The organism is Pseudonocardia alaniniphila, assembly GCF_022524485.1.
Taxonomy (GTDB): Bacteria; Actinomycetota; Actinomycetes; order Mycobacteriales; family Pseudonocardiaceae; genus Pseudonocardia; species Pseudonocardia alaniniphila.
Map to the genome: position 1 here is coordinate 285,571 of NZ_JAKXMK010000006.1, position 56,480 is coordinate 342,050.

Consider the following 56,480-nt stretch of genomic DNA (forward strand, 5'->3'; position numbering starts at 1 on the left):
TGTACGCGCGGTCGGTGGCCTGGTCCTCGACGGCGGGGTTCCACCACCGGTCGTAGTGCACGACGTGATCGGCGCGAGTGAGGTTGAGTCCGGTGCCCGCCGCCCGCAGCGAGAGCAGGAACACCGGTACCTCGCCCTGCTGGAAACGATCGACCATGGCCTCGCGTTCGGGGATCGTGGTGCCGCCGTGGAGGAACTGGACTCCCACGCCACGCCCGCGAAGGTGCCGCTCCAGCAGCCTGCCCATCGCGACGTACTGCGTGAACACGAGGGCCGCGCCATCGCCCGCGACGATCGTGGTGAGCAGCTCGTCGAGCAGTTCCAGCTTCCCGGAGCGACCGGCGAGCACCGGCTCGGCCTCGCGGACGTAGAGGGCCGGGTGGTCGCAGATCTGCTTGAGCGCGGTGAGCAGCGCGAGCACGAGCCCGCGCCGCGCCATCCCGTCGGCGTCGGCGATGCGCGCCATCGTCTCGGCGACGACCGCCTCGTACAGCCCGGCCTGCTCGCGGGTGAGGCTGACCGGCCGGTCCGTCTCGGTCTTGCGGGGCAGTTCGGGCGCGATCCCGGGGTCGGACTTGCGGCGGCGCAGCAGGAACGGCCCGACCAGCCGCGCGAAGCGCTCGGCGAGCCCGGGGTGGTCACCGGCGGCGATCGGCTCGGCCCACCGGGCACGGAACTCCGCCTGTCCGCCGAGCAGCCCCGGCGTGGTCCAGTCCAGGATCGACCACAGCTCCAGCAGGTTGTTCTCCACGGGCGTGCCGGTGAGCGCCACACGGGCAGCGGCCGGGATGGAGCGCAGGGCCTGCGCGGTACCCGACGCCGTGTTCTTCACGTGCTGCGCCTCATCGGCGACCACGAGGCCCCAGCGGTGCGCGCCGAGCACGGCGGCGTCGCGACGCATGGTGGCGTAGGTGGTGAGGACGAACCCGGCGCCGGCGGGGAGCGAGCGGCCCGCACCGTGGAAACGGTGCACGGTGACGCCAGGTGCGAACCGGGTGATCTCACGTTCCCAGTTCCCCATCAGTGACGCCGGGCAGACGACGAGCGTGGGGCCGGCGTCGAGGGCCTGCCGTCGCAGGTGCAGGGCGACGAGCGTGATCGTCTTGCCCAGGCCCATGTCGTCGGCGAGGCAGGCGCCCAGGCCGAGCGAGGTCATCCGGTCGAGCCACCCCAGTCCGCGCAGCTGGTAGTCACGCAGCGTGGCCGCGAGCCCGTCGGGCGGGGCGGCCGGCTCGGGTGGCGAGGCGATCCGCTCCCGCAGCTCCTGCAGCCAGCCCGTCGCCCGCACCGCGACGGTGCCGCAGGCGGCCTCGACCTCACCGGTGAGTGCCGCGCCGAGCGCCGCCACCGCTGTGACCGGGCCGAGGGTGCGTTCCCGCGCCCGTTGCCGGGTGGCGGGGTCGACGAGCACCCACTCGTCGCGCAGCCGGACGACGGGCCGGTGGCTGTGAGCGAGCTCGTCGCGCTCCTCGGGGGTGAGGGGGTCGCCGCGCAGGGCGAGCTCCCAGTCCAGCATCAGCGGCTCTGCCTCGGCCCCGAACGTCGCCGGCCCGGTGCCGTGACCAGCGACCGCACGCGTCGAGAGCGCGGGGCGTAGGTCACGCGGCCAGTGCACGGCGATCCCGCCGGCGGTGAGCCGGGTCGCGGCGTCGCCGAGAAGGTCGGAGACGTCCCCGTCGTCCAGCTCCAGCTCGTCGGGTACGGCTCGGCTGAGCAGCTGCTGGAGCGGCTCCCAGAACCGTGCCGCGCGCCGCACGGCCAGCAGCGCGTCGATCCGCGCCCGGGGGCCGAACCCGACCGCCGCCCCGGTCCAGACATCGGCGAGGTCGGCCACGCGGGTGGGGTCGGCGAGCGCGTGGAGCTGGACGACGGCCCGGAACCGGGAGGTGTCGGCGTCGGTCTCCACGCGCAACGAGACACGCACGCCGGCGTCGACACCGGCGGCGACCTCGTCGGCCCAGTCCCGCAGCTCCGGCACGGCCTGCGGGTCGGGTGCCGCGAACAGCGGGGTGCCGACGGCCGTGGTGGCGGCGGGGGAGCGCGGCAGGGTGTCGGCGACCGCGTCGAGGAACGCGCGCAGCAGCGGTGCGGCCGCGGGCAGCTCCGAGGGTCCGGCCCCGGGTGCCGTGCCGGAATCCACGACGGCGCGTGCGGTCGGCGGCATCGCCGCGGCGAGATCGCGCAGCCGGGCAGCGTCGTCCGCGTCCAGCGGGCCGACCCGCCAGGCGTCGAACCCGGCCGGTGACACTCCCGGCAGCAGCCGGCCGCGCGCCACGAGGTGCAGTGCCAGCCGCGCTGCCACGGCCCAGAACCGCAACGCCGGGTCGTCACCGCCGACGAGCAGCAGCGGAAGGGCCTCGGCGAACGGCAGGCAGCGTGCCGGCAGCTCGTGCGCGGTGTCTCCGGGCGGGGGGACGATCACGGCGCTCCCGGGCGCGCCGACGTCCTGCATCGCGGAGCCCCAGAGCAGCACCTGACCCACTCGCGGCGGGTCGGCCGGCGCGAAGCACACCCCTCCCGACTCGAGGAGAGGAAGCCGGGATTCGGTCCGAAGGGTCGGGCTCGACGTCACAGATCTCCTGCCATGGCGCCGACGTAGCGGGCGAGGTGCTCACCGGTGAACGAGGCGGGCGACTCCACCAGCTTGGCGGGCGGCCCCTCGAACACCACGTCGCCGCCGTCGTCACCGCCGTCCGGTCCGAGGTCGATCACCCAGTCGGCGTGCGCGACGACGTCGAGGTTGTGCTCCACGACGATCACCGAGCTGCCGCCCTCGACGAGTCGGTCGAGAAGCCCGAGCAGGTGCCCGCAGTCGGACATGTGCAACCCCGTGGTCGGCTCGTCGAGCACGTAGATGTTGCTCTTCTCGTGCAGCCGCCCGGCGAGCTTGAGCCGCTGGCACTCACCGCCCGAGAGCGTGGAGAGCGGCTGACCGAGCGTGAGGTAGCCCAGGCCGACGTCCACGACGGCCTGTAGCCGCTTGCGGATGTCGCGGGCGGTGAAGAACTCCAGTGCCTGCTCGGCCGTCATGTCGAGGGCATCGGAGATCGACTTCCCGTTGACGGTGAGGGCCAGCACCTCGTCCGTGTAGCGCCTGCCCCCGCAGTCGGTACACGTCGAGCGCACGCCGTCGAGGAACGCGAGGTCGGTGTAGACCACGCCGAGACCGTTGCAGCCGGGGCAGGCGCCCTCGGAGTTGAAGCTGAACAACGCGGGCTTGACGCCGGTCTCCTTGGCGTAGAGCTTGCGGATCGGGTCCATCACGCCGGTCCAGGTGGCAGGCGTGGAGCGGATGGACGTGGACACCGCGGTCTGGTCGACGACGATCGCCTCCGGGTGCTGCGGCACGAGCACCTCACGGACGAGTGTGCTCTTGCCCGACCCGGCCACCCCCGTGAGCGCCACGAGCACACCGAGCGGGATGTCGACGTCGAACCCGCGCAGGTTGTTGGCCGAGGCGTTCTCCAGGCGCAGGTGCCCCGTGGGGATGCGCGGGTTCTCCCGCAGCGTGACCTTTCGGTGCAGGAACTCGCCCGTCAGCGTGCCCGACGACGCCAGGCCGGCGACCTCGCCCTCGTAGACGATCCGGCCGCCCTGGGTTCCGGCACGCGGACCGAGCTCGACGACGTGGTCGGCCGCGGTGATGACGTCCGTGTCGTGCTCGACGACCAGCACCGTGTTGCCCTTGTCGCGCAGCCGGTGCAGCAGCGCGTTCATCCTCCCGACGTCGCGGGGGTGCAGCCCGATCGTCGGCTCGTCGAACACGTACATGACATCCACCAGCGACGATCCGAGGTGGCGCACCATCTTGATGCGCTGCGACTCCCCGCCCGAGAGTGTGGAGGTCTCCCGGTCGAGGGTGAGGTAGCCCAGCCCCATGTCGATCAGCGCCCCCACGCGGGTGAGGGCCTCGTCCACGAGCGGCGCGACCTCGGGCGTGCGGAGCGTGGCGAGCACGGTGCGCAGCGAGCCCAGGTCGAGCGCGGTGAGCGAGGGCAACGTGTGCCCGTCCATGGTGGCGGTGCGGGGCGCCTCGGCGAGTCTCGTGCCGGCGCAGGCCGGGCAGCGCACCGAGGTGGTGTAGGTGGCGACGGCCTCCCGCTTGCCCTCCGACGCCTCCTCGACCTCGACGAAGAGCCGGTTGAACTTCGTCTCGACTCCCTCGAAGTCGACCTTCATCGACTTGCGGCCGACGAACTGCAGCGTCACCTTCTCGTCGGCCCCGTAGAGCAGGAGCTTCCACTCCGCGTCGGTGTAGTCGCGCAGCGGCTTGTCGAGGTCGAACCGCCCCGAGCCGGCATAGGTGTGCCAGTACCAGCTGTCGACCGCCCAGTTGCGGTGCAGGATCGCGCCCTCGTTCAGCGACTTGGACCGGTCGAACATCTTGTCGTGGTCGAGCTGGATCTTGCGGCCGATGCCCTTGCACTCCGGGCACATGCCCTGCGGGTCGTTGAAGCCGAACACGTTGCTGTAGCCGAGGTGCGGAGTGGAGCGGCGGGAGAACAGCAGCCGCAGGAACGAGTTGATGTCGGTGACGGTGCCCAGCGTGGAGCGGCTCCCGCCGCCCAGCCGTTTCTGGTCGACGACGATCGCCGTGGAGAGATTCTCGATCAGGTCGGCGTCGGGCTGGCCCAGCTTCGGCAGGAAACCCCGCACGAACGCGGAGAACGTCTCGTTGAGCTGGCGCTGTGCCTCCGCGGCGATCGTGTCGAAGACCAGCGACGACTTGCCCGACCCGGACACCCCGACGAACGCGGTGATCTGCCGCTTCGGGATCCGTACGGACACGTTGCGAAGGTTGTTCTCCCGCGCGCCGGTGACGATGATGAATTCCTGCTGCATCGGGCTCCCTCGGGGTGGGGTCGGCGGTGCTCGTGCGGGGCGTCACGGGACAGGACTCGCCCGGGAAGCGAATGTCATCGGCAGTGCCGTCGAGGATGTCACCCGGCCACATCGTCCGGATCGTCCAGGCGGAACACCGCGCATCGCCCGGCGAGGCCTTCGAACGCCTCCGGCGTGAGCTCGTCGACCACACCGGCGTCGCGCATGATCTTCGCTCCGTCCTGCATGCGGACCGGCCACGCACGCAGGACCGGCACGGCATCCTGCGGGTCGACCTCGACGAGTCGCACGCGCTCCTGGGTCTTCCCCACGCTGAGCGTGCCGGTGCCGGCCGCGCGCGCGTTGCGGGCCCAGTCGGCGCCGGGGAAGCCTTCGAGCAGGTAGCGCTTCCCGTCCAGGTCGAGCACCGACAACGGAGTGCGGCGCGGCTCTCCGCTCTTGCGGCCCGGCACGGTGAGCACCGGCAGGTCCTTCATCCCGAGCCCGAGACGCTGCACCGTCAACAGCACCCGGTTCATCGGCTTCAGCCACCGCGGCGGCGTGGCGGTCTTCTTGGCACTCATCGGCTCATCTCCCGGTAGCGATACACGGACAGCGGCGCGAACACCGCGACGATCAGCAACGGCCACACCACGGCCATCAGCACCGGGTGCTGGGCGACCCAGGAGTCACCACCCCAACCGGGATTGCCGAAGAGCACGCGAGTGGCTGCCGCCGTGGACGAGAGCGGGTTCCACTCCGCGATCGTCGAGACGACGGCGGGCATCGTGGCCGGGGCGACGAACAGCCCGGAGAGGAACCCGACCGGGAACTCGAGGGTCTGCACGGCGGTGACGGCTCCGGCGCTGCGCACGAGCAGGCCCAGGTAGATGCCCACCCAGAGCAGCGCGAACCGCAGCAGGAGAAGGAGCCCGACGGCGAGCACGATCGCACCGGGGCTCCCGGACGACCGCCAGCCGACCGCGAGCCCCACCAGGAGCAGCACCCCGAGCGCGATCGCCGAGGTCACCATGTCGGCCGCGGCGCGCCCGACCAGCACCGCCGAGGGGGCCATGGGCATCGAGCGGAACCGATCGGTGATACCCCGCTGTGCGTCGGTGACGACGGCGATCATGGTGGCCGAGAGCCCGAAGAGCATCGTCATCGTGAACAGCCCGGGCAGGAGAGCCTGGCGGTAGTCACCCCCACCGGGCACGGCCATCATGCCGCCGAGCAGGAACGCGAACATCAACACGAGCAGGATCGGGAATCCGACGGCACCGGCCAGCTCGGCGGGCTGGTGACGCAGGTGGGCGAGGTACCGGCGGGTGAGGACGGCGGCATCGACCACCGCCCACCGCAACCGGGAGCCGTGGTGGGTCAGCACCGTCACGCGGCCACCTCCGTGGCCGCGGACGAGCCGGTGAGCTGCAGGAACACCTCGTCCAGGGTCGGACGGCGGACGGTGAGGTCCTCGGCGTCGATCCCCTCGGCCCGCAGCCCGTGCACCGTGGCCGCGAGCGCTTCCATCCGGTCGGCGACGGGCGCCGCGACCCGTCGGGTGGCCGGGTCGACCTCGGCCTCGGCGCCCGCCACGCGTTCCACGAGCGCCGCGGCGCGCGCGAGGTCGCCGGCGTGCCGCACGACCAGGTCCACCCGGTCTCCACCGATCCGCGCGCGCAGCTCGTCCGGTGTGCCCTCGGCGATCACCCGCCCACCGCCACCGCGGGGGGCCGCCAGCACGGAGATCCGGTCCGCGAGCTGGTCGGCCTCGTCGAGGTACTGGGTGGTCAGGAGCACGGTGGTGCCGCCGGCGACGAGAGCACGCACGGCGCCCCATACCTCTGCCCGGCTGCGCGGGTCGAGCCCGGTGGTCGGTTCGTCGAGGAACAGCACGGCCGGGGCGAGGATCATGCTGACCGCCAGGTCCAACCGGCGGCGCATCCCGCCCGAGTAGCGCCCGACCGCCCGACGTCCGGCGTCGACCAGGTCGAACCGCTCCAGCAGCTCGTCGGCCCGGCGCCGGGCATCGGACGCGGAGAGGTGGAACAGCCGGCCGAACATCACGAGGTTCGTATGCCCGTCGAGGATCTCGTCGACGGCGGGGTACTGGCCCACGAGCCCGATCCGTCTCCTGACATCGGTGGCGTGGGTCGCGATGTCGAGCCCGGCGATCGTTGCGCGCCCGCTGTCGGCGCGCACCAAGGTGGTGAGGATGCGGACGGCGGTGGTCTTGCCCGCACCGTTCGGCCCCAGGAGACCGTGGACGGTGCCGGACGGCACAGCGAGGTCGAAACCGTCGAGTGCCTGCTCGTCGGAACCGGGGTAGCGCTTGCGGATCGCCTCGGCCGTGACCGCGGCGGCAGCGGGAACCATGACCCTCCCGATACTCAAACTTGAATCAGGCCGCCGAGTGTGCACAACAACCGCCGGGTGTGCAAATTTGAATCGCCCGAAACCGGACGATCGTTACGGCTCCGGGTGCTCGGTCGAGCTCTGCAGCTGCGGCCAGCTGCCGGGCTTCCCCGGGGAGCCCGGCTCGCCCGCCATCAGGTACGCCCCCGCCTCCAGGCGCTCGATCACACCGCGCGTCCACTCGGCGCCACCCGCGGCCGTCTGCTCCCAGAGGCCGAACAGCTCCCGGACGTGCGGAGGCTCCGCCCACGCGTCCACCTGCGCCTGAGCCTTGTCGCGGGTCTCCTCGAGGGTGGCCAGCCGCTCGCGCAGCAGCGTGATCGCCTCCGCGCGGGGGAGTGAGGGCAGCATGGCGAGGGCGGCCCCCAGGAAGTCCGGCCGTGGCTGGGGGCGCCGCACCGCGTCACGCAGGAGCCGCACGAACTCGGCCTCGCCACGCTCGGTGAGCTCGTAGTCGGTGCGACCGGGGATGTCGTTGTGGTCGAGCAGGTAACCGGCCTGGGTGAGTGCCTTCAGCGCGTGGTAGATCGATCCCCACTTGACGTTCGCCCACTCGTCCGCGCCCCATGAGAGCAGGTCGTTGCCCACGCGATAGCCATGTGCCCGGCCGTACCCCCGCACGATCCCGAGCACCAGCAGTCGCGTTGCCGACATCCATCACCTCTCGTCACAGGGTGGCGCCAGGGTAGGACAACCTGGCGCGGTCGCCGGATCGGACGATTCCCGGAGCACCCCGAGAGGCGCCAACGCGGTGGGCGCAGTATGAGCCGACGGACGACGCACGGGGGGACCACGGTGACGACACGACGGATGGGCCGGATCGCGGCGGCGGGAGCGCTCGCGGGAGCCCTCCTCCTACTGGCGGGCTGCTCCGGGGGCGCCGGGACCACACCGGCACCCGCACCCGAGCAGGTGCCGCCGGTGACCGGCACACCGACAACCCAGAGCGCCACCTCGGACCAACCGGGCGCCGCGCAGCCGACCCGCGCGCAGGTCCCGAGCGATGACGGCGCGGCCGCGGGGCCGCAGCGGTGCACGACGGGCGAGCTGTCGGCGTCCCTCGGGCAAGGCGACGCGGGAGCGGGCTCGGCGTTCTTCCCGCTGATCTTCACCAACACCGGCTCGCGCACGTGCGAGCTCCGCGGCTTCCCCGGCGTCTCCTACGTCGCGGGCGACGACGGCCACCAGGTGGGGCAGGCCGCCGCGATGTCGGGCGAGCGTGGAGCGCAGGTCCCGATCGCACCGGAAGCCACCGCCGTGGCCCAACTCCGGTTGGCGAACGCCCTGAACTTCGACGAGGCGACCTGCGTTCCCACACCGGTGCGGGGGCTGCGGGTCTACCCCCCGGGCGACACCGCCTCGCTCTTCGTCCCGATGGACGGCACCGGCTGCGCGGGACCGCTCACCGAATCACTACTGACGGTGCAGACGATCACGGCCCCCTGATCGGCGCCGCGAGCGGCTGCGGGCTCAGCGGCGCAGGGCGGTCTCCTGCTCCATGTACGACAGCTTCTCGGGATTGCGCACGGCGTAGAGACCGGTGATGAGGCCGTCGTCGATGCGCAGCGTCACGACGGTGTCGATCTCGCCGCCGAGCCGGAGAATCAGCGCCGGGTAACCATTGACCTGTGCCGGCTGCAGAGACATGACGGCAGCGACCTTGCCGATCCCGGCGGCCAGCACGCGAGCCACCCTGTCGGCCCCCACAACGGGCTTGAGCACGGCCTGCACGACTCCGCCGCCGTCACCCAGGAGGACGACATCCGGCGCAAGAATGTCGAGCAGGTGTTGCAGATCACCCGTTTCGACCGCCTGCTGGAACGCCGCGAGCGCGTCTCGGGTCTCGGCCGCCGAAACCTCTCCGCGCGGCCGGCGCGCGGCGACATGTGACCGTGCCCGGTGCGCGATCTGGCGGACCGCGGCCGCACTCTTGTCGACGGCGTCCGCGATCTCGTCGTAGGTCAGATCGAACACCTCACGCAGCACGAACACGGCCCGCTCGGTCGGCGTGAGCGTCTCCAGGACCAGCAGCATCGCGATCGAGACGCTGTCGGCCAACTCGACGTCCTCGGCCACGTCGGGTGCGGTCAGCAACGGCTCGGGAAGCCAGGGACCGACGTAGGACTCCTTGCGACGGCCGAGGGTACGCAGCCGGGTCAACGCCTGGCGAGTGGTGATTCGCACCAGGTACGCACGCTGGTTCTGCACCTCGGCGAGGTCGACACCCGCCCACCGCATCCAGGTCTCCTGGAGGACGTCCTCAGCGTCGGCAGCCGATCCGAGCATCTCGTAGGCGACGGTGAACAGCAGGTTGCGGTGGGCGAGGAACGCCTCGGTGGCGGGGTCCGGGCGCTCGTCCCGGCTCATGCCTCCGTCGCGATCGTCGGGCGCTGTCCGCGACGTGCCGACCATGGGCGTGGCTCCTGTTCGTCCTCGACTGTGTCACCACCAGACACCAGGCCCGGCCGTTTTGTGACACCGAGACCGTTGTGGCGCCTGTCACGCCATCGGTGCTGTCACACGGAGCGGGACGCCGGCATCTCGTGTTCGTCCACCGCAGCACGCACCACCCACGAGTGAGGACGACATCATGGACGCCCGATTCAACCTGTTCGACAACGAGATCGCCGTCAAGTTCGCCAAGCGGTTCGCCAACAGCGCCATGGTGATCCACCAGTCACCGCTGCCGAAGTCCACCCAGGAACTGGTGTCGCTGCGCGCCAGCCAGATCAACGGCTGCGGCTGGTGCATCGACATGCACACCAAGGAAGCCGCGGCGGCCGGCGAAACCCCGGTCCGGCTCAACCTGGTCGCCGCCTGGCGCGAGTCGACCGTGTTCACCGAGGCCGAGCAGGCCGCGCTGGCCCTCGCCGAAGAGGGCACCCGGCTCGCCGACGCCCACCAGGGCGTGTCCGACGAGACGTGGGCCCAGGTACGCAAGCACTACGACGACGACCAGATCGCCGCGCTGGTCGCCCTGGTCGCCCTGATCAACGCGGCCAACCGGCTCGCCGTGATCGTGCACCAGAAGGGAGGTTCCTACGAGCCCGGCATGTTCGCCGCCGCGACCAGCTGATCGCATCCCCGGCCAGGCCCGGGATCATCCCCGGGCCCGGCCGCGAACCTCCCTCACGGATGCATGGTGGCGCCGCGCAACACCTTGTCCACGGCGTTACGCGGGCCGTGCACGGCCAGCCCCACCAGCTTGAGATCGTCGCGCGCGACAGCCCGTACCGCCGCACGGTTCGCCTCATCGTGCCCGGTCCCGAACAGCTCCTCGGTGAACACCGCCGCCGGGATGCCCCGCCGAACCGCGCGCTCGTGCGCAGCGGCGAGCACGTCCGCGTCGCCGGTGAGCACGAGCACCGGCTGGCGGAACATCGGCAGGTACGGGGTGTCGTCCGCATCGGCGTAGGGCTCGCCGAGCAGTTCAGGGTTGGCCGCGATCCCGCTGGCCAGAAAAGCGGTGACGTTCAGCCGTTGCCACATCTGCAGGTCATCACGCAGCAGTACAGCGATCTTGGTCTCGAAGCGCACGGTAGGAGAGTGCCGGGGTGGGGCCGTCGCGTTCTTGTACGTTGTGAGCATGCCTGCGGTACGGGCGTGGGCGCCGTCGGTGCCCGGGATCGTCGAGGTCTTCCACGCACGGTTCACCGATCACGCGTATCCCGAGCATGCCCACGACACCTGGACGCTGCTCGTCGTCGACGAAGGCGCCATCCGCTACGACCTGGACCACCACGAACACGGAGCGCTGCGACCTGCGGTCACACTGCTCCCACCCCACGTGTCCCACACCGGGCGGTCGGCCACCGAACACGGCTTCCGCAAGCGGGTGCTCTACATCGACACGGAAGTGCTCGACGAGTCGCTGGTCGGCGCCTCCGTCGACGCCCCGACCTTCGACGACGCGCTGCTTCGCACCCGCGTCGACCAACTGCACCGGGCCCTCGAGATCGGCGGGACCGCCCTGGAAGCCGAGAGCAGGCTCGCCCTGATCGGCGACCGGATCCGCCGGCACCTGCGCGCACCTGCCGCCGAGCCCGCACCCGACCGGCTCGCCGCGGACCTGCGAGACCTGCTCGACGCCCACACCGTGGCGGGCCTCGCCCTGCGCGACGCAGCCGCCCTGCTGCACGCGCACCCGTCCCACCTGGTCCGCTGCTTCACCCGCGCCTACGGGCTCCCGCCGCACCGCTACCTCACCGGCCGCCGGATCGAAGCCGCCCGTCGTCGCCTGCTCGACGGTGAGCCGCCCGCCGACGTCGCCATCGCCGTCGGCTTCCACGACCAGGCACACCTGCATCGGCATTTCGCCCGCCTGGTCGGCACCACACCGGGCCGCTACGCCCGCAGCTCCCTGCGCGCGAGCTCGCCGAAGAACGCCACCGTGCGGGCCCGTTCGGCGGGTGGCCCCACCGGGCACAGCTGGATCTCCGTGGCACCGGCGTCGGCGAAGCGCCGCACCACCTTCTCGAGCTCGGCCTCGTCACCGGCGACGACGGTGTCCGCAGGGCCGGAGAAGCCCTCCCGGTCCAGCGACCGGCGGTAGCTCGGCAGCTCGCCTGCCACGCCGAAGGCCTCGGCCACGTACTCGCGCGCAGCGTCCGGGTCGTGGGTGAGGCTGGCGACCACCCCGACCATGATCTGCGGGGCGGGTCTCCCTGCTGCTGCAGCGCTGACCTGCGGAACGACGTACTCCGCAAGCCCACGCGGGCTCGACCAGACGGTGATCACCCCGTCGGCCCTCTCGCCTGCCAGGCGCAGCATCCGCGGGCCGTGCGCGGCGAGCAGGAGCGGCGGCCGGGGCATGTCCGGCACCTCCACCCGGCCCGCAGCCGCCACGGTCGCGGTCCGGACGTCGACGGCCTCACCCCGCAACGCCGGCGCGAGCACCGCCAGGTGGTCCTCGACGTGCTGCCCCGGGCGTGTCCACCGGTAGCCGTAGCGGCTCTCGACGATGAACTGGTGGCTCGGGCCGACACCGAGCGTGAGCCGGCCGCCCACCGCCGCCTGCGTGGTGAGGGCCTGCGCGGCGAGGGCCAGCGGGTGGAGCGGCCACGTGAGCGCGACCGCTGTGCCCAGCCCGATCCGCGGCGCCCTGGCGCCCACCGCGGTGATCAAGGTGAGCGGATCCCACCCGTTCCGCTGCCCGAACCAGGCTCGCGCGAACCCGAGCCGTTCCGCGTTCTCGACGTCCGCGACCACCGCGCTGAGCGGCCGGTCGTCGTCGATCCACATCCCGATCTGCATGTCCCCAGCCCAGCGCGTGGTGCGCAGTCGATCAACGAGCAGATAGCCTGCACAGCAATAACAGATCGTGATCGATCACGGGTGGATGAGGTACCGGTGGAGGTCCGTCAGCTTCGCTACTTCGTCGCCGTGGCCGAAGAGCTGCACTTCGGACGAGCGGCGGAGCGACTCGCCGTTGCCCAGCCGGCGGTGAGCCAGCAGGTCGGGCGGCTGGAGCGTGAGCTGGGCGTGCGGCTGCTCGAGCGCACCTCCCGCCGCGTCGCGCTCACCGGCGACGGTGAGCGGCTGCTCGTCGAGGCGCGATCGGCGCTCGCCGCGGTCGACCGCGTGCGTGCGGTCGCCGACGAGCTGGCGGCGGGTCATGCCGGCACGCTGCGTCTGGGTACCAGCCCGGGCCTGGGCGAGCGCGTACGTCGTGGCGTGGCCCGGATGCGTGCCCACACCCCCGAGCTCTCCCTGGTCCTCACCGACGGCTCCGTGCAGGATCACTGCAGCGCCCTCCGGGCGGGTGCGCTCGACGTCGCCCTGGTGCGGGGCCCGATCCGCGTCCGCGGGCTGCACGCCGTCGAGCTCTGGCGCGACCGGCTTCACGTCGTGCTGCCGGCCGACCACCCCGACGCGGACCAGGACGTGGTACCGATCAGCGCGTTGGACGATCTGGCGCTTCGGCTGCCAGAGCGCTCGACCGACCCCGCGTTGCACGACGCGGTGCTCGTCGCATGCCGGGCCGCAGGCTTCGTGCCCCGCCTCGGACGGCCCGTGCGCTCCATCGAGGACGCGCTGGTGGAGATCGGCCTGGGGGAACGGACCGCAACGGTCGTCCTCGGGTGCGCAGGGAGCGCCGCCGGCGTGGTCGCCCGGCCGCTCGACCCACCGGTCGAGGTGCCCGGCCACCTGCTCCTGGCCCGCGCCGGGGGACCGGAATGCCTCCAGGCCCTGGTCACGGCCTTCGGTGACTGAGCGGTGCCCGGCGCCGGCGGGGATGATCGCGTCGGGCGACGAGCGGCGGGGCAGGATGATGCCGTGACCTACCTCGCCGCGCCCGACCGTTACGAGTCCACCTTCCGCCGCTGCGGACGCAGCGGTCTGGACCTTCCCGCGATCTCCCTCGGGCTCTGGCACAACTTCGGCGACGACAAACCGCTCGAGACGCAGCGAGCCATCCTGCGGCGCGCGTTCGACCGGGGGATCACGCACTTCGACCTCGCCAACAACTACGGGCCGCCCTACGGCAGCGCCGAGCGCAACTTCGGCACGATCTTCGCCCAGGACTTCCGCCCGTACCGCGACGAGCTGATCCTCTCCACGAAGGCCGGCTACGACATGTGGCCCGGGCCCTACGGCCAGGGCGGGGGATCCCGGAAGTACCTGCTGGCGAGCCTCGACCAGTCGCTCGCACGGATGGGCGTGGACTACGTCGACATCTTCTACAGCCACCGCTTCGACCCCACCACTCCGCTCGAGGAGACGATGGGGGCGCTCGACACCGCCGTGCGTTCCGGGAAGGCCCTCTACGCCGGCATCTCCTCCTACAACGGGGAACGCACCCGGGAAGCGGCCGCGATCCTGCGCGAGCTCGGCACCCCCCTGCTGATCCACCAGCCGTCGTACTCGATGCTCAACCGCTGGATCGAGGAGGACCTGCTCGACGTGCTCGGGGAGACGGGCGTCGGGTGCATCGCGTTCTCACCGCTCGCGCAGGGAATGCTCACCAGCAAGTACCTCAACGGGGTGCCAGGCAACTCGCGCGCGGCGCAAGGCAAGTCGCTCTCACCCGACCTGCTCACCGAGAAGACCATCGCCCACGTGCGCGCCCTCGACGAGATGGCGGCGACGCGCGGCCAGTCGCTCGCGCAGATGGCGCTGGCCTGGGCCCTGCGCGACCCGCGGATGACGTCGCTGGTGATCGGGGCCAGCAGCGTCGACCAGCTCGACGACAGCCTCGGTGCGCTCGCGAACCTCGACTTCACCAGCGACGAACTGGACCGCATCGACCAGCACGCCGTGGAAGCCGGGATCAACCTCTGGGCCCGCTCCTCGCAGAACTGAGCGACGCGGCTCAGTCCGGGACGGGCTTGCCCTCCGCGTCGAGCCGCAGCGGGAGCCCGAACATCGGGAACAGCGTCTCCACGTCGAGGAACGAGGTGTACCCGCGGATGCGGCCCTGGTCGATCTCCAGCACCTGCACGGCCCACCCGAAGTAGCCGTCTCCGTCGGGATCACGCCGGTACTGGCCGAACGACGGCTGCCCGTTGGCCTCCAGCGGCACCAACCGCGACCCTGCGCAGCCGATTCCGTGGCCGGTCCAGAAGGTGCTGATCTCCTTTGGGCCCTGCAGCCACAACGTGAACGGCGGCATGTTCAGGATGGCGTCGTCGTGCAGCAGCGTGACGAGCTCGGCGACGTCGTACCGCTCGAACGCGTCGGCGTAGCGCGTCAGGAGCGCGCGATGGTCGTCGTCCATCTCGTCGACCGGCGCGGGGCTGTCGAGGTTGTTCTCCGCGAGGGTGGCCCTGGCTCGCTGCAGGGCACTGTTGACCGAGGCGACCGTGGTGCCGAGCAGCTCGGCGACCTCCGACGCCTTCCACTGCAGCACCTCGCGCAGGATCAGCACCGCACGCTGCCGTGCGGGCAGGTGCTGCAATGCAGCGACGAACGCGAGCCGGACGGACTCCCGGGACACCGCCACCTCCGCGGGATCGGCCACAGTGGGTAGGACGCGGGCGTCGGGGATGGGCTCCAGCCAGGAGATCTCGCTGGTGGGAGGGTCGAGCGGCGCCTCAGCGGACCCCGCCTGCCCGAAGTCCATCGGCCGGGCCCGCCGCTTGCGGCCGTCGAGCATGGTGAGGCAGACGTTCGTGGCGATCTTGTAGAGCCAGGAACGCACCGAGGAGCGACCCTCGAAACGGTCGAACGACCGCCATGCCCGCACCATCGTGTCCTGCACGGCGTCCTCGGCGTCGGCCGACGAACCGAGCATGCGGTAGCAGTACGCCGTGAGCTCCACCCGATGCTGCTCCCACGTTGTGGGCGGGGCGGCATCTTCGGTGGCGAGATCACTCATCCGGGGTCCCCTCTCCTCGCGCGTGTGGCTTCGCGCCCGTGCGGGGCAGCGTAGGGGGCGACACCGACAAAACCACCAACGATGACGTGAACGGGTCCGTTACGCCTGCTGCGACGCCGGTTTCCGCCCGACCAGCAGATCGCGGCCCGCGAGGACACCGACGACGCCCTGCGGCACGAACAGCACGAGCAGCAGCAGGAGCGGGAGCGTCCACGATCCGGTGGCGTCGTGCACCACGCCGACGATGAACGGGCCCACCGCGGCGAGCATGTAGCCGATGCTCTGCGCCATTCCGGACAGCTGCGAGGTGTGCGGTGCGTCGGGGGAGCGGAGCCCCACCAGGGTCAGGGCGAGCCCGAGCGCCGCACCCTGCCCGAGGCCGAGCAGCGCCATCGACGGAATCTCGCCCCCCGGCAGCAGGATGACGCCGATCAGACCCAGTGCCGAGACACCCGTGATGACGAGAGCGACCGCTCGCTGCCTGCGGAATCGCGCGGCGAGCATCGGCGCGGCCATGGATCCGATGATGCCGACGAAGCTGGCCAGCGACAGCAGCCACCCTGCCGCCTCCGCGCCGAACCCGCGGCCCACGAACACGGCGGGGATCCACGCCGAGACGGCGTAGTAGCCGAGCGACTGCAAACCCATGAACCCCGTGACCTGCCAGGCCAGCCTGTCACGCCAGAGCCCGCCCACCCCTCCCGTCGAACCGATGCGGTGGACCCGCCGCGTCTGCGGGAGCCAGATCACCAACGCGACAAGCGCGAACAGGCCCCACACGGCAAGCGCGCCGCGCCAACTCAGGCCCGCCGCCTGCGCCACCGGCACCGTGATCCCGGCGGCAAGCGCACCACCTGCGGAGACCGCCATCGTGTACAGCCCCGTCATCACGCCGGTGCGGTGGGAGAAGTCCCGTTTGATCAGGGCGGGGAGCAACACGTTGCCGGTGGCGATCGCGGCGCCGGCCATCACGTTTCCGACGAAGAGCAGAGCCACCAGGCCCACCGAGCGGACGGCGAAGCCCGCGCACAGCAGCACCAGCGCGCCGAGGATCGTGCGCTCGATGCCGAACCGCCGCGCCAGCCAGGGAGCAGCCGGCGCGAACAGGCCGAAGCAGAACACGGGCAACGCGCTCAGCACCCCGGCCGCCGTGCTCGACAGCTCCTCGGCCGCCGCGATCTCCGACAGCACCGGGGCGACACCGACGACAGCAGGCCGCAGGTTCGCCGCGACCAGCACGATGGCGACGCCGATCCACAACGACGTCATGCGCGCGGACAGGCGTGGCCGGGACTCCGTCGTGACGGCGGCGTTCACCGGCTTCCCTCGACAAGCCGCCGGGCGGCCGCGAGGTAACTGTCCGCCGCCGCACGGGCCGCGGCAGGGTCGGATGCGGCGATCGCCGCCGCGAGTTCGTCATGGCCGGGGATGGCGGCCCGGTCATGATCGAGCTCGGCGATCTCGGCGACCGTGCGCTGCAGTGCCTCGGTCAGCCCGGCGTAGAGGTCGATGAGCACGGGGTTGCCGGTGGCGGCGATCACAGCGAAGTGGAAGGCGAGGTCCGCGGAGACGAAGGCCGCTCGGTCACCGCCGTCGCACGAGGCCCGGCGAGCGTCCGCGGCGGCCTGGATGGCGGCCAGGTCCGCGTCGGTGCGCCGCAGCGCAGCAACCGCGGCGGCATCGCGTTCCAGGCTCGTCCGTACCGCGAGCACGTCGAGCGCCGCTGAGCGCCGGGCCCGGCGAAGGATGGCGGCGCGGAGTCCATTGGTCGCACGCACGTAGGTACCGTCACCACGGCGGGGCTCGAGCAGGCCGGCGTGTTCGAGGGCCCGCACGGCCTCCCGCACGCTGTTGCGACCGACACCGAGGGCCGCGACGAGTTCGGGCTCCGGCGGGATCTTCGATCCGAGCGGCCACTCACCGCTCTCGATCAGCTGCTCGAACTGCGTCACGATCTCGTCGCACACCCGTCCGGTGCGCACGGCAGATAGACCCACGAATCAATCCTAACATCCCATGTTTGAGGCTCCGGTCCGTCGCAGACCGGAAAGAAGAGCTCGTACCGTCGTCACCCGCATTCACGACAAGCAGGACGATTCGATTCCTACCTCAGGTGAGTTGCGAGTCACTCGGGCGGGCAGGGCAATAATCGACGGTGCCCGGAACCGAAGCGCAGCTGACGAGAGAGAGTCATGCAGGATCAGGTCATGGATTTTGAAACCGCCGTGTTCGACAAGGAGTACATCACTCTGGGCGACCGGCGGGAGGCGATCATTCGCGGCGGACGACACCTCTTCGACCGACTTCCCCGCGCGTTCGACGGTGTGAACCAGATCGGCGTGATCGGCTGGGGACCGCAGGGTTCCGCCCAGGCGCAGAACCTCCGCGACTCCCTGAACGGCGCCATCAAGGTCACGGTCGGCCTGCGGTCCGGATCGGGCTCGTTCGACCAGGCGAGAGCGGCAGGCTTCCGCGAGGAGGACGGCACCCTCGGCGAGATGTTCGAGGTGATCCGCGCGTCCGACCTGGTCATCCTGCTGATCTCCGACGCCGCCCAGGCCGAGTTGTACGACCAGATCTTCGCGGCGCTGCGGCCCGGCACCACGCTGGGCTTCTCCCACGGCTTCCTGCTCGGGCACCTCACCGCAGCAGGCAAGCAGTTCCCCGCCGAGGTCGACGTGATCGCCGTCTGCCCGAAGGGGATGGGCGCCTCGGTCCGGGCCCTCTACGTCCAGGGCAAGGAGGTCAACGGCGCCGGCATCAACGCCAGCTTCGCCGTGCAGCAGGACGTCACCGGTCACGCCACCGATCGTGCGCTGGCCTGGTCGATCGCACTCGGCGCGCCGTACACATTCCAGACCACCCTGCGTTCGGAGTACCTCTCCGACCTCTCGGGCGAGCGCGCGATGCTGCTCGCCGGGGTACACGGAATCGTGGAGAGCCTCTACCGGCGCTACCGCGACCACGGAATGAGCGACGAGAACGCGTTCCGGCACTCCACGGAGTCGGTCACCGGCCCGATCTCGAAGATCATCTCCAAGGACGGGCTCGACGGGCTCTACCGGCGGCTCGACAGCGACGGGCGGGCGGTCTTCGCCCAGGCGTACTCCGCCGCGTACCCCGTCGGTGTCGAGCTGACCCACGAGATCTACGACGAGGTGCTGTCCGGCAACGAGATCAACAGCGTGGTGCTGGCCGGGCAGCGGCTCGCCCGCTTCCCGATGGGAAAGATCGACCAGGCCGACATGTGGCAGGTGGGCCAGAAGGTCCGGGCCGACCGCGTCGAGAACGACATCCCGCTCGACCCCTTCACCGCCGGTGTCTTCTGCGGCGTGATGATGGCCCAGGTGGACGTCCTGCTCGAGCGCGGGCACCCGTACTCGGAGATCGCCAACGAGTCGGTGATCGAGGCCGTCGACTCACTCAACCCGTACATGCACGCCCGCGGCGTGGCGTACATGGTGGACAACTGCTCGACCACCGCCCGGCTGGGAGCCCGCAAGTGGGCACCGCGGTTCGACTACCTGCTCACCCAGCAGGCCTACCCCGCCGTCGACAACGAGCAGCAGGCGGTGGACACCAAGCCGTTCGAGGCCTTCGAGGGGCACGTCATCCACCAGGTGCTGCGGGTCTGCGCCGAGCTGCGGCCGTCGGTGGACATCTTCGTGGAGTGACGCCCGCCCGGCCCGGCTCCCACGGGAGCCGGGCCGGGGGAGCGGGTCGCCTCACTCACCCGACACGGCCCGCAGAAGCTCTACGCACCGCTCACACCGCTCGCCGGACACCAGCTCCTGCCACGTCGTGTCGGGCTGTCGCACCCAGTCCGCATCGATCAGGTGCGCCGGTGTGTTCGTGACCATGTCCAGGGCGTGCACCACGGCGAGCCCACCGGACTGCCCCACTTCGCGCGCGGTGATCCATCGCAGCCGCATGCCGTCCTGTCCGCCGAGCGCCGCCTGCACGCTGCTGGTCGACCACACCGCGCCTCCTCGGGCGGTCGGCTCTCCGTCGGCAGTGAGGCCCTCCGCGATCGCACGGAGCGTCGAACCGGCAGCCCGCTCCTCGAGCACGCGGCGCACCACACGCTCCGGCAGCACGGCCGGGCGCCCGAGCCGCACGCCGGCAGCCCGCTTCGCCGCGAGCGCATCCTTCGTCCGCTGCGAGATCACACGGCGCTCGTACTGCGCCGTGCTGGCGACCATGTGTGCCACCAGCTCACCAGAGGGCGTCGAGGTGTCGACGTCGACATCGAGACACACGAGCCGCCAACCCTGCCGCGAGGCGCGGTCCAGCAGGCCGGAGAAGTCGTGCACCGATCGCGAGATGCGGTCGAGCTTGGACGCGATCAGCACCTCGGCGCCGCCTGCTTCCAGCCGAGCGAGCGCGGAGTCCAGCTCCGGCCGGTCGAGGTCGCGTCCCGACCAGGCGGAGTCGATCACCCACTCCACCCTGGTCCAGCCGCGGCGGACGATCTCGGCCTGGATCGCCATGCGCTGGGCGTCGAGCCCGGCGCCGGACTCGGCCTGCTGCTCAGTGCTCACCCGCAGGTAGGCGAGCACGCGGGGGTCGCCGGTCGAGCGCGCGCGGCGGGTGCGGCGGGGACTGGTCACGCCTCAACTTTACGAGATACGGGCCTTTAACGTAAATCTGAGCCGGGGGAGAGATCCGAGCCAGGGGAGTGGCCCCCCTTCGGCCCCCGGCCCAGGGACTCCAGTGCCTCGGCCGCGCCCGCGAGATACGCCCGCTGCGCGTCGTCGGCCGCCACCTCACCGGCGTCCACGGCAGCCAGGACAGCGCGCAGCGAGGCGGCGACGCGCGCAGGATCGGGCACGCCATCAGGCTCGCCTCGAGGCATGGGCCACAGCCTGCCGTGGGACGTGCGCAAGTGCACGCACCACAAGCTCCACGGCCCCGGCCGGCACCCGGTCGGGCGGCCCGAAGCCCCAACTGGCGAGGCTCCTCGTTCGAAGATACGTTCGATTCATGAGTCAGAACAACGCCCCCGCGGATCCCACAGCAGCGAAAGACCCGGACGAGTGGACCACCGGCGACGAGCCGATGACGGGCGCCCAGAGTTCCTACCTGCAGACACTGGCACGGGAAGCCGGCGAGCCTGCGCCGTCCGACGACCTGTCCAAGGCGGATGCCTCGAAGCGGATCGACGAACTGCAGGAACGCACCGGCCGCGGCCGCTGAACCAGCGGCACTCCACGCTGGTCGGCGCTACGTTATGACAGCCCACCATCACTCGGTGCGGGTGGCCGGGCCGTCCCGTCATCGTGTCCACCAGCGCAACTCCGGCGCGGCATGGCACGATCTCGCGCGTGCCCAGCAGACCCGCCGCGACCCAACAGCTGCGTGACCTCGCGCTGCTGCGCCGCGTCCGCGATCGGATGGACCGGGAGTACGCGCAGCCACTCGACGTCGAGGCGCTCGCCCGCGGCGTGAACATGTCGGCCGGTCACCTCAGCCGCCAGTTCCGGCTCGCCTACGGCGAATCGCCCTACGCGTATCTGATGACGCGGCGCATCGAGCGCGCGATGGCGCTGCTGCAGCGTGGCGACCTCAGCGTCACCGAGATCTGTTTCGCAGTCGGCTGCTCGTCGCTGGGCACCTTCAGCACGCGCTTCACCGAACTGGTCGGCGTGCCACCCAGCGTCTACCGACGCCAGGTGACCGGCGCGACGGCGGGCATGCCTCCGTGCGTGGCGAAGCAGGTGACCAGACCGATCAGGAATCGAGAAGCGCCGGTCACCGAGCCGCACCTAGCGTGACCGTCATGGATCTCAGCATCTACCAGACATTCCTCCCACACGACGACCCCAAGGCCTCCCTGGCCTTCTACCGCGACACCCTCGGCTTCGAGGTCCGCAACGACGTCGAGTACGAGGGGATGCACTGGATCACGATCGGCCCCGCCGACCAGCCCGGCACGTCGATCGTCCTGCACCCGCCTGCCGCCGACCCCGGCATCACCGACGACGAGCGCCGCACCATCGCCGAGATGATGGCCAAGGGCACCTACGCCAGCATCAACCTGGCCACCAAGGACCTCGACGCCACCTTCGAGCGGCTTCAGGCCGGCGACGCCGAGGTCGTCCAGGAGCCGACCGACCAGCCATGGGGCGTTCGCGACTGCGCCTTCCGCGATCCCGCGGGCTGCATGGTCCGCATCTTCGAGGTGCGCTGAGCCGTCCGGCCACCACACGGCCTGACCTGCTGCGCGAACACCACCCCGCGGCGGAGGGCGGCCCCTGAGTGCCGCCCCCGTCCCGCTCCCGCGCTCGGCGTCCTCGAGGCGTCGTGGTGCCACCCCGTGCGCCGTACCCGGTGCCGCTGTCCTCCAGCCAGGACGGCGATGCACTGCTGCCGTCGAACGCCGCCATCGACGTCGACGACCGGCTGGACGTCCCACCCGGCACGGCGCCGGGGCGTCGCTCGTCCTCGGAGGAGATCCCCCATGAACTGGAACAAGAGGGTTCGGCAGGTCCATCGCTGGCTGTCCATCGCCTTCACGGTCACTGTCGTCGCCACCACCGTCGCCTTGCTGCAGGAGGAGCCCGCCATCTGGGTGTCCTACACGCCACTGCTCCCGCTGGCCCTGCTCCTGCTCACCGGCTTGTACCTGTTCGCGCTGCCGTACGCCGCCAAGCGGAACGGCAGGCGGCGCGCCGCTCGCGCGAACTAACCCGGATATGCGGCACGCCTGATCAGCTGGAGAGCGTGCCGACGAACGAGAACCCGACTTACTGCGCCAAGATGGTCGGCCCGAGCCAGGCGACGCCGACGGTGGCCGCGCCCCACAGATGGAGACACGATGAGCACGGTCATGCCGATCGACACGCAGCCGTCTGCGCTGCACGTTGCTGACAGCCACGACCTGATCCGCGTGCACGGTGCGCGCGTGAACAACCTCAAGGACGTCAGCGTCGAACTCCCGAAGCGCCGGCTGACGGTGTTCACCGGCGTGTCCGGCTCGGGCAAGAGCTCGCTCGTGTTCGCCACGATCGCCGCGGAGTCGCAGCGGATGATCAACGAGACCTACAGCGCCTTCGTGCAGGGCTTCATGCCGACGCTGGCGCGGCCCGACGTCGACGTGCTCGACGGGCTGACCACCGCGATCATCGTCGACCAGGAGCGATTGGGCGCCAACGTCCGCTCCACGGTCGGCACGGTCACCGACGCCAACGCGATGCTGCGCATCCTCTTCAGCCGCCTCGGCCAGCCGCACATCGGCTCACAGCAGGCGTTCTCGTTCAACGTCGCCTCGATCAGCGGAGCGGGGGCCGTCACGCTCGATCGCGGCGGGCAGAAGGTGAAGGAACGTCGCGAGTTCAGCATCACCGGCGGCATGTGCCCGCGCTGCGAGGGCATGGGCTCGGTATCCGACTTCGACCTGACGGCGCTGTACGACGACACCAAGTCGCTCAATGACGGCGCGATCACGGTCCCGGGCTACAGCATGGACGGCTGGTACGGGCGCATCTACCGGGGCTGCGGCTTCTTCGACCCGGACAAGCCGATCCAGAAGTTCACCAAGCGCGAGCTCCACGACCTGCTTCACAAGGAACCGACCAAGATCAAGGTCGAGGGGATCAACCTGACCTATGCGGGCCTGATCCCGCAGATCCAGAAGTCGTTCCTCTCCAAGGATCGTGAGGCGATGCAGCCGCACATCCGGGCGTTCGTCGACCGCGCGGTCGTCTTCGCCACGTGTCCCGAGTGCGACGGCACCCGGCTCAGCGAGGCGGCCCGGTCGTCGAAGATCGCGGGGATCAGCATCGCCGACGCCTGCGCCATGCAGATCAGCGACCTGGCCGGGTGGGTCAGCGGTCTGGACGAGCCGTTGGTGGCACCGCTGCTCACCACGCTGCGGAGGACCCTCGACTCGTTCGTCGAGATCGGGCTGGGCTACCTCTCCTTGGACCGGCCGTCAGGCACGCTCTCGGGTGGCGAGGCGCAGCGCACCAAGATGATCCGCCACCTCGGGTCGTCGCTCACCGACGTCACCTACGTCTTCGACGAGCCCACCATCGGGCTGCACCCCCACGACATCCAGCGGATGAACAACTTGCTGCTGCAGCTGCGCGACAAGGGCAACACCGTCCTGGTCGTGGAGCACAAGCCGGAGGCGATCGCGATCGCCGACCACGTCGTCGACCTCGGCCCACGAGCCGGAACCGCGGGCGGCGAGGTGGTATTCGAGGGCACCGTCGACGGGCTGCGGGCCAGCGGCACGCTCACCGGGCGGCACTTCGACGACCGGGCCGCCCTGAAGCCGTCGGTGCGGACGGCGTCGGGGGCGCTGGAGGTGCGCGGCGCCGACACCCACAACCTGCAGGGCGTCGACGTCGACATCCCGCTCGGCGTGCTGGTCGTGGTGACCGGCGTGGCCGGGTCGGGAAAGAGCTCGCTGATCCACGGTTCGGTGGCCGGCAGGGACGGGGTGGTGGCGATCGACCAGGGCGCGATCCGCGGCTCGCGCCGGAGCAACCCGGCGACCTACACCGGCCTCCTCGACCCGATCCGCAAGGCGTTCGCGAAGGCCAACGGCGTGAAGCCGGCGCTGTTCAGCGCCAACTCCGAGGGTGCCTGCCCCACGTGCAACGGCGCAGGCGTCATCTACACCGACCTGGCAATGATGGCCGGCGTCGCCACCACGTGTGAGGAGTGCGAGGGCAAGCGGTTCGAGGCGTCGGTGCTGAACTACCACCTCGGCGGCCGGGACATCAGCGAGGTGCTCGCGATGTCGGTGACCGACGCCGAGGAGTTCTTCGGCGCCGGAGAGGCACGCACACCAGCCGCACATGCCATCCTCGACCGGCTCGCGGCAGTCGGGCTCGGCTATCTCACCATCGGCCAGCCGCTCACCACGCTGTCCGGCGGCGAGCGGCAGCGGCTCAAGCTGGCCACGCACATGGGCGAGAAGGGCGGCGTCTACGTCCTCGACGAGCCGACCACCGGCCTCCACCTCGCCGACGTCGAGCACCTGCTCGGCCTGCTGGACCGGCTCGTCGACGCCGGCAAGTCGGTCATCGTCATCGAGCACCACCAGGCGGTCATGGCGCACGCCGACTGGATCATCGACCTCGGCCCCGGCGCCGGTCACGACGGCGGGCGGATCGTCTTCGAGGGCACACCCGCCGACCTCGTCACCGGACGCTCCACCCTCACCGGCGAGCACCTCGCGGCGTACATCAGCACCTGACGGACATCTCGCTGGGTGCCCGCCTAGTGTCGGTCACGTGGCCGGCCCCTTGCACTTCGATGCTCTCGCCGAGACCTACCAGCAGGCGCGACCGCCCTACCCGGAAGCCCTGTGGGACCGCCTGCGAGAGCTCGAGGTGCTGAGGCCCGGTGTGCGGGTGATCGAACTGGGCGCGGGCACCGGCGAGGCCACGATGCGGCTGCTCGGAGCCGGCGCCGACGTCGTGGCGGTCGAGCCCGGTCGTGCACTCGCGGCGCGTCTTCGACTGCGTTGCCCGAGTGCTCGGGTCGTCATCGCCCGCGCCGAGGATGCGGCAATGGGTGAGGCGCAGTTCGACCTGGCAGTGGCCGCGACATCGGTGCACTGGCTCGATCTGGGCGTCGTGATTCCGAAACTGCGTCGAGCCATCGTGGACGACGGGCATCTCGCGGTATGGCGAACAGCTTTCGGTGATCCCCGTACGACCACGCCGTTCCGAGATCGCATCGACGCGATCGTCGCCCGGCGTGTCGACGAGCCCGTCAGGCCGGGTCCCGGGGAGCTCGACACCGAGGGCTGGGCTCGCCTCTTGTCATCGAGCGGCGACTTCACCGTCGTCCACGTCGATGAGTTCCGATGGACCATCGATCTCAGCGCGGACCAGGTCCACGGCCTGTTCCGCACCTTCAGCAACTGGACGGCCAGCGAGGCGCAAGCGGCTGCCGAAGCGGCTCGTGATCTCGGCGGGACGGTGACCGAGCACTACGTCACGCCGCTCATTCTGTTGCGGCGAACCTAGCTCGTCGCCGTGATGGCCTGGGACGGCCGTGAGGAAGAAATGCCGCCTCGCCGACGAGAAGCTGCCCGTCACCGAGGTGGCCCGGCGCGATCAACTGACGTCGCCGGATCGGCCTGATCGGACGTTTCATGCTCACCGCCGAGGAGCCGTCGCGACGGTTTGCATGCCCGACGGAGGGAGACGGGCTTTTGATGTCGCAGCAGTTGGGCGTCTACAATTTCTCGCGCCGTCCCGTTGTCGGGATTACCGGCTTATACATCAACGGAGTTAATCCTCCCATCGTTGTGATTCGCTGGACGTGATCCATCGACCAGAGCAAGATCGAGAAGCCGACAAGCAAGCCATCAAGATCAGGAGCAAGACGGTGACCGAAAACAACGCCGCGGCCACGACTTCTGGGCGCGTTGCGATCGTGACCGGTGGATCGAAGGGGATCGGTCGTGAGACCGCGGCCCGGCTGGGCCGTGAGGGCTACGCGGTGGTGATCGGGTACGGGGGCAGCAAGGACAGCGCCGAGCAGGCTGTCAAGGACGTCGAGCAGGCCGGCGGTCGTGCGGTCGCCGTACAGGCCGACGTCGCCGACGAGATCGCGGTGGCAGCGCTGTTCGACCGGGCCGAGCAGGAGTTCGGCGGAGTCGACGTGGTCGTGAACTCGGCCGGCATCATGCCGCTGGCCCCACTGGCCGAGCTCGACCTCGAAGTGCTCGACCGGGTCATCCGCACCAACCTGCGCGGCACGTTCGTGGTCAACCAGCAGGCCACCCATCGGGTCCGCAACGGCGGTGCGATCGTCAACGTCTCCAGCTCGCTCACCAAACTGGCGCGGCCGGCGTACTCCGCCTACGCGGCAAGCAAGGGTGGCGTCGAGGCGATCACACTGATCCTCGCCCGCGAGATGCGCGGCCGCGACATCACCGTCAACGCCGTCGCCCCCGGCCCGACCGCGACATCACTGTTCTTCGACGGCAAGCCCCAGGAACTCATCGACCGGATCACCGCCGAGCCGCCGCTGGAGCGCCTCGGAGAACCGTCCGACATCGCCGAGATCATCGCCTTCCTGGCCGGCCCGGCCCGCTGGATCAACGGCCAGGTCATCTACGCCAACGGCGGCTCGGTCGCCTGACGCTCGGCGGGTGCCTGCGGGCGTCTTCAGACGCATCTCCTCGGCGAACGGTCCGTCGATCATCGTCCGCTCGTTGCCCGAGAAACGCCCGCCGGCGGAGCTCGGCTCGAGGCCGCCGGCCGCGAGCAGGGACACGACGACCGCGACATGCCGGAGGCGCGTGGTCAGGTGCGGCGGAGGGTCTGTGGGGCCGTTCGCCGTGGGCGCGGCGGTACTGCTCGGCGAACCGGCCGACGTTGCTGAAGCCCCAGCGGCGGGCGATGCCCGCGACAGTGGCACCGTCGAGCGTTCGGGCCGCGAGCAGGTCGGCACGGGCGCCGCTCAGGCGCGCGCGGAGCAGGTAGGCCTGCGGTGTCGTGTCCCGTTCCGCGCGGAACCCGAACTGCAGGGTACGGACGCTGACGCCGACCTCGCGGGCGAGCCGTGCGGTGGTGAAGTGTTCGGTGGGGCGGGAGTCCACCAGTGCGACGGCTGCCTGTACCGCGGTGCGGGCAGCGCCGCCACGGACCTCCTGTGCCATGAGGGACCGGACGTCGGGTTGGCTCAATAGGAGGGCCAGCATCGCCTGCTCGCGCAGCCGTGTGGTGATCGCTGCCGGCCAGGCGTCCAAGCCGGCGAACTGGGTGGCTGTGAGCCGGATGAGGTGGGCCAGCCCGTGCAGGCCGGCGACGCCGTCAGGTGTGTGTACGCACACGGCCAGCCGTGGGTCGGTGTCGTCGCGGCCGGTGAGGAGCCGGGCGAACGACCGCAGTGCGGGGGCCTCGACGCGCAGCATCGTCAGCGACAAGTCGGGGCTCCAGTCGAGCGTCATCGAGGCGTGTGGGCTGATCACCGCGGCGTTCCGTGGTGCGATGGCGTCGAACCGCGCGCCGTCGTGGTCGACGCGGACCACGCCGCGCAGGGGCAGGAGCGTGTCGATGTAGCCGTCCATCGGTGGGGCGGTGACGGTGAGGCCCGCGGCGTAGTTGAGGTGGTAGAGCGCGACCGTCCCGAGTGAGACACCGCGGATGCGGGCGTTGATCGCGCCCCGGCTCACCTTCAGGCGGTGTGGTGAGAGCAGCTGTGTCCCACGGGCCTCGGCCTCCTCCACCGAACGTGTGCTCACCAGGAGCCGTCCGACCGCGGACTGCTCGTACATCGGCGCAGGTAACGCTGCTCCGGACATGAACGTCTCCTCGCCATTCGCACATACCCCTTCGACTTCGACGATACTGTTAACAAATCTTGACACCGGAATTTGTTATGGAACGTCCGGGATATGCACGCCGACGGTCGGATTGCGCATCGTGCACCGTGGCCACGGTGCCCAGCGCCTGTCGAGAATCGACTGTGGCGCGCCACGTATCGCCTGGTCAAAGAGTTTGAAGAATTGATGTAGGAATTCCCTCCGCACCACCCCTGAGGGCGGCATCCTGCGTTGGGGAATGTCCGGGATCCGCACGGCCGACGGCCGATGTGCGCAGTGCGGCGCTCGACCCGATCCAGGGGCATAGCCTCGGGCGAGCACTGGCTCCGGCTACATAACACCAGGTTTGGACGAAAGGAGATGGCGACCCACATGAGGACGATCGCGGTCGAGGAGGCGTTCAGGCTCCCACAGCTGGCCACGCAGGTGACCCCGTGGAGCAATAGCGTGTTGCGGGCCGACCGGCTGGACGCCTCGTACGCCATCCTCGAGCCTCTCCGCACGCTCGCCGAGTTGCCCTCGCACTACGTGCGGAAGAACGTGGTGATCACGATGAGCGGCGTGTGCTCGCACGCGGCACTGCTGGGCGCCGTGCTGGAGATCGGTGTCGATCACGCGATGTTCGCCGTCGACTACCCGTATGAGTCGACGGCTGACGCTGTCCGGTTCCTGCGGTCGGCACCGTTCAGCGAGACCGACCTGGCTCGCATCTCGCACCGCAACGCCGAGCGGGTGTTCCGGCTCGGCCCCAGGGCCACGCCTCGGGCCTGACGCCGACATGCAACTGTCGCCCCTTCGAACCGATAATCGGCGTTATGACAGTTCAAGGCAGCGAGTTGCATCCGCTGGCGACCGCTCACCCTGTTGAGTGTTGGGCTTGCTGGCCATCAGGCGCTCACCGTCGGCGCATCGGTGCCGAGGCCAAGATGCGGTCGTAGTCGCTTAAGGTCGCGGTGCTCAACCTGGGCATCACGCACCGGCGTGATCCGGGATCGGTGCAGCGCGCGCAGCCGGACCGCTGCGGCAGCGTGCGCGGGGTCGGTGACGCTCTGGTGGCGGGCCCAGCAGCGAGCGTGGCGGGCGACCTCGACCCCGTCGCAGGTGACCACGACCTGCTCGAGGTCCGCGACCAGCTCGACGCGGCGGCCGATCACCGACGGATCCACCGAGTAGTCGTTGCCGTCCAGACGCAGGTAGTGATCCCGCCCCAGCCGCGTGCTGGCTCGCCACCCGACCGTCGGCGCCACCGGCGGCAGCGCCAGCATCGCCGCCCGGTCGATGCTCCACCGCTGGACCGGCCGAGCCCCGAGGCGCCGGTGCCAGCGACCGTTGGCCAGGACAAGCCAGTCACGCAGCTGGGTGTTGAAGTCCTCGGGGCCAGCGAAGCGACGGCCGGGCAGGAACGAGGTCTCGAAGTAGCCGTTGACCCGCTCGACCAGACCCTTGGATTCCGGATCCCGCGGGCGACACTGCACGATCGTGATCCCGAGCGCGCCGCGAAAGGCATGCATCGCCTCGGTCAGCTGCGGGCAGCCCGCTCGCCAGGAGCCGACCGCGGACTCGTTATCCCAGACCAGCGCCCGTGGCGTCGCGCCCCAACCGGTCAGCAAGACCCAATGCCCGGCCAGCAAGTCCTCGCTTCGTCGAGACGGGATCATCCGCGCGGTGATGACCCGCGAATGACCCGACACCATCACCAGCACCGGCGGCCGCTCGTGCTGGTCGGCACCGACCGGGACATCGACCGGCGGGAACCACAGATCGCACTGAGCCAGCTCCCCGGATCGATACTCGGTGCGCGAGACCGGGTCCGCAGGCACGAACAACGGCCGCAGCTCAGCGATCCGGTCGAACAACACCGTCCGACCCCGCGTCCAGCCGATCCGCTCCATGATCACCATCGAGGGCATCGTCGGGAACTCCAACAGCAACGCCCGGATCTGCGGCTCCATCACATCGACGATCGAGCCCTTCCGCGGCCGCTGATACCGCGGCGGAACGTCGCTGACCAGCGCCTTCTTCACCGTGTTCTTCGAGATCCCCAAATGCCGCGCGATCGCCCGAATCGGCATCTGCTCGGACCGGTGCAACCGACAGACCTCCGCCCAGTCCTCCACCCTCAACACCTCATGATCGTCAGAGGTGGGTCAACATTCACCCGGAACCAAAGGGTCAGGATTCAGCCGGAACCGACAAGCCCGAGTACGGGAGCCTCTGCGGTTCAGTTATCTCTTCCTCCCCCGATCGTCCTGATCCCCAGGCCTCGGGTGCACAACGGTAGGGGCCGGCCGTGGCGTGCTGACCGGGCGACGTCCCGGGCCATCGCCACGGCCCAACCGGCCGTCCGCCGCGCCGCTGGCCCGGCCGGCACCGCGTGACGCCCGCAGGATCTGTGCGCTTCGGCGCGCCGAACTTGCCTGCACAACGCACCCCTGCCGCTCTCGGTATGCCGCGATCTCTGCCACTAGCGCGGCCAACGCCAGAACGAGCTGCGCACCCGCGGAGTCCTGCCCTGTGCGCCCACTTAGGCTGCGCACGGCCACGAGCCGCCACGCCGCGGTGCGCAGCGCGGCGGCAACCGGAGACAAGCGGTCGGGTTGGCCCACCATCGGCGTCCGCGACGCCCGGTCGAACAGATCCGCCGCGTCCCGCGGCACCATCTGACCGTGGCCGCCGTGTTGCGTGACCGCGCCGACGGCGGTGAACATGTCGCCGGCGGCGTGCGCAATACCGGGGACCTCGTCATCCTCCCCCGCCGCGACCGTCGACGTCGCCTGCTCGAGCGCGGCGAGCGCGTCTCCCGCGGCCGCCTCAAGTTCAGCCCGCCCGACCTGGCTGCGCTCACCGGGCGCCGGCGCGATCGGCGGCCCCGGCGGCGGGGCAGACGCCCACCGCTTCAACAACTGCGGTAGCGAGAGATCCGGCGACAGTGCGCGACCCGAGTACCAGACCGGCAGACCCTCCGCCGTCTCATCGCCTGGCGCCGCGACCGAGTAGCCAGCCAGCTGACCCGCGTGCCGCGCTCGCGGCCGAACCCGCACGCCAAGGTCAAACAGCCGACGGAAGAACTGCTCAGGATCACGCGCCTGCACCGCGGCGATACGCGCCGCCCGGCACAGCCACTCGCGTGACGTCTCATCCAGCCCACGCCGCACTGCTTTCTCCATCTCCGCTCGAGTCGCCGGCTTGGCGGCCGTGCGGTCCACCGGTGCCGTCGCGGTAAGACCCAACCGCGCCTCCGCGTCCCGGCAAACCTCCCGCGCCTTCGGGTAGTCCTTGTACGGGTGCACCCGACGACCGTTGTCCTGTCGCACCAACACCGCGGCGATGTGCACGTGGGAATCCGTATGTCGAATCGCCACCCACCGACAGGCGCCGAGATCATCCCGCGGAGCGATCCCTGTCCTGTCCATCAGATCGGTCGCGATCTCCGCCCACTCCGCATCGATAAGGACACGGTCGCCCGCCGAGTTGCGCAGCGAGCAATGCCAGACCGGTCCGCGGGGGGCCTTCCCACCGTCTAGCCTGATGGGCTCGGTTTGCGGGATGCCCGCCGCGACGGCGGGGTCGGCCAAGTCGGTCGCGAGTTCCTCGACATCGAAATTCCCGTCGCCGATCAGCTCCGGCTGGTGCAGCTCCGGAGCACCGTCCCAGGACGCAACGACGTGCTGGTTGATGTGCTCGTTGAAGCGCCCCGGTCCCATCAAGTAGTGGACCAACCCGGCGACCCGCCAACCCCGGGAGATCTTCGCGATCACGGACGCGACCGCAACTGCTCGCGCCGGGCGCGTGCGGTGAGCTCGCCGATGTGCGCAACCTCCTGATCGACACGCTGGACGACACGCGCGACAAGGGCCTCGACCGCATGCGTCTCCTTGAGGACCTCGCCCGTCGAGTTCGCGTGCTTGGCAACGTCATTGAGGTTGCCCCCGACGTTCCGCAGGATCCGGCGCACGTCCGCCAGCCGCGCCTGAAAGACCATCAGCTGCTGCATGACCGGACCCCACGCCGCCACCGGCGCCGGGGTCGACTCCGCCGCACGAACGCCCACCTCGCCGAGCCAGGACGCATCCGCCACACCAGCCCGCGCGGCAGCCGACCGCACCATGGCCATCTCCATCTCGGAGAACGACACCCGAACTGAGTGCGGACGGCCGCCGTCCGCTCGCGGACGCCGACTCGGCCCTGTTACCGACTCCCCCATCACGTCGACCTGATCTCCGTCGCGGAAGCGCGATCGCATGTCGGCGTGTCGGCTGTTGCGTTTTCAGTGGATTGCGCAGGCGTTTTGTCAGTCGACGCAGGTGAAATAGCGGTGCTGGCGGCGGGGTCGAGGAGCAGGGAGAACCGGACGTCGTCGGTCGGGTCGAGGGCGCCGTTAGACGGGCCTCGCTGGACGAGTCCCTGTCGTTGGAGTTCGATCGCGGTCTCGCCGCTGAGGTCGAGGGTGGCCTCGGTGTATTCATAGCCGACGACGACGATCTGGTAGAGCGCCCGCAAGACGGGTTCGGCGAGGCCGTCGTCGGCGACGCGCAGCTGATGCAGCGCGTGCCGCTGCATCTCGGTGAGCAGACCGTGACGGGGCCGCAGGCCTTGCAGCGGATCCGCCCGGTTCACGACGTCACGGTCGAAGCGGACTCACGTCCCGCACCGTGCCCCTGGGCATGTCCTTCGTTCGGCTACTGGTCAGGAGACCATAACTGCAGCGGCAGCGTTCACGTCGATACCATCCCCACTCTCAGCACGGTCAGTGCACAACCTCAAAGGCGAAAGCTGCGACGCTGTACTTCTCGTCGCCGCTCCCCCCACCCGCGGAAATCGGCAGAGTGAGGCCCAGCTTTGGGCATCTCCCCTCATGGGCCGACTAGTCGAAACTCGCGACGAGGAGGAACTGCGTATCCTCTACGTAGCACTGACCCGCGCCCGCCGATACTGCGCTATCGCGCTACCCGACGACACACCCGCAGAGATCCTCGCCGCCTTCTCAGCCTCCGGATTTGTAGAAGCACCGCAAAGCCCGGTCGGCGAGTCGACGCCGTCCCCTTGGTAGCCGCGCTGCGCCACGTGCGGTAAAGGTCATACCTGCCGAAATACTGGATCAGCCCGATGCAGGCCATCGTCTCTGCGGCAAACATGCTGGGCGCTGCGAGCGAGGCCGCGTGGTACACCGTTGGCGAGGCTCCCCCGCGGAAGTACCAACGTATCCATGTGATGCCGCACCTTCGGCGGAATCAGACCGGCAGGACGCTACGATCGCGGCCCAACCCGCCGCGCGCTGGCATGCTCTGGTTGGAGTTCACGAGTGACGAATTCGCCGAGAGCTTGCGGCGCGATCTTCCATCCTTCCCGGTCGACGCCGTTCTCAACGCCACCCCCGGCGCGATCGCCGGGCTGCTCCTCGGCCACGACTCCGTCGGGGTCCTCGCGCTGGCCGCGGTCACGTGGGTGTCGTCGTCCGGCATCGTTGCCCGACTGCTCGGCGACCTGCGACGACTGCGGGATCCGGCGGCCCCAGCCGTCCTCGCAGTGCTTGTGCTCGAAGACTTTGGATATCAGCCTGACCGCGCGTCGACCCACGACAGCCTCTCCGCCACCTCCCTTCGCCGGCCCCACACCCGCACCAGCCCCGATATCTCCTATCGCGGGCCGCTCAACCACGACCACTTGACAGAGGTGCGCCCATATCAGCTGTAATGCCCAGCAGGGTTGTTGACGGCGTGGCGGCTTGAACACGGGGAGGCCTCCGGACCAGGTCAACGTGCTGTGCCGTCGCTGCCACCGCCCGTGTGCTGCTGGTCGTCGTGGCGTTTGCATATGGCGACGACCGAGGAGGGGCCTTTCGTCGCGGCGAACCGCCATTCGCTGATCCCGCGCTGGTTCAGATGGCGCGACACTCGATCGTCCTGCGGGAGCCGGCCGCGTTCGTCGCCGTACTCCTCCGACCGGCGCCGACGGTGGAGCGTCCCGTGCTGCCCTGCCGGGACGGCCGCATGCCCGCAGTTCGTCCTGCTGGGCTGTGCACTACGCCCTGCTGGTGCTGGCAACGTCCGTGCTGCCGACGAGCGGGAGCCGACACTCGTCCCGAGACCGAGGAGGCGGACCGATGCGACCTGTTCGCCGTGCGGATGCGGGTGCGCGCTCAGCGTGGGCTCTCGTCCTCACGCTGCTCCTGACGGCCACGGCCGCCCTGGCCGGGTGCGCCGGCCGCGACGACACCGCGCCCGCCCCGCGGATCGCGGAGGGGTTGTCGGAGGAGTTCGCCGGGGTCGTTCAGGCCGTCCTGCCCTCGGTCGTGGAGATCAGCCAGCCGGGATCGGTGGGGTCCGGCGTCGTCTTCGACCGCGACGGGCACATCGTGACCAACGCGCATGTCGTCGGTTCGGGGAAGGCGTTCGAGGTCAGGTTCGCGAACAGCAGCGCCGTGCGGACGGCGACGCTCGTGTACTCCTGGCCGATCGAGGACATCGCGGTGATCAAGGTGCAGGACACCGGCGGCCTGGTGCCCGCGCAGTTCGGCGCCGCTCGTGACCTGCAGGTGGGCGACATCGTCATGGCGATGGGCAGCCCGCTCGGGTTGGAGAGCAGCGTGACGCAGGGCGTCGTCTCGGCGCTGGGCCGGACCGTCTCGGAGCCGCCGGAGCCGCAGATTGGCTTCCCCGGAACCGTGCTCCGTCAGACGATCCAGACGAGTGCCCCGATCAACCCCGGCAACAGCGGTGGCGCGCTCGTCAGCCTGGACCGCAAGGTCGTCGGCATCCCCTCGGTCGCCGCCGTGAACCAGGGCATCGGCGGGGTGGCAGCCGGGATCGGGTTCGCGATCCCCGGCGACATCGCGAGCGACCTCGCCCAGCAGATCATCGACCACGGGCGCGTGATCAACTCTGGACGCGCGGCCCTCGGGATCACCGGGCTGACCGTCACGAACGACCAGGGGCAGCCGATCGGGGTCGGCGTCGCCGCCCTCGATCCGAACGGGCCCGCCGCGACGGCCGGCGTGCGTGTCGGCGACCTCATCACCCGATTAGGGGGCGAGGAGGTCCGGACCGCGCAGGACCTGCAGACGCAGATTGCCTCACGTCGTCCGGGCGACGCCGTTCGGCTTACGGGGACACGGCCGCCGGCGGCAGAACCGTTCACGATCACGGTCACGCTCGGCGAGCTTCCGGTCTCTTGAGGAGGACGGCGATGGTCGAGGTCGAGACGGTCGACCGCATCCTGGGCATGGACGGCGACGGTCTGCTGGTGCTGTCGGTATATGTCAACGTCGACCCCGACGACCGCCGCGCCTTTCCGAGCGCTGTGGACGGGGTGCTCCATGAAACCCGCCTGCTCACCAAGGACCCCGACCTGGACCGGGAGGCCCGGTTGTCCCTGCGCGGGGACGTGGAACGCATCGTGGAGGCCGTGACGGAGGAGCACGTCCGCCCGCAGGCCGTCGCGTTCTTCTCGTGCTCCGGGCGGGGGTTGTTCGAGGTCGTCGAGCTGCCGCGCCCGGTTCGCTACAGCCTCGTGGTCGACGCGACGCCGTGGGTCCGTCCGCTGGTGGCGGTGCTCGACGAGTACCACCGCTGCCGGGTCGTGGTGGTCGACCGCGCGCATGCCCGCTTCTGGGACCTCTATCAGGACGAGATGGTCGAGCGCGGCAAGCCGCGGGACCGGGCGCTGCGCAAGCCCGACTATGCGTACGGGATGCGCGAGGTCGCCACGCGGAATAAGGCCGAGCTGCTGGCGAAGCGGCACTACCGCGCCGTCGCGCAGCGGCTGGCCGAGGATCTCCGCCGGCGCCAGTTCGACATCGTCGCCATCAGCGGCCACGAGCACGAGATACCGGAGCTCCTGGACCACCTGCCGCGAGAGGTACGTGACCGCGTCGCCGGGACGTTCCCGGTGCACCCTCGCGAGGAGGACCTCGGGGCGATCCGGGACCGCGCGCAGGAGGTCGTCGACCGGTACGAGCGGGCGGAGGAGGAGCGGCTGGTGGCGGAGGCCCTGGAGAAGCATGCCGCTGGTGGGCTCGCCGCCGTCGGTCTCGACGACTGCTTGTGGGCCGGCGCCACTGCCGCGGTCGATCTGCTCCTGGTCCACGACGAGGTCATGTGGCCAGGCGTGGTCTGTGCCGACGACGGCTGGATGGCGACCGCGGGCGACCGGTGCCCGATCTGCGGAAACCCGCTGCGCAGGACTCCGGATGTCATCGACGAACTCGTACAAGCAGTCATCGACGAGGGCGGGAGCGTCGAGCATGTGATGACGGAGACGCGGCTGCGCGATCATCTGAGCGCCGCGACGCTCCGCTTCCCATTGCCGCCCCTCCCGGCCGGCTGACGCACCGGGAGGGTGGCGGTTGGCCGGAGTGACGTCAGCGCGACACCGGCGCGCCGGCGAACTGTTCGACGATCGCACGGCAGAACGCCGGAAGGTCGGCCGGCGACCGACTGGTGGTGAACTGCCCGTCGATCACCACCTCCTCGTCGACGACCTCGGCGCCGGCATTGCGCAGGTCGGTTCGCACGCTCGGCCACGAGGTGATCCGGCGCCCGCGGACGACATCGGCCTCCACCAGCGTCCAGGGGCCGTGGCAGATCGCAGCCACCGGCTTGCCCGTGGCGATGAATGCCTTGACGAACTCGACGGCGTCGGCGTTCATGCGCAGCTGGTCCGGGTTCACGGTCCCGCCCGGGAGGAGCAGGGCCTCGTAGTCGTCGACGTTTGCGTCGGAGACCTGCCTGTCCACCGGGAACGTCCCGGCGGACACCATGTCGAACTGGCGGGCCTGGATCTCGCCCGGGTGTATCGAGAGCAGGTCGCTCCGCGCACCTGCGCCGTAGAGGGCTCCCCGTGGCTGTTCGAGCTCCACGCGCTCGACCCCGTCGGTCGCCAGAATGGCGATCGTCTTGCCCTGCAGCTCTGAGCCCATGAGTCGCTCCCCGTTCCGTCTGCGGCCGTTGTGGTCGCCGCGGCGCCCGGTGCGCCGGCACCGCGACCTTCCCGGAGCCGGGCCACCCCGCTCGTCGGCCTGACGGGACCAGAAACCAGCCCGCAATACACCCGGCGGAGCCAGCCGGGGTGAGCCGGGTTCTCGGCGGAGAGGTCTCACAGGTGACCTCCGGGACGGACCTGCCGGGACGAGAACGGAGGACGAGATTGCAGCCTGCGGACCGGTGCACGACGTGCCCCGGTGATGCGACCGTCGCTGCGTAGAACCTGTGGGGAGGATCAGCCGATGGCTCGGGACGACCATGAGGCCCTCGACGTGTCCCACGATCCCTGGCTGGTGCGCCTGCAGGACGCCTTCCAGTGGCTGGTCACGGCGCTCCACCTCGACGACGACGCGGGAGGCGCGCACGGCGGGCGCATCGTCACCTGCCGGCACTGCGGGCAGCGCAACCGGGTGGCCGCCGTCGCCACGGGTGTCCCGAGATGCGGGAAGTGCCACCAGGCCCTGCCGTGGATCGCCGGTGCCGGCGACGACGAGTTCACCGACGTGGCGGAGCAGGTGTCGATGCCGGTGCTCGTGGACCTGTGGGCGAGCTGGTGCGGGCTCAGCTGCATGGTGCGACCGGTCGTGCAACGGCTGGGTGCCGAACGGGCCGGGGAGATCAAGGTGGTGGAGGTGGAGGTTGTGGCCGCGCCCCGGACATCACGGCGCTTCCACGTGTGCGGCATCCCGACGCTGATGGTGCTGCGCAGAGGCGAGGTGGTGGCCCGGCGCTACGGCGAGATACAGGCGCCGGCCCTGCGCAGCTGGCTGGACCACGCACTGCGTGATGAGGCCGGATCGACGTCTGATGGCGGCATCGCGCTCCACACCCCTCCAGCTGCCGACCTGGCAGGAGCCCGGACCACGAAAGGGCCGGGCTCCGGCTACACCCCGGGGTAGAAGTCGGCGAGGTGCAGGTCGAGCTCCATCAGGTCCGGGTGCACGAAGAAGGCGAGGTTCGCGCTGTCGGCGGGGCATCCGCGCTGGTGGTAGACGGCGCCGAGGCGCCGGGTGGCAGGGCAGTGATTGCACGGCACCGACACCAGCGGGTAACGAGCGGTCACGCGTTCTCCTCGACGATCCGCGCGGGCAGAGACTCAGTCGGTGCTGGTCGCCCGGCGGTGGGCCTACAACAGGTGGCCGGCGAACCACACGAGGGTGCGTCCCGAGGCGTGCGTTTTCCCGATGCCCGGTGCGCGGCTGTCGACGGCGACGGTCACGCAGGTTCCACGACGAGACCCGCCCGTCTGGAGCGGGCGACCGGAGGAAGAGCCGGCATGCGAGCGGAGCATCCTGGCACGCGGGTTGGTGGCGCCGGCCAGCGGTTCGGTCGTGGCTCAGGGGGTGCGCCTACCCTGCGGTCGGATTACCGGTCTTTCTGGTCCTTCCAGCCGCCGGGTTCGGGGTGGTAGCCGTAGGCAGCGGCCCGAACCGTCTCCTCGTCCTCCAGCCCGGAGCCGATCGCTCCCCCGACGGTGGCCAGCGAGCTGATGATCCACGCGAGTGTCAGGTAGTCGGTGACATCGACCGGCCGCTTCAGGGTCTGTTCCAGCACGGATGTGTCGATCAGCAGCGCTGCGGCGAGCAGCGTCCCGGCGAACAGCACCACATAGGACACCGCCGTGGCCAGGGTGAGGGTGAGGATCGTGCCTACGTTGAACATCCGGGCCAGCTCGGCCGGTGTCTCCCTGTCCGGTTTCTCCCACAGATCGTGCGCGACGATCAGCCAGGCCACCAGCGCAGTCAACCCGAGCAGCATGATCACGGCGAGGCGGAGTCCGCCGAGCGCATCGCCCACCTGCCATATGGTGGAGGTGGTGAGCGAGAACGCGGCCGTGCCGAGCACGCCGACCAGCAGCTTGGACAGGCCCAGCAGCGCGCGTCCCGGACGGTTGGCACGGACCATTCCGGTCAGCAGCCGCACCCGGCCGATCAGCCGCGAGGCGACGTAGCGCAATTCCCCGGTGTGGCCCTCGCCGACCATCCGGCCGATGGCGGGGACCCGGCTTGTCAACCCGGCTGGTTCCCAATCAGCCGGGGGCACCCGCTGGTCAGAAGCGTCAGTGAGCAGCCGGCCTACAAGATCAGGAACGACTGTGCGGACGGCTCGTAGCTGGCGCAGCCCCAGCGCAGGCAGAGACACCACCGCGACTCGGCGCTGGGCGGAGGTCTGCGCGACCAGCGGCATCCGGTCGGTGTGCAGTGGCAGGTCGGTCAGGCAGACCGCGACGTCCCAGTTCTCGTCGGCGCGCCGGCGGGCAAGATCGTCCAGCAGCGCCTCAGCGCCGCCGTCGCGGCGCGGCGACACGTCACCCCAGCCTTGCTGGACGGTCCATCGCACGTCGGCGTTCACCTGTTCGGCGAGCCGGTCGGCCAGTTCGGCGGCGAGCCGCGCGGCGACCTGGGCCGGGTGGTCCGGCGGGGTCGCCACCAGCCCGACGACGATCTCCGGGCGGTGCTGTTCACTGTGGTCATCCGAGCTCATCACCGGTAGCCGGGCACAATCGCCGCGCGCGGCGTTCCTCGGTCCAGGCGCACACATGCCTCGGTCTACCCGGGATGCTCCTCCGGCCAACCTACCCGGGATGCTCCTCCGGTCAACATCGAGAGGTCGGCTTGGTGCCGTCCGGACGCCGTTACGCAGCGGCCCGGATCGGCCGCGTCATCGCAACCGCAGTGATCGCTTGGCGGGTTAGGCGGATTGCCAGTGGGTAGCCGGTTCACGCAGGCGCGCCACGGCGCAGTGCACCGGACGTTCGACAGGGTGCGATCGGATACGCAGCTGCCGACGACTCGACCGGCAAGCCGAGAGGCGGTGAGAGCAAGTCAGGACGAGGTGCAGCGGCGGGGCTGGGGGGCGCCGGACACGGTGCGCCGGATCAGCGGCGTGGACGACTCCCGGAGGTTCCGGGCGGTGGTGCCGATCGTCGGGACGCGGGATACAGGCGACCGGGCTCCCGACGAGTCGGCGGAAGGGCGCCTGGGCGTGGAGCCGGGTCGTGGACGACGCGATGGACCTGACCTCGCTCGGCAGGCCGTCGCCCACCGTGGCGGGCGCAGCCGGCGGCTCGTGCTGCGCCGTCGTCGGGATCACTGTGCTGGACCTGCTGACCGCCGCGCAGGCCACCCGAACCAAGGAGAACGGCTCCGTGCCAGCGGTGCGGGACCCACGCAAAGGAGGATCCATGGAACTGACGGCCACGACTACCATCCGCAAATCCGCGCCGGAGGTCTTTGCGTTCTGGCGCAATCTGGAGAACCTCCCGACGTTCATGGCGCATCTCGAGGAGGTCCGCGCCACCGGTGACCGGACGAGCCACTGGGTCGCCGGCGCCCCGTTCGGCAAAGACGTCGAGTGGGACGCGGAGATCATCGATGAGGCGCCCACCGAGAAGATCGCGTGGCGGTCGACCGGGAACGTCGACGTGCCGAACACCGGTACCGTCCGGTTCGTGCCCGCCCCGGACGGTGTGAGCACCGAGGTACACGTCGTGCTGGCGTACGACATTCCGGGCGGCACGGTCGGCAAGACGGTCGCCAAGTACTTCGGCGAGGAACCGCACCAGCAGCTCGACGACGACCTGCGTCGGCTCAAGCAGGTGCTGGAGACCGGCGAGGTGGTGCGGTCCGACGGCGCCCCGTGGGGCAAGCGGGCGCGGAAGGAGTTCCCGCAGCGTCCGGCGCAACCGCTGTCGGACGTCGAGGTCGAGAAGGGAGCAGACGCATGAGGGCGAACACCTGGGCGGGCCGCAACAAGGTCGAGGTCCGTGACGTGCCGGACCCGAAGATCCTGAACATGCGCGATGCCATCGTACGGATCACCTCCACCGCGATCTGCGGCTCGGACCTGCACCTGGTCGACGGGTACGTGCCCACGATGCAGGACGGCGACGTCATGGGTCACGAATTCATGGGCGAGGTGATCGAGGTCGGCCCGGGCGTCGATCCGGATCGTTTGCGCATCGGGGACCGGGTAGTCGTGCCGTTCCCGATCGCCTGCGGCGCGTGCGGCGCCTGCGCCGCCGAGCTGTACTCCTGCTGCGAGAACTCCAACCCCAACGCCGGGATCGCGGAGAAGATGTTCGGACACCCGGTCGCCGGGCTCTTCGGCTACTCACATCTGACCGGCGGCTTCGCGGGCGGTCAGGCACAGTACGCGCGGGTGCCGTTCGCCGACGTCGGTCCGTTGAAGATCGAGTCCGAGCTGACCGACGAGCAGGTGCTGTTCCTCTCCGACATCCTGCCCACCGGCTACATGGGTGCCGAGATGTGCGACATCCAGCCAAGCGACGTGGTGGCGGTCTGGGGCGCCGGCCCGGTCGGCCAGTTCGCCATGGACAGCGCCCGGGTCCTCGGCGCCGCGAAAGTCATCGCCATCGACAAGGAGCCCTACCGGCTGCAGATGGCGGAACGGGCGGGTCACACGCCGGTGAATTTCGACGAGGTCGACGTGCGATCCGTCTTGCTGGAACTGACTGGCGGGCGCGGGCCGGACAAGTGCATCGACGCGGTCGGCCTGGAAGCCACCCACGGCAGCGCGCACATCGCCGCGTATGACCGGGTCAAGCAGGCCCTACGGTCGGAGACCGAACGCCCGCACGCGCTGCGCCAGGCAATCCTGTCGTGCCGCAGCGGCGGCGTGGTCTCGGTGATCGGCGTGTACGGCGGCCTGCTGGACAAGTTCCCCGCCGGCGCGTGGATGAACCGGTCGCTGACCCTGCGGACCGGGCAGTGCCACGTGCAGCGCTACATGAAGCCGCTGCTGCAGCGCATCGAGCGCGGAGAGATCGATCCGACCCGGATCATCACCCACACCTTGGCGCTGGACGAGGCGGAACGCGGCTTCGAGATCTTCAAGAACAAGCAGGACAACTGCGAGAAGGTCGTCCTCAAACCCTGACGGCCACCCGCGTCCGGCCACCGCCGCAAGCATCGGTGGCCGGATGCGGCATCTATTTGGTAGCGCCGCCGGCGGCGTCCCCCCGTCGGCCGGCGTCGGGCGTCGAGTGGTGCCGCGACCCTGGGGCGGGCCGTAGCTGTCGCGTGACAGCCGCTGCACGCGACCCTCATCCAACGCGTGTCGCAACGCCCGGCGGAAGCGGCCGGGACCCAGAAACGCCCGCCGGCATAACCGGCCAGCGCCCCGCGCCGAGTCGAGACCAGCCCTTCGACTGCCCCCTCGATCGCGGCGATCTCCCGGTCCATCGCTCCGTCCGACGCCGCTGCCAGCGGCTCGTCGTGCCCGCGGTGCCGATCTGGCCGGGTGAGTAGAACGAGAAACCGGGGCCGGGCCAGACCACGCGCAACCGGTGCCGCTCATCCGACGCCCGCTCGGCGGCGCGCCGCGAGGTCCGCATGTTCCCGCTCGGGCGCCGCCCGACGCTCCTCCTCGGTCGTGCGGGCGGGCTCACGGGCAGCTGGATGGCGCCCTGCTGCTGGGGGTCGGCGTCGGCCTCCTCAGCGGTGAGCGGGGGTGGCGATGCTCTCCAGCGACCTGCCCTCGGCGCGTGGAGCAGTGCTCGATTCTTTGATCGCTTATGACGCGATGTGTGACTGAGCTGACGGCGACCTTGTCGGAGTTCTCCAGCACACGTCAACCTGGACATGACCGCGTCGGCGCAATCAGTGTCGGCCGGACGGCCGACGTCGCTGTGCTCGCGTAGTAGGTGTCGGTGGCGATCACCGTGTTGGTGCGGTCACGGTCATCCGCACCGCTACCGGCACCGCCACCGGCGAGTCCACAACTGGTGAGTGCGGCGGTGAGCAGCCCGGCCGCGGCCACGACGTGCAGGATGCGGGACGTTCAGCGCATGCGGAGCTCCGGTCAGGCGAAGAGCGGGTGAAGCAGCGTTCGCCGCGGACCAGTGCGCATCGTCTCGTTCGTGGCGAGCACGAAGGATCGGGACCAGGGCGTGAAGAGCTGCGCGGCCTACTGTGTAGATGGCGTGCTGTGCATACCTCATGAGGTGCAGTTCATTCCGACCCTCGGAGGATCTGCCATGCCCTCGTGGCGACATGCAGGTTCAGCCGCGTCTCCACGTCACGGAGCTCGCGGCCGGTGAGCTCGCGGATCCGCCTGAGCCGATACCGCAATGTGCTCCGGTGGATCGTGAGTGCGCGAGCCGTCGCGTCGTAGTTCCCGCCGCATTCGTAGTACTGCCACAGCGTGGTGACGAGGTCGGAGCGGTTGGCCGCGTCGTAGTCGACCAACGCGCCGAGCCATTCGCGGACGAACTCGCGGAGCTCGCGGTCGTGTTCGCCGTCGCCGGTGGCCAGGAGACGGTAGATGCCGAGGTTGTCGAAGACGGTGATGCCGTTGGGCTCCATCGACTGCTGCCGGATGCGAAGGGCTCGGGTAGCCTCGGAGTAGGATCTAGGGAGCTTGGACGGCACGTCGGCCGCCCCGCCCACACCGATTGCACCGTCCTCGTTCTGAAGCCTCGTCCTCATCGAGCGGTACATTTCCTGCCACCGTCGCATGCCGTCCCATCCCGGGCTCGGGGTGAGTACGACCACCGCGCCGCCCCGCTGGCTCAGCAGCACGCCGTTTTCCAGCATCGTGGCCGCCACGCGCTCGACCGTGCGAGCCACCACCTCACTGCTCGTGGCGCCCGGCCACTGGATGATCAGTACGCGATGTGGTGGGGACAGGTCGTGCCCCAGCGCGCTGGAGCGGAACCGGGCGCTCTCGTCGTCGGTGCCGGTGAGCAGATCATGGACGAGGTCGCCACGAAGGCGCAGCTCGGTTTCGGCCATAGCGCGGCGATGAGCGAGTTCCGTAGCAAGGACGACCGACGCGTGTTCGAGGGCGAAGAGATCGTGTTCCTCGGCCCGGTGATCCGGGTCGATCAGCACGAGTACGCCGAGCACCTCGTTGCGGGGCTGGGCCAGCGCGATGAGCCGGTCGCGCTGGCGGATCGGACGTCCACTACGCCGGGCGGCCGTCAGCAGCTCGGACCGACGGCGTGGCGACGTTCGCGGATAGGGCGTCGGCCGGCCCGGACCGCACCACTCCATCAGGTTGCCGAAATTGTCCTCAATCGCGACCGGCAGTCCGGTCAGGTCGTGCAGCGTGCTGCAGATTCCCGCCTCGCCCGCGCCGGAGGCAGCCACGGCAGTGATTCGCTCGTAGGCGAGACGTCGTCGCTCGAGGCCGGAGACAGCGGTGGTCAGCTGCTCGTTCAGCACCCTGAGCCGGTCGTTGAGGCTTCGCAGTTCGGCCGTGGTCCTCCGTTCGTGCCGGCTGAGCCGGGCGCTGTTCAGAGCGGCACCGGCCTGCTGGGCGAGCGTCCCGAGAAGGTACTGCTCCTCGGCGGCCGGCTCGGCGTCCGCGGTGACGACGAGGTAGCCGGCATGGCCGCCGACGGCCCGCAACGCGAAGGCCCAGGCCCAAGGGGCGCCTGCGACCTGAACCGGGCCGTCCGACCCCGACAGGGAGCGGAGCCGCGATTGCAGCTCGGTGCTGCCGTCGCCGACACGCGTCAGATCGTCGCGGAGCAGATAGGCGCCCTCGGTACGGGCCGCGCCCAAGGCAGCGACCGAATCGGCCGCGAACTGGATGATCTCCGTCTCGTCAGTACGGTCGAACATCACCATCGACATCGCGAAAATGCTCGAGAGCTTGGACAATTGCTCCCGCGTCGAGTCGATCAGCGTTTGACCGTCCATCTAGCACCTCGATACAGCGACGGCACTCCGAAGGGCACGCACGGGACGCTACTCGCCGGAGGTTGCAGCCGAGGTCGGAAAAATCCAATCCGGCGAGGAGTGTCTCCCCACGGACTCAGGGCGAAGGGGGAATCGTGCCACCGAGGGCGACCGCGCAATGATCGGGATGGATCATTCGAGCTGACCTACACCCCGTCCGGAGTCCGACCCGGTTGCGGCGGGCCAGCACCTCCGTGTAGAGCTGCATGTAGCGGCCTGCCATCCGTGCGGGCGTGAACCGGGTCGCGGCCACGCGGCAGCACTCCCTCGGATCCAGGCGTACCGCCACAGACGGCGGACGCGAGGGCATTCTCGTCGCCGCAGTCGACCGTCAACCCGGTGCGTCCGTGCCACGAGTTCGGGTAGGCAGCCGCGCCGGTAACCGACGACGGGGGGTATCCAGCGCGAGGGCTTCGACAACGCCTGTGCCCCCGGCTCGTCCCAGCTGATGGGTGCCAGAGCCGCATCTGCGGTGGCGACCAGCTGGTCACACACCGCTTCACCCACGGTGCCGACCCAGTGCACGCGCCGGCCGTCGACGAGCGGCTCCACGTGCTCCCGCCAGTACCGCACGTCCTCGATCGGTGGCCGCCAGCGTCGCGGCAGGGTGATCTCGGTGGGGTGGTCAGGCCCCGGCAGCGGTGGCATCAGGCCACTCCGCTCTCCCGATCGAGCCGGTGCACCAGGCCGGTGCACCAGGAAGTCCGACACCACGGCGAGCAGGTCGCAGCAGCCGTCCTCGTCGAGAGCTCCGTGGCCCGACCGTGCTCGCGCACCGAGATCCCGACCAGCCGGACGTCGTCCGGGATCCCGTCGCGGAGCAGCCTGGGTGCTGCTCTCCCTCGCCGCAGGGGTTTCGTCGCAGGCGTTCTCGTGGCAGCTGAGCTGGCGCCGTTGCATCAGCGTGGTGTCCGTCCGACACCGAGACGACAGTACGACGACCGGCCACGTCCGCAGGATCGCCCTCGGTCACGCCCTGCTCTCCTACTGCTTCGGCACGGGCATCCTCGCTGTGGCCGTCAACCTCGTGACCAATCTGGCGCAGCCGTCCTGATCGGACGTCCTTGCGCCCGTCGCAGGTCAGCAGAACGCCGTCGTCAAGCATCATCGACCGGGCCTCCTCGGCCGGGATGTCGGCGTAGTCGACCTGGCGGGCGAAGACGGCGGAGACCCGAGCGGCGACATCGGCGTAGTCGAGCGCCTCCGGCCCCGTGATCACCTGGATGTCCGGCGGGTCGCCCTCTGTGAGGGCCCGCGCGGCCACCGCCGCGACGTCGCTGACCGCCACGAACCCGACGCGGCCGCCTCCGGCCGGCGCGAGGATCAGACCCCGCTCCCGGATCGTGTCCATCGCCGAGAGCAGGTTCTCCATGTACAGGTTCGGCGTCAAGTGGTGATGGGGAGGCCGGTCCGCTCGAGATGCATGGCGATCTGACGGTGGCTGCGCATGAAGCGCACAGCGCAGTCCGGCTCGTGGAACCCGTCGGCGGCGAGCTTGACGACGCGTGGCCGGTTCCCGGCGGTGACGAGGGCGTCCACGAACCCCACCTCCAGTTCGGGCTGCTCCGCGCGCGAGGGGCCCATGAGGAAGACGCGGTCGAACTCCCGCAGCACGTCCGCAGGAGGCGGATCGTCGAGCGTGGCCACCACGTGGTCCACCGAGGGCGGCAGGTCCATGGCCTTCGCCTCGGCGCGGACCATGGCCGTCACGTCGACGCGCGCATCGTTCAGCTCCTCGACCAGGCGCAGGCCCACCTGGCCCGTCGCCCCCGTCACCAGGATCATCATCTCTCCGATACTCGGCGGTATTCGGTTCGGACGAACAATGCCGAGCCACCAGTTTATGCGTCTGGCCCCGAGGGGTCGAAGGCCAGCTGAACCGGTCGACCCGGCGGACCCGGGTGTACCGGAAAAGCGTCTGGTCCCTCGGGCATGAATTTCCGCGGCGGCGATGTGTGTCACCGGTTGCGGGGCGCCCGCCCCAGGTCGCCGTGCACACGGTCGCAGGCAATCGACAAGGGGTGAGCGGTGCCCCGGGATGGCGCAGGTCGCGGGGGGTTGATGGACCTGGTGGGCCGAGTACCCCGACCGAGGTTGCATCCGGCGGACCGATGCCGCGCGCCCGGAGCGGTGCGACGGTTGGCGAAGCTCGGTTGGCCCGACCCGGCAGGAGGAACTCTGTGACTCTGATGCGATTCGATCCGTTCCGTGAATTGGAACGGCTGGCCGATCAGGCCTTTTCCGTCGGTGCCCGTGCAACACGCAGCATGCCCATGGCCGCGCTGCGTCGGGGCGCCGAATTCCTTGTTTTTATCGATGTGCCCGGCGTCGATCCTGAAGACATCGACGTGACGGTCGAGCGCAATGTGGTCAGCGTGCGGGCCCGCCGCGCGCCCGCGCACCAGGAGGGCGACGAGGTCATCATCGACGAGCGGCCCTACGGCGAGTTCAGCCGCCAGCTGTTCCTCGGGGACAACCTCGATTCAGACCGCATGTCCGGGGACACCCGTGACGGCGTGCTGACCCTGAGAATCCCCGTCAGCGAGGCGAGCGAGCCGCGCCGGGTGCAGCTCGGTACCGCCGACACGTCCGAGGGTGCGCCCCAGCACGGCACCGCGTCCAGCGCAACTACCGGGTCGGAGACCGCTTCGGCGGCCGACCGGACCACCGTCTGATCGGGAGGTTGTCATGATCGAGGAGCCGCGCGAGACCGGAAAGCAGGCAGCCGGACCGCAGGGTCGGGTAGCCAGCAGCGCACGGTCCCCCGCGAGCCCGGCCGACCCGGAGCAACGGCCCCGTCGGCCGATCGGATCGTTCACCAGGTACGAGGACGCCGAACGGGCGGTCGACCGTCTCTCCGATCTGGGCTTCCCGGTCGATCGGGTGGCGATCATCGGTCAGGACCTACAGACCGTCGAGCAGGTCACCGGCAAGATGGACTACCCGCGGGCCGCGTGGCGCGGCGCGCTGAGTGGCGCTGTTCCCGGCGCACTTATCGGGTGGCTGTTCGGGATCTTCAGCTGGGTCAACCCGCTGATCGCGGGCCTGCTGCTGGCCGTGTACGGCCTGATCATCGGCGCCGTCATCGGCGCGATCGTCGGCATCATCATCTATGCCCTGCAGGGCGGCCGCCGCGACTTCGCCTCCGTGGTGATGATGCGCCCGCAACGCTTCGAGGTGGTCGTCGACGACGACGTAGCCGACGAAGCGGTCCGACTGCTTGCGACGGGGGTCTGATATGCCCCGCGCTGCTGGTATCGATCTCGGAACGACCAACTCGGTGATCGCGGCCTGGGAGGGCGGCGAGGCCGACGTCATCCTCAACGCCGAAGGCTCGCGTACGACGCCGTCGGTGGTGGCGTTCACCGAGAGCGGTGAGCGGCTGGTGGGTCAGCTGGCCCGCCGGCAGGCGATCCTCAACCCCAAGGGAACGATCTACTCCGTCAAGCGCTTCATCGGCCGCCGGTACGAGGAGGTCGAGCAGGAGGTCGAGCAGGTCACCTTCGACGTGGTGCCGGACGAGCATGGCAACGCGCGGATCAAGGTTCGCGACAAGCTGTACGCGCCGGAAGAGATCTCGGCCCTGATCCTGCGCAAGCTCGCCGACGATGCCGGGCGCCACCTCGGCGAGCGCGTGACCGAGGCCGTGATCACCGTACCGGCGTACTTCAACGATGCCCAGCGGACCGCGACCCGGGACGCCGGGAAGATCGCGGGACTCGAGGTCCTTCGGATCATCAACGAGCCGACCGCAGCGGCGCTGGCCTACGGGCTGGACAAGCGCCAGCACGAGACGGTGCTGGTGTTCGACCTCGGGGGCGGCACGTTCGACGTCAGCATCCTCGATGTCGGCGACGGTGTGGTGGAGGTACGGGCCACCGCAGGTGACACGCACCTCGGCGGCGACGACTTCGACCGGCGCGTCGTGGACCACCTGGCCGAGCAGTTCCAGAAGGAGAACGGCATCGACCTGCGGAAGGACCCGCAGGCGTTGCAGCGGCTCTACGAGGCCGCGGAGAGGGCGAAGATCGAGCTGAGCTCGGTCACCCAGACCCAGGTCAACCTGCCTTTCGTCACCGCCGACGCGAACGGTCCCAAGCACCTCACGATGACGCTGATGCGCTCGACGTTCGAAGAGCTCACCCGCGATCTCGTGGAACGCACGATGGAGCCGGTCAAGCAAGCGATGGCGGACGCCAAGGTCGGGCCCGACGACGTCGACGAGGTGATCCTCGTCGGCGGCTCGACCCGGATCCCGGCGGTGCAGGGCCTGGTTCGCCGCCTCACCGGTGGCAAGGAACCGAACATGACCGTGAACCCCGACGAGGTCGTCGCGGTCGGTGCGGGGATCCAGGCCGGTGTGCTGAAGGGCGACGTGTCCGACGTCCTGCTGCTCGACGTCACCCCGCTGTCGCTGGGTGTGGAGACGCAGGGCGGGGTGATGACCCGGGTCGTGGACCGCAACACGACGATCCCGGTCCGGCGCAGCGAGACGTTCTCCACCGCGGCGGACAACCAGCCCGCCGTCGACGTGGTGGTGCTGCAGGGCGAGCGTGAGCGCGCGTCCGACAACCGGGTGCTGGGCCGGTTCAGGCTCCAGGACATCCGGCCGGCGCCGCGGGGCGAACCGCAGATCGAGGTCGTCTACGACATCGATGCGAACGGGATCCTCAACGTCACCGCTCGGGACAAGGACACCGGCGCGGAACAGGGCATCACGATTTCGGAGAGCACCAACCTGGACTCCTCTGAGGTGGATCGGATGGTGCAGGAGGCCGAACGCAACCGGACCTCGGACCAGCAGCTGCGCCAGGAGGTCGACGCGCGCAACGAGCTCGACAGCGTCGCTTACCAGGTGCAGCGCCGTCTCGACGAGCTCGGCGACGCCGCGCCGTCGCACGAGCGGGCCCGCGCGGAGATGCTCGTGGCGGACGCCCGGCGGGCGGTGGAGGAACAGGCGCCGCTGGACCGGGTTCGCGAGCTGACCGCCGAGCTCCAGCAGGTGTTCGCCGGCCTGAGCGCGGTGTCGGCCGGAGCGGGGGGCCCCGGGGGCGCACCGGGTGGCGGCAGCGAGAGCGCCACGAGCGAGACCGACGATGACGTGATCGACGCCGAGTTCGACCGTGGCTGAGGCGCGCTCATGACCGAACACGCATCGGACAGGACGCCCGGCCGGCCCGCCGCACGCACCGTCGCCGGCCAGGAAGGCACAGCAGCACCCGAGGAGCGGACCGGGACGGATCGGGTCGCGGAATCAGCCACCCCGACCCGATCCCCGGAGGATCGGCCGGAGGGCCGGCCTGAGCCGGACGCGGCCGAGCTGGAGGATCGCTGGCTTCGGGCCGTCGCAGACCTGGACAACCTGCGCAAGCGCTACGCCCGCGAGCTCGGGCGGGAACGGGAGGCCGAGCGTGAGCTCGTTGCCTCGGCGTTCCTGCCGGTGCTCGACACCATCGACCGGGCCCTCCAGCACGCCGAGTCCGACCCGCGGTCGATCATCGAGGGCATCCGTACCCTGCGCGAGCAGGCCCTCGCCGTACTTGCGGGGCTCGGGTACAGCCGCGAGGACGAGACCGGAGTGCCGTTCGACCCCTCTCGCCACGAGGTGGTGGGCGTGGTCGAGCCCGAGGACGGTGGGACTGCCCCCGGGTCGGTGGCCCAGGTCGTCCGGCCCGGCTACGGCGGCCCTGGCCGCCAGCTACGACCGGCGTCAGTGACCGTGGCGCAGACTCCGGGGGACTAGCCGGTGGCCCGCGACTACTACGAGACGCTCGGGGTGTCGCGTGACGCGGGCCCCGAGGAGCTGCAACAGGCGTTCCGGCGGCTGGCCCGGCAGAACCACCCCGATGTCAACAAGGATCCGGGCGCCGAGGAGCGGTTCAAGGAGGTCAACGAGGCCTACCAGGTGCTGTCCGACCCGGAGATGCGCAAGCGCTACGACCGCTTCGGCGAGGACTTCCGACAGGTCCCGGAGGACTGGGAGGAGCGCGTCGGTGCCGGCGCGGGCCGGTCCCCCTTCGGCGGCGGAGGCGGCGGTCGCAGCTACACCTGGTCGGGAGGTGGCGGCGACGGTCCCGATTTCGGCGGAAGGGACTTCGGCGGTGGCTTCGGGGGCGTCGACATCGAGGACCTCCTTGGTGGGATGTTCGGCGGCGGCCGTGGCCGGGGACGTGCAGGCCCGGTGGGGGGCGCCGACCAGGAGGCGGAGCTTCAGCTCACCGTGGAGGAGGCCTACCGCGGCGGCCGCAGGCAGATCACCCTCAACGGCCCGGACGGACCACGCACGTACACGGTGACGATCCCGCCCGGTGTCACCGACGGCAAGCGGATCAGGCTGTCCGGCGAGGGCGGCCGCGGGATGGGTGGCGGCCCGGCAGGCGACCTCTACCTCGTGGTCCGCCTGCTGCCGCACCCCCGGTTCCGGGTCGAGGGCAAGGACATCGTGGTCGACCTGCCGCTGGCGCCGTGGGAGGGCGCCCTCGGAGCGGATGTCCCGGTCACGACGCCCGATGGTGAGACCAAGGTGACCGTCCCGCCGGCTACATCCACCGGCCGGCGGCTGCGCCTTCGCGGACAGGGCATGCCCGACCCGCGCGGCAAGCCGGGTGACCTCTACGCCCAGGTCAAGATCATGGTGCCGTCCCGGCTCACCGATCGGGAGCGCGAGCTGTTCTCCGAGCTGGCCGCGGTGTCCACGTTCGATCCGCGCCGCCCCGGTTCCGAGCGGAGCAGGGGAAGCCGATGACCGTGCCGTATTTGCCTGTCCGCTACCCGCGGTCCCGGGGAGCAGGAAGCGACCGGCTGCGCCAGGAGGAGTTCGCCCGGCTCTGCGGTCTACACCCGGACCTCGTCCGGCGGTTCGTCGCGCTCGGCCTGGTGCCGGCCGCGCGTGATGCCGACGGATGTCTGTGGTTCACCAGGTCGCAGGTGGCCGCCGTCGCCCGGCTGCAGCGGCTGCGGGCCGCGCTGCCACTCAACTACGCGGCGCTCGGACTCGTCGTCGACCTGCTCGACCGCATCACCGAACTGGAGACCGAGCTGCGCATCCGGGGGCGTACCGAACCCGTGCGCCCGCCTCCAGGCAACGAGCCCACCGACAGCGACCAGACGCGGAGCACGCAATGGACCTGAACCGCCTGACCCAGATGTCCCAGCAGGCACTCTCGGCCGCGCAGGATCTCGCGACGCGGGCCGGCCACACCGAGGTCGACGGCGAGCACCTGCTGCTCGCGCTGCTCGACCAGACCGACGGGCTTGTACCCCGGCTGCTCGCCGCCATGGGCGTAGACGAGCGGGCCCTGCGCTCGGATCTGGAGGCCGAGCTCTCCCGCAAGCCGCGGACCACCGGCCCGGCCACCCAGCCGGGGCAGGTCACGGTCACCCAGCGGCTGGCCCGGGCGCTCGACGCCGCCGAGCGCGAGGCCCGCCGGATGAAGGACGAGTACGTTTCGGTCGAACACCTGCTCGTCGCGCTCGCCGAGGAGGGTTCCGCGACCGGGGCGGGGCGGGTGCTCGCCAAGCACGGCGTCACCCGCGACGCTTTCCTCTCCGCGCTGACCAGGGTGCGTGGCAACCAGCGCGTCACCTCGGCCACACCCGAGGGAACGTACGAGGCGCTCGTGAAATACGGCATCGACCTCGTCGAGTCGGCGCGTTCGGGCCGGCTGGACCCGGTGATCGGCCGCGACGCCGAGATCCGCCGCGTGGTGCAGATCCTGTCGCGGAAGACGAAGAACAACCCGGTGCTCGTCGGCGACCCCGGCGTCGGCAAGACCGCGATCGTCGAGGGCCTGGCTCAGCGCATCGTGAACGGCGACGTGCCAGAGGGCCTGCGCGACCGGACGATCTTCGCCCTGGACATGGGCCTGCTCGTGGCCGGTGCGAAGTACCGCGGCGAGTTCGAGGAGCGGCTGCAGGCCGTGCTGGCCGAGGTCAAGGGGGCCGAGGGCCGGATCCTGCTGTTCGTCGACGAGCTGCACAACGTGGTGGGGGCCGGCGCCGCGGAAGGCGCGATGGACGCCGGCAACATGCTCAAGCCGATGCTCGCCCGCGGCGAGCTGCACATGATCGGCGCGACGACGGTGCAGGAGTACCGCAAGCGCGTCGAGTCCGACGCCGCGCTGGAACGCCGCTTCCAGCCCGTCTCCGTCGACGAGCCGAGCGTCGAGGACACGGTGTCGATCCTGCGCGGGCTGCGCGAGCGGCTCGAGGTCTTCCACGGCGTCCGGATCCTGGACGGGGCCCTGATCGCTGCAGCGACGTTGAGCCATCGCTATCTCACCGACCGGTTCCTGCCCGACAAGGCCATCGACCTCGTGGACGAGGCCTGCGCCCGGCTGCGCACCGAGATCGACTCGATGCCCGCCGAGCTCGACGAGATCACGCGCAAGGTGATGCGGCTGGAGATCGAGGAGGCCGCGCTCTCGAAGGAGGAGGACCCGGCGTCGATCGCCCGGCTCGACCAGCTTCGCAAGGAGCTGGTGGACCTGCGCAGCCAGGCCGACGCCATGCGCGCCCAGTGGGACGCGGAGCGGCAGGCGATCAAGCGGGTGCAGGAGCTGCGCGCGGAGCTCGAGCAGGTGCGCCGTGACGTCGAGGAGGCGGAGCGGTCCTACGACCTCAACCGGGCGGCCGAGCTGCGCTACGGCAGGCTCGCCGAGCTGGAGCACAAGCTGGAGGCGGAGGAGCAGCGGCTCACCGAGAAGCAGGGCGAGCACCGCCTGCTGCGCGAGGTGGTCACGGGCGAGGAGATCGCCGAGATCGTCTCGGTGTGGACCGGGATCCCGGTGTCCCGCCTGACCGAGGGGGAGCGGGAGAAGCTGCTGCGCCTCGATGAGGTGCTGCACCAGCGCGTCGTCGGTCAGGACGAGGCGGTGCAGGCCGTCGCGGACGCGATCATCCGCGCCCGTTCCGGGGTCAAGGACCCCCGCCGGCCAACCGGTTCGTTCATCTTCCTGGGCCCGACCGGCGTCGGGAAGACGGAGCTGGCCAAGGCGCTGGCCGAGGCGCTGTTCGACTCCGAGGACAACATGGTCCGGATCGACATGAGCGAGTACCAGGAGCGGCACACGGTGTCGCGGCTGGTCGGTGCTCCGCCGGGGTATGTCGGCTACGAGGAGGGCGGGCAGCTCACCGAGGCCGTGCGGCGTCGTCCGTACGCCGTGGTGCTCTTCGACGAGATCGAGAAGGCGCACGCGGACGTGTTCAACACGTTGCTGCAGGTGCTCGACGACGGCCGGCTCACCGATGCGCAGGGCCGCACCGTCAACTTCCGCAACACCGTGATCATCATGACGTCGAACATCGGGTCGCAGTACCTGCTGGACGGCGTCACCCCGGACGGCCAGCTCAAGCCCGAGGCCCGTGATCTCGTGCTGGCCGAGCTGCGGAGCCACTTCCGGCCCGAGTTCCTCAACAGGGTCGACGACACGGTGCTGTTCACCCCGCTCACCCTGGGCGAGATCGAGCACATCGTCGAGCTGATGCTCGACGAGCTGCGCAACCGGCTCGCGGATCGCAACATCACGCTCGAGGTCAGTGAGGAGGCTCGCCGCTTCGTCGCGCGCGAGGGCTACGACCCGGTCTACGGAGCCCGGCCACTGCGGCGGTTCATCGCGAGCGAGGTGGAGACCCGTATCGCCCGGGCCCTGCTGCGCGACGGGGTGATCGACGGCTCGACGCTGCGGGTCGAGGTCGAGGGAAACCAGATCGTCGTCACCCATCAGATGGCGGGAGCGCAGTCGTGAGTGCGCCGGCAACCCCGCGGACGAGTGTGATCGCCTGCCCGAACTGCGGGCGGCGCAACCGGGTGCCCGCCGTAGCCGAGAGCGTGCCGAAATGCGGGAGCTGCCACAGCCTCCTGCCGTGGATCGCCGACGCGGGCGACGACGACTTCGCCGAGGTCGCGGAGCGGTCCCCCGTCCCGGTGGTGGTGGACCTCTGGGCAACGTGGTGCGGGCCCTGCCGGATGGTGAGCCCCGCGCTGGAGCAGCTGGCCACCGAACGGGCCGACGACATCAAGCTGGTGAAGGTCGAGATCGACGCCGCGCCCCGGCTGGCGCAGCGCTTCGAGGTGCGCGCGGTGCCGACGTTGCTGGTCATGCGCGACGGGGAGGTGGTCGCCCGCCAGGCCGGCGCCGCGCCGGTGCCGGCGTTACGCACCTGGCTCGACCAGGCGTTGCGGCCGAAGGAGGACGGCAGATCATGAGCGTGCGCGGGAGACTCTGGCAGCTGCCACTGCGGCTGCCGACCGGCGCCTACATGCTCGACGCGGGCGTCTCCAAGTGGGACGCCGACGAGGCGACGGCAAAGTACCTCCACGACTTCACCGCGGGCACCTATCCGGTCGTCACGTCGATCGAGCCTGCACAGTTCGTCAAAGCGGTGTCGGCCGGTGAAATCGCGCTCGGCACCATCCTGTTGGCGCCGTTCGTCCCCGGCAGGCTGGCCGGCGCCGGGCTGACCGCATACGCCGCAGCGCTGCTCGGGCTCTACGTGAAGACCCCGGGGGTGCGCAGGCCGGGCACCCCGTTCCCGAGCAAGGACGGCATCGCGCTGGCGAAGGACTCCTGGCTCCTCGGGATCGGGCTGGCGCTGCTGTTCGGGCGGGCGTCGGATGGAGGCTCGCTGTGACCGCTGCCTGGGGCCGTGTCGGACAGGATCCGCACCTGACCTTCGTCCGCGACGACGTCGTGCCGCGCACTCCGGAGGGCTGCGAGGACTGTCTGCGGATCGGATCGCCGTGGGTACACCTGCGGCTGTGCCTGACCTGCGGGCACGTGGGGTGCTGCGACTCGTCGCCGAACCGGCACGCCCGCGCACATGCCGGGCTCGTGGGCCACCCGATTATCCGGTCCTTCGAGCCGGGCGAGAACTGGCGGTGGTGCTACGTCGACGAGGCGTTGGCATGACGGCGCCCACCGCCCGAAGTGGCAGCCACGGAGTCGAGGAGCTGCTCGCGAACGTGCCGCACGGCGAGACCCCCGACCTCTCCGGGGGGTACCCCCGGCTCGAGGAGTCGCGGATCCGGTCCCTGGAGACGCTGGGCGAATGTCGGCCCACGTCGCGCGGCGAGGTGCTCATCGCGGAGGGCGAGCCGGAGACCATCTTCTACGTGGTTCTCTCCGGCCGTGTCGCGGTGGTCGAGGCGTTCGGATGCACCGATCAGCGGGTGGCCCGCGTGCACGGATCAGGGCGTTTCCTCGGCGAGCTCGGTGTGCTGACCGGGCAGGTCGCGTTCTTCACCAGTGTCGTCGTCGACCTGGGGGAGGCTCTCGCGATCCCGACCGACCGCCTCCGCGCGTATGCGGCGGCCGACCCCGCCTTCGGCGACCAGGTGCTGCGTGCCTACCTGATACGGCGCTCGCTGGCCCTCGGTGAGGGGATCGGGTTCCGGATCGTCGGGTCCCGGTACTCGGCCGGCACGCGGAAGCTGCGCGAGTTCGCCGCCCGCAACCGCCTCCCGCACCGGTTCGTCGACCTCGAGACCGATCCGTCGGCCGAGCGGCTACTCCGCGAACTGGGGGTAGGCCCCGAGGAAACGCCGGTCGTGCTGTACCAGAACCGGCTGCTGCGCAACCCGTCCATCGCCGAGCTGGCTGCGATGTTCGGGCTGCGGGAGCTCGACGCGAAGGAGGAGGTCTGCGACCTGGTGATCGTCGGCGCCGGACCCGCGGGGCTCGCGGCCGCGGTCTACGGGGCGTCGGAGGGGCTCGACACCGGGGTGCTCGAGGCCATCGCCGCGGGCGGGCAGGCCGCCCGGACGTCGCGGATCGAGAACTACCTCGGCTTCCCCGCCGGCATCTCCGGGGGCGAGCTCGCGGAGCGCGCGGCGCTGCAGGCCGAGAAGTTCGGTGCCAGGCGGACCGTGCCGGCAGAGGTCGTGGGCCTGGAGCAGCGCGACGGCGAGTACGCGCTGCGGCTCGCCGACGGCGGTGAGGTGCTCG

General features: G+C 70.3%; 56 protein-coding genes and 1 pseudogene (2 of these 57 only partly in view). 31 read left to right on the forward strand and 26 right to left on the reverse strand.

Annotated features, from left to right (window positions below; genetic code table 11):
• The 6 genes from MMF94_RS08115 to MMF94_RS08140 all read right to left on the reverse strand — a co-directional run.
• Window positions 1-2,452, reverse strand: partial view of a DEAD/DEAH box helicase gene (locus MMF94_RS08115; RefSeq protein WP_241035747.1) — the 5' portion only. The gene continues 194 nt to the left of window position 1, outside the view; the window shows 2,452 of its 2,646 coding nt (coding positions 1-2,452); its start codon is at window positions 2,450-2,452; its stop codon lies off the left edge, out of view.
• Window positions 2,453-2,568: 116 nt separating this feature from the next.
• Window positions 2,569-4,842 carry an ATP-binding cassette domain-containing protein gene (locus tag MMF94_RS08120; RefSeq protein WP_241035673.1) on the reverse strand — a complete coding sequence of 758 codons (2,274 nt, stop codon included), beginning with the start codon at window positions 4,840-4,842 and terminating at the stop codon, window positions 2,569-2,571.
• A 98-nt stretch (window positions 4,843-4,940) separates the two neighbouring features.
• Entirely contained in the window at window positions 4,941-5,405 is a 465-nt protein-coding gene (locus MMF94_RS08125) for a nitroreductase/quinone reductase family protein (protein ID WP_241035674.1), read from the reverse strand.
• Window positions 5,402-6,214 (reverse strand): ABC transporter permease, encoded by an 813-nt coding sequence (locus MMF94_RS08130; RefSeq protein ID WP_338104175.1) that lies wholly within the window; start codon window positions 6,212-6,214, stop codon window positions 5,402-5,404. The genes MMF94_RS08125 and MMF94_RS08130 overlap by 4 nt, the downstream gene beginning before the upstream one ends.
• Window positions 6,211-7,197: an ATP-binding cassette domain-containing protein gene (locus tag MMF94_RS08135; protein WP_241035675.1), complete on the reverse strand. Its 987-nt coding sequence runs from the start codon at window positions 7,195-7,197 to the stop codon at window positions 6,211-6,213. Before MMF94_RS08135 ends, MMF94_RS08130 begins: the two co-directional genes overlap by 4 nt.
• Before the next feature lie 93 nt (window positions 7,198-7,290).
• Window positions 7,291-7,890 carry a PadR family transcriptional regulator gene (locus MMF94_RS08140; RefSeq protein WP_241035676.1) on the reverse strand — a complete coding sequence of 200 codons (600 nt, stop codon included), beginning with the start codon at window positions 7,888-7,890 and terminating at the stop codon, window positions 7,291-7,293.
• Between the two features lie 141 nt (window positions 7,891-8,031).
• Between MMF94_RS08140 and MMF94_RS08145 the strand changes: the two genes are divergently transcribed.
• Window positions 8,032-8,682 (forward strand): DUF4232 domain-containing protein, encoded by a 651-nt coding sequence (locus MMF94_RS08145; protein ID WP_241035677.1) that lies wholly within the window; start codon window positions 8,032-8,034, stop codon window positions 8,680-8,682.
• Between the two features lie 24 nt (window positions 8,683-8,706).
• On the opposite strand, the gene MMF94_RS08150 is transcribed toward MMF94_RS08145, so the two are convergent.
• On the reverse strand, window positions 8,707-9,648 hold the full coding sequence (locus MMF94_RS08150; RefSeq protein ID WP_241035678.1) for an RNA polymerase sigma-70 factor: 942 nt from the start codon (window positions 9,646-9,648) through the stop codon (window positions 8,707-8,709).
• A 178-nt stretch (window positions 9,649-9,826) separates the two neighbouring features.
• On the opposite strand from MMF94_RS08150, the gene MMF94_RS08155 reads away from it, so the two are divergent.
• A complete protein-coding gene (locus MMF94_RS08155; RefSeq protein ID WP_241035679.1) occupies window positions 9,827-10,312 on the forward strand; it encodes a carboxymuconolactone decarboxylase family protein in 486 nt (161 codons plus the stop codon).
• Window positions 10,313-10,365: 53 nt separating this feature from the next.
• Here the strand turns inward: MMF94_RS08155 and MMF94_RS08160 are convergent, their stop codons facing one another.
• On the reverse strand, window positions 10,366-10,824 hold the full coding sequence (locus MMF94_RS08160; RefSeq protein WP_277398674.1) for a DUF2000 domain-containing protein: 459 nt from the start codon (window positions 10,822-10,824) through the stop codon (window positions 10,366-10,368).
• On the opposite strand from MMF94_RS08160, the pseudogene MMF94_RS08165 reads away from it, so the two are divergent.
• Window positions 10,823-11,593: pseudogene (locus MMF94_RS08165) on the forward strand (AraC family transcriptional regulator); the annotation flags it as partial. The gene MMF94_RS08160 and the pseudogene MMF94_RS08165 overlap by 2 nt on opposite strands.
• Here MMF94_RS08165 and MMF94_RS08170 read toward each other — a convergent pair.
• The gene (locus MMF94_RS08170) at window positions 11,581-12,489 is read right to left on the reverse strand and encodes a TIGR03564 family F420-dependent LLM class oxidoreductase (protein ID WP_338104176.1); all 909 of its coding nucleotides are present in this window, start codon (window positions 12,487-12,489) and stop codon (window positions 11,581-11,583) included. The pseudogene MMF94_RS08165 and the gene MMF94_RS08170 overlap by 13 nt on opposite strands.
• A gap of 81 nt (window positions 12,490-12,570) precedes the next feature.
• Here MMF94_RS08170 and MMF94_RS08175 point away from each other — a divergent pair, with 81 nt between their 5' ends.
• Window positions 12,571-13,449, forward strand: a complete 879-nt coding sequence (locus tag MMF94_RS08175) for a LysR family transcriptional regulator (RefSeq protein ID WP_241035680.1) — start codon at window positions 12,571-12,573, stop codon at window positions 13,447-13,449.
• Between the two features lie 63 nt (window positions 13,450-13,512).
• Entirely contained in the window at window positions 13,513-14,538 is a 1,026-nt protein-coding gene (gene mgrA, locus MMF94_RS08180) for an L-glyceraldehyde 3-phosphate reductase (protein ID WP_241035681.1), read from the forward strand.
• A gap of 10 nt (window positions 14,539-14,548) precedes the next feature.
• Here the strand turns inward: mgrA and MMF94_RS08185 are convergent, their stop codons facing one another.
• The 3 genes from MMF94_RS08185 to MMF94_RS08195 all read right to left on the reverse strand — a co-directional run bounded on the left by MMF94_RS08185 (window position 14,549) and on the right by MMF94_RS08195 (window position 17,550).
• A complete protein-coding gene (locus MMF94_RS08185) occupies window positions 14,549-15,553 on the reverse strand; it encodes a sigma-70 family RNA polymerase sigma factor (protein ID WP_241035682.1) in 1,005 nt (334 codons plus the stop codon).
• Window positions 15,554-15,652: 99 nt separating this feature from the next.
• Window positions 15,653-16,870, reverse strand: a complete 1,218-nt coding sequence (locus MMF94_RS08190; RefSeq protein ID WP_241035683.1) for a CynX/NimT family MFS transporter — start codon at window positions 16,868-16,870, stop codon at window positions 15,653-15,655.
• Window positions 16,867-17,550 carry a FadR/GntR family transcriptional regulator gene (locus MMF94_RS08195; protein ID WP_241035684.1) on the reverse strand — a complete coding sequence of 228 codons (684 nt, stop codon included), beginning with the start codon at window positions 17,548-17,550 and terminating at the stop codon, window positions 16,867-16,869. The genes MMF94_RS08190 and MMF94_RS08195 overlap by 4 nt, the downstream gene beginning before the upstream one ends.
• 210 nt (window positions 17,551-17,760) lie before the next feature.
• Between MMF94_RS08195 and MMF94_RS08200 the strand changes: the two genes are divergently transcribed.
• Window positions 17,761-19,227, forward strand: a complete 1,467-nt coding sequence (locus MMF94_RS08200) for a ketol-acid reductoisomerase (protein ID WP_241035685.1) — start codon at window positions 17,761-17,763, stop codon at window positions 19,225-19,227.
• A 51-nt stretch (window positions 19,228-19,278) separates the two neighbouring features.
• Here the strand turns inward: MMF94_RS08200 and MMF94_RS08205 are convergent, their stop codons facing one another.
• Together MMF94_RS08205 and MMF94_RS08210 are read right to left on the reverse strand one after the other, a co-directional pair.
• Window positions 19,279-20,163, reverse strand: coding sequence for a recombinase family protein (locus MMF94_RS08205; protein WP_241035686.1), 885 nt, complete (start codon window positions 20,161-20,163; stop codon window positions 19,279-19,281).
• 26 nt (window positions 20,164-20,189) lie between these two features.
• Window positions 20,190-20,384 (reverse strand): hypothetical protein, encoded by a 195-nt coding sequence (locus MMF94_RS08210; protein WP_241035687.1) that lies wholly within the window; start codon window positions 20,382-20,384, stop codon window positions 20,190-20,192.
• Window positions 20,385-20,536: 152 nt separating this feature from the next.
• Between MMF94_RS08210 and MMF94_RS08215 the strand changes: the two genes are divergently transcribed.
• The 7 genes from MMF94_RS08215 to MMF94_RS08245 all read left to right on the forward strand — a co-directional run bounded on the left by MMF94_RS08215 (window position 20,537) and on the right by MMF94_RS08245 (window position 26,662).
• A complete protein-coding gene (locus MMF94_RS08215) occupies window positions 20,537-20,749 on the forward strand; it encodes a DUF3072 domain-containing protein (RefSeq protein WP_241035688.1) in 213 nt (70 codons plus the stop codon).
• A 128-nt stretch (window positions 20,750-20,877) separates the two neighbouring features.
• Window positions 20,878-21,327 (forward strand): helix-turn-helix transcriptional regulator, encoded by a 450-nt coding sequence (locus MMF94_RS08220; RefSeq protein WP_241035689.1) that lies wholly within the window; start codon window positions 20,878-20,880, stop codon window positions 21,325-21,327.
• A gap of 5 nt (window positions 21,328-21,332) precedes the next feature.
• Complete coding sequence (locus MMF94_RS08225) at window positions 21,333-21,743, forward strand: VOC family protein (RefSeq protein WP_241035690.1); 411 nt, start codon at window positions 21,333-21,335, stop codon at window positions 21,741-21,743.
• A 270-nt stretch (window positions 21,744-22,013) separates the two neighbouring features.
• Window positions 22,014-22,241 (forward strand): hypothetical protein, encoded by a 228-nt coding sequence (locus MMF94_RS08230; RefSeq protein WP_241035691.1) that lies wholly within the window; start codon window positions 22,014-22,016, stop codon window positions 22,239-22,241.
• 129 nt (window positions 22,242-22,370) lie between these two features.
• A complete protein-coding gene (locus tag MMF94_RS08235) occupies window positions 22,371-24,761 on the forward strand; it encodes an ATP-binding cassette domain-containing protein (protein ID WP_379660320.1) in 2,391 nt (796 codons plus the stop codon).
• A 37-nt stretch (window positions 24,762-24,798) separates the two neighbouring features.
• Window positions 24,799-25,539, forward strand: coding sequence for a class I SAM-dependent methyltransferase (locus tag MMF94_RS08240; RefSeq protein ID WP_241035692.1), 741 nt, complete (start codon window positions 24,799-24,801; stop codon window positions 25,537-25,539).
• A gap of 364 nt (window positions 25,540-25,903) precedes the next feature.
• Window positions 25,904-26,662, forward strand: coding sequence for an SDR family oxidoreductase (locus tag MMF94_RS08245; protein WP_241035693.1), 759 nt, complete (start codon window positions 25,904-25,906; stop codon window positions 26,660-26,662).
• Here MMF94_RS08245 and MMF94_RS08250 read toward each other — a convergent pair.
• Window positions 26,631-27,827 carry an AraC family transcriptional regulator gene (locus MMF94_RS08250; RefSeq protein ID WP_241035694.1) on the reverse strand — a complete coding sequence of 399 codons (1,197 nt, stop codon included), beginning with the start codon at window positions 27,825-27,827 and terminating at the stop codon, window positions 26,631-26,633. The two genes, MMF94_RS08245 and MMF94_RS08250, sit on opposite strands and share 32 nt — an antisense overlap.
• 393 nt (window positions 27,828-28,220) lie before the next feature.
• Between MMF94_RS08250 and MMF94_RS08255 the strand changes: the two genes are divergently transcribed.
• Window positions 28,221-28,619 (forward strand): amidohydrolase family protein, encoded by a 399-nt coding sequence (locus MMF94_RS08255; RefSeq protein WP_241035695.1) that lies wholly within the window; start codon window positions 28,221-28,223, stop codon window positions 28,617-28,619.
• Between the two features lie 116 nt (window positions 28,620-28,735).
• Here MMF94_RS08255 and istA read toward each other — a convergent pair whose 3' ends face one another.
• The 4 genes from istA to MMF94_RS08275 all read right to left on the reverse strand — a co-directional run bounded on the left by istA (window position 28,736) and on the right by MMF94_RS08275 (window position 32,465).
• Window positions 28,736-29,974 (reverse strand): IS21 family transposase, encoded by a 1,239-nt coding sequence (istA, locus tag MMF94_RS08260; RefSeq protein ID WP_241035696.1) that lies wholly within the window; start codon window positions 29,972-29,974, stop codon window positions 28,736-28,738.
• 99 nt (window positions 29,975-30,073) lie between these two features.
• Window positions 30,074-31,606 carry a relaxase/mobilization nuclease domain-containing protein gene (locus MMF94_RS08265; protein WP_241035697.1) on the reverse strand — a complete coding sequence of 511 codons (1,533 nt, stop codon included), beginning with the start codon at window positions 31,604-31,606 and terminating at the stop codon, window positions 30,074-30,076.
• Window positions 31,603-31,983, reverse strand: a complete 381-nt coding sequence (locus MMF94_RS08270) for a hypothetical protein (protein ID WP_241035698.1) — start codon at window positions 31,981-31,983, stop codon at window positions 31,603-31,605. The genes MMF94_RS08265 and MMF94_RS08270 overlap by 4 nt, the downstream gene beginning before the upstream one ends.
• 68 nt (window positions 31,984-32,051) lie before the next feature.
• Window positions 32,052-32,465, reverse strand: a complete 414-nt coding sequence (locus tag MMF94_RS08275; RefSeq protein ID WP_241035699.1) for a hypothetical protein — start codon at window positions 32,463-32,465, stop codon at window positions 32,052-32,054.
• A gap of 489 nt (window positions 32,466-32,954) precedes the next feature.
• Between MMF94_RS08275 and MMF94_RS08280 the strand changes: the two genes are divergently transcribed.
• The 3 genes from MMF94_RS08280 (at window position 32,955) to MMF94_RS08290 (ending at window position 36,173) form a co-directional block, all read left to right on the forward strand.
• Complete coding sequence (locus MMF94_RS08280; RefSeq protein WP_241035700.1) at window positions 32,955-33,542, forward strand: cation:proton antiporter; 588 nt, start codon at window positions 32,955-32,957, stop codon at window positions 33,540-33,542.
• A 409-nt stretch (window positions 33,543-33,951) separates the two neighbouring features.
• Window positions 33,952-35,022 carry a S1C family serine protease gene (locus tag MMF94_RS08285; RefSeq protein ID WP_241035701.1) on the forward strand — a complete coding sequence of 357 codons (1,071 nt, stop codon included), beginning with the start codon at window positions 33,952-33,954 and terminating at the stop codon, window positions 35,020-35,022.
• Window positions 35,023-35,033: 11 nt separating this feature from the next.
• Window positions 35,034-36,173 (forward strand): baeRF10 domain-containing protein, encoded by a 1,140-nt coding sequence (locus MMF94_RS08290; protein WP_241035702.1) that lies wholly within the window; start codon window positions 35,034-35,036, stop codon window positions 36,171-36,173.
• A gap of 34 nt (window positions 36,174-36,207) precedes the next feature.
• Here MMF94_RS08290 and MMF94_RS08295 read toward each other — a convergent pair whose 3' ends face one another.
• Window positions 36,208-36,765 (reverse strand): type 1 glutamine amidotransferase domain-containing protein, encoded by a 558-nt coding sequence (locus tag MMF94_RS08295; RefSeq protein ID WP_241035703.1) that lies wholly within the window; start codon window positions 36,763-36,765, stop codon window positions 36,208-36,210.
• A gap of 306 nt (window positions 36,766-37,071) precedes the next feature.
• Here MMF94_RS08295 and MMF94_RS08300 point away from each other — a divergent pair, with 306 nt between their 5' ends.
• On the forward strand, window positions 37,072-37,728 hold the full coding sequence (locus MMF94_RS08300) for a thioredoxin family protein (protein WP_241035704.1): 657 nt from the start codon (window positions 37,072-37,074) through the stop codon (window positions 37,726-37,728).
• Here MMF94_RS08300 and MMF94_RS08305 read toward each other — a convergent pair.
• A complete protein-coding gene (locus MMF94_RS08305; RefSeq protein ID WP_241035705.1) occupies window positions 37,713-37,892 on the reverse strand; it encodes a hypothetical protein in 180 nt (59 codons plus the stop codon). The two genes, MMF94_RS08300 and MMF94_RS08305, sit on opposite strands and share 16 nt — an antisense overlap.
• A gap of 302 nt (window positions 37,893-38,194) precedes the next feature.
• Entirely contained in the window at window positions 38,195-39,313 is a 1,119-nt protein-coding gene (locus MMF94_RS08310; protein ID WP_241035706.1) for a DUF2267 domain-containing protein, read from the reverse strand.
• Between the two features lie 514 nt (window positions 39,314-39,827).
• Here MMF94_RS08310 and MMF94_RS08315 point away from each other — a divergent pair.
• Both MMF94_RS08315 and MMF94_RS08320 read left to right on the forward strand, forming a co-directional pair.
• A complete protein-coding gene (locus tag MMF94_RS08315; RefSeq protein ID WP_241035707.1) occupies window positions 39,828-40,556 on the forward strand; it encodes an SRPBCC family protein in 729 nt (242 codons plus the stop codon).
• Window positions 40,553-41,728 carry a zinc-dependent alcohol dehydrogenase gene (locus MMF94_RS08320; protein ID WP_241035708.1) on the forward strand — a complete coding sequence of 392 codons (1,176 nt, stop codon included), beginning with the start codon at window positions 40,553-40,555 and terminating at the stop codon, window positions 41,726-41,728. The genes MMF94_RS08315 and MMF94_RS08320 overlap by 4 nt, the downstream gene beginning before the upstream one ends.
• Before the next feature lie 693 nt (window positions 41,729-42,421).
• On the opposite strand, the gene MMF94_RS08325 is transcribed toward MMF94_RS08320, so the two are convergent.
• The 4 genes from MMF94_RS08325 to MMF94_RS08340 form a co-directional block, all read right to left on the reverse strand.
• On the reverse strand, window positions 42,422-42,610 hold the full coding sequence (locus tag MMF94_RS08325) for a hypothetical protein (protein ID WP_241035709.1): 189 nt from the start codon (window positions 42,608-42,610) through the stop codon (window positions 42,422-42,424).
• 191 nt (window positions 42,611-42,801) lie between these two features.
• Entirely contained in the window at window positions 42,802-44,496 is a 1,695-nt protein-coding gene (locus tag MMF94_RS08330) for a PucR family transcriptional regulator (RefSeq protein ID WP_241035710.1), read from the reverse strand.
• Between the two features lie 664 nt (window positions 44,497-45,160).
• Entirely contained in the window at window positions 45,161-45,925 is a 765-nt protein-coding gene (locus MMF94_RS08335; protein ID WP_241035711.1) for a Rossmann-fold NAD(P)-binding domain-containing protein, read from the reverse strand.
• Window positions 45,922-46,323, reverse strand: coding sequence for an NAD(P)H-binding protein (locus tag MMF94_RS08340; protein ID WP_241035712.1), 402 nt, complete (start codon window positions 46,321-46,323; stop codon window positions 45,922-45,924). Before MMF94_RS08340 ends, MMF94_RS08335 begins: the two co-directional genes overlap by 4 nt.
• 392 nt (window positions 46,324-46,715) lie before the next feature.
• On the opposite strand from MMF94_RS08340, the gene MMF94_RS08345 reads away from it, so the two are divergent.
• The 11 genes in view from MMF94_RS08345 to MMF94_RS08395 are tightly spaced (at most 13 nt apart) and all read left to right on the forward strand, a layout consistent with a single transcriptional unit that may run on beyond the window.
• Complete coding sequence (locus MMF94_RS08345; protein ID WP_241035713.1) at window positions 46,716-47,210, forward strand: Hsp20/alpha crystallin family protein; 495 nt, start codon at window positions 46,716-46,718, stop codon at window positions 47,208-47,210.
• A 13-nt stretch (window positions 47,211-47,223) separates the two neighbouring features.
• Window positions 47,224-47,772, forward strand: coding sequence for a YflT domain-containing protein (locus MMF94_RS08350; RefSeq protein ID WP_241035714.1), 549 nt, complete (start codon window positions 47,224-47,226; stop codon window positions 47,770-47,772).
• Window position 47,773: 1 nt separating this feature from the next.
• Window positions 47,774-49,666, forward strand: a complete 1,893-nt coding sequence (dnaK, locus tag MMF94_RS08355; protein WP_241035715.1) for a molecular chaperone DnaK — start codon at window positions 47,774-47,776, stop codon at window positions 49,664-49,666.
• Between the two features lie 9 nt (window positions 49,667-49,675).
• Complete coding sequence (locus tag MMF94_RS08360; protein ID WP_241035716.1) at window positions 49,676-50,278, forward strand: nucleotide exchange factor GrpE; 603 nt, start codon at window positions 49,676-49,678, stop codon at window positions 50,276-50,278.
• Between the two features lie 3 nt (window positions 50,279-50,281).
• Window positions 50,282-51,280 (forward strand): DnaJ C-terminal domain-containing protein, encoded by a 999-nt coding sequence (locus tag MMF94_RS08365; RefSeq protein WP_241035717.1) that lies wholly within the window; start codon window positions 50,282-50,284, stop codon window positions 51,278-51,280.
• A complete protein-coding gene (locus tag MMF94_RS08370) occupies window positions 51,277-51,666 on the forward strand; it encodes a chaperone modulator CbpM (RefSeq protein ID WP_241035718.1) in 390 nt (129 codons plus the stop codon). Before MMF94_RS08365 ends, MMF94_RS08370 begins: the two co-directional genes overlap by 4 nt.
• Entirely contained in the window at window positions 51,657-54,281 is a 2,625-nt protein-coding gene (gene clpB / locus MMF94_RS08375; RefSeq protein ID WP_241035719.1) for an ATP-dependent chaperone ClpB, read from the forward strand. The genes MMF94_RS08370 and clpB overlap by 10 nt, the downstream gene beginning before the upstream one ends.
• A complete protein-coding gene (trxA, locus tag MMF94_RS08380) occupies window positions 54,278-54,742 on the forward strand; it encodes a thioredoxin (RefSeq protein WP_241035720.1) in 465 nt (154 codons plus the stop codon). The genes clpB and trxA overlap by 4 nt, the downstream gene beginning before the upstream one ends.
• The gene (locus tag MMF94_RS08385; RefSeq protein ID WP_241035721.1) at window positions 54,739-55,167 is read left to right on the forward strand and encodes a hypothetical protein; all 429 of its coding nucleotides are present in this window, start codon (window positions 54,739-54,741) and stop codon (window positions 55,165-55,167) included. Before trxA ends, MMF94_RS08385 begins: the two co-directional genes overlap by 4 nt.
• On the forward strand, window positions 55,164-55,445 hold the full coding sequence (locus tag MMF94_RS08390) for a UBP-type zinc finger domain-containing protein (RefSeq protein ID WP_241035722.1): 282 nt from the start codon (window positions 55,164-55,166) through the stop codon (window positions 55,443-55,445). The genes MMF94_RS08385 and MMF94_RS08390 overlap by 4 nt, the downstream gene beginning before the upstream one ends.
• Window positions 55,442-56,480 carry the 5' portion of an FAD-dependent oxidoreductase gene (locus tag MMF94_RS08395; RefSeq protein WP_241035723.1) on the forward strand. 677 nt of this gene lie beyond the right edge of the window, so only the first 1,039 of its 1,716 coding nucleotides appear in the window; the start codon lies at window positions 55,442-55,444; its stop codon lies off the right edge, out of view. The genes MMF94_RS08390 and MMF94_RS08395 overlap by 4 nt, the downstream gene beginning before the upstream one ends.

Excerpts from the sequence above, each read along its gene's own strand:
- MMF94_RS08120 (WP_241035673.1), bottom strand. The coding sequence starts at position 4,842 with ATGCAGCAGGAATTCATCATCGTCACCGGCGCGCGGGAGAACAACCTT.
- MMF94_RS08125 (WP_241035674.1), bottom strand. The coding sequence starts at position 5,405 with ATGAGTGCCAAGAAGACCGCCACGCCGCCGCGGTGGCTGAAGCCGATG.
- MMF94_RS08135 (WP_241035675.1), bottom strand. The coding sequence starts at position 7,197 with ATGGTTCCCGCTGCCGCCGCGGTCACGGCCGAGGCGATCCGCAAGCGC.
- MMF94_RS08140 (WP_241035676.1), bottom strand. The coding sequence starts at position 7,890 with ATGTCGGCAACGCGACTGCTGGTGCTCGGGATCGTGCGGGGGTACGGC.
- MMF94_RS08150 (WP_241035678.1), bottom strand. The coding sequence starts at position 9,648 with ATGGTCGGCACGTCGCGGACAGCGCCCGACGATCGCGACGGAGGCATG.
- MMF94_RS08155 (WP_241035679.1), top strand. The coding sequence starts at position 9,827 with ATGGACGCCCGATTCAACCTGTTCGACAACGAGATCGCCGTCAAGTTC.
- MMF94_RS08160 (WP_277398674.1), bottom strand. The coding sequence starts at position 10,824 with ATGCTCACAACGTACAAGAACGCGACGGCCCCACCCCGGCACTCTCCT.
- MMF94_RS08170 (WP_338104176.1), bottom strand. The coding sequence starts at position 12,489 with ATGCAGATCGGGATGTGGATCGACGACGACCGGCCGCTCAGCGCGGTG.
- MMF94_RS08185 (WP_241035682.1), bottom strand. The coding sequence starts at position 15,553 with ATGAGTGATCTCGCCACCGAAGATGCCGCCCCGCCCACAACGTGGGAG.
- MMF94_RS08200 (WP_241035685.1), top strand. The coding sequence starts at position 17,761 with ATGGATTTTGAAACCGCCGTGTTCGACAAGGAGTACATCACTCTGGGC.
- MMF94_RS08215 (WP_241035688.1), top strand. The coding sequence starts at position 20,537 with ATGAGTCAGAACAACGCCCCCGCGGATCCCACAGCAGCGAAAGACCCG.
- MMF94_RS08225 (WP_241035690.1), top strand. The coding sequence starts at position 21,333 with ATGGATCTCAGCATCTACCAGACATTCCTCCCACACGACGACCCCAAG.
- MMF94_RS08230 (WP_241035691.1), top strand. The coding sequence starts at position 22,014 with ATGAACTGGAACAAGAGGGTTCGGCAGGTCCATCGCTGGCTGTCCATC.
- MMF94_RS08235 (WP_379660320.1), top strand. The coding sequence starts at position 22,371 with ATGAGCACGGTCATGCCGATCGACACGCAGCCGTCTGCGCTGCACGTT.
- MMF94_RS08250 (WP_241035694.1), bottom strand. The coding sequence starts at position 27,827 with ATGTCCGGAGCAGCGTTACCTGCGCCGATGTACGAGCAGTCCGCGGTC.
- MMF94_RS08255 (WP_241035695.1), top strand. The coding sequence starts at position 28,221 with ATGAGGACGATCGCGGTCGAGGAGGCGTTCAGGCTCCCACAGCTGGCC.
- MMF94_RS08280 (WP_241035700.1), top strand. The coding sequence starts at position 32,955 with ATGCAGGCCATCGTCTCTGCGGCAAACATGCTGGGCGCTGCGAGCGAG.
- MMF94_RS08285 (WP_241035701.1), top strand. The coding sequence starts at position 33,952 with ATGCGACCTGTTCGCCGTGCGGATGCGGGTGCGCGCTCAGCGTGGGCT.
- MMF94_RS08290 (WP_241035702.1), top strand. The coding sequence starts at position 35,034 with ATGGTCGAGGTCGAGACGGTCGACCGCATCCTGGGCATGGACGGCGAC.
- MMF94_RS08295 (WP_241035703.1), bottom strand. The coding sequence starts at position 36,765 with ATGGGCTCAGAGCTGCAGGGCAAGACGATCGCCATTCTGGCGACCGAC.
- MMF94_RS08300 (WP_241035704.1), top strand. The coding sequence starts at position 37,072 with ATGGCTCGGGACGACCATGAGGCCCTCGACGTGTCCCACGATCCCTGG.
- MMF94_RS08310 (WP_241035706.1), bottom strand. The coding sequence starts at position 39,313 with ATGAGCTCGGATGACCACAGTGAACAGCACCGCCCGGAGATCGTCGTC.
- MMF94_RS08320 (WP_241035708.1), top strand. The coding sequence starts at position 40,553 with ATGAGGGCGAACACCTGGGCGGGCCGCAACAAGGTCGAGGTCCGTGAC.
- MMF94_RS08330 (WP_241035710.1), bottom strand. The coding sequence starts at position 44,496 with ATGGACGGTCAAACGCTGATCGACTCGACGCGGGAGCAATTGTCCAAG.
- MMF94_RS08340 (WP_241035712.1), bottom strand. The coding sequence starts at position 46,323 with ATGATGATCCTGGTGACGGGGGCGACGGGCCAGGTGGGCCTGCGCCTG.
- MMF94_RS08350 (WP_241035714.1), top strand. The coding sequence starts at position 47,224 with ATGATCGAGGAGCCGCGCGAGACCGGAAAGCAGGCAGCCGGACCGCAG.
- dnaK (WP_241035715.1), top strand. The coding sequence starts at position 47,774 with ATGCCCCGCGCTGCTGGTATCGATCTCGGAACGACCAACTCGGTGATC.
- MMF94_RS08360 (WP_241035716.1), top strand. The coding sequence starts at position 49,676 with ATGACCGAACACGCATCGGACAGGACGCCCGGCCGGCCCGCCGCACGC.
- MMF94_RS08370 (WP_241035718.1), top strand. The coding sequence starts at position 51,277 with ATGACCGTGCCGTATTTGCCTGTCCGCTACCCGCGGTCCCGGGGAGCA.
- clpB (WP_241035719.1), top strand. The coding sequence starts at position 51,657 with ATGGACCTGAACCGCCTGACCCAGATGTCCCAGCAGGCACTCTCGGCC.
- MMF94_RS08385 (WP_241035721.1), top strand. The coding sequence starts at position 54,739 with ATGAGCGTGCGCGGGAGACTCTGGCAGCTGCCACTGCGGCTGCCGACC.